The organism is Mycobacterium rhizamassiliense (assembly GCF_900157375.1).
Lineage (GTDB): Bacteria > Actinomycetota > Actinomycetes > Mycobacteriales > Mycobacteriaceae > Mycobacterium > Mycobacterium rhizamassiliense.
Genome location: NZ_LT721901.1, coordinates 1,335,375 through 1,391,691, shown reverse-complemented (window position 1 = coordinate 1,391,691; position 56,317 = coordinate 1,335,375). Strand labels below are relative to the sequence as shown.

General features: G+C 68.2%; 52 protein-coding genes and 1 riboswitch (2 of these 53 only partly in view). Of the genes, 28 read left to right on the top strand and 24 right to left on the bottom strand.

Annotation, left to right across the window (positions count from 1 at the left end):
• Positions 1–458 carry the 3' portion of a DUF2127 domain-containing protein gene (locus MRAB57_RS06855; RefSeq protein WP_077086908.1) on the top strand. It extends 307 nt beyond the left edge of the window, so 458 of the gene's 765 nt are visible here — the last part of the coding sequence; the start codon falls outside the window, past its left edge; its stop codon occupies positions 456–458.
• 12 nt (positions 459–470) lie between these two features.
• Here MRAB57_RS06855 and MRAB57_RS06850 read toward each other — a convergent pair whose 3' ends face one another.
• On the bottom strand, positions 471–1,076 hold the full coding sequence (locus MRAB57_RS06850; RefSeq protein ID WP_077086907.1) for a PaaI family thioesterase: 606 nt from the start codon (positions 1,074–1,076) through the stop codon (positions 471–473).
• Between the two features lie 169 nt (positions 1,077–1,245).
• Here MRAB57_RS06850 and MRAB57_RS28745 point away from each other — a divergent pair, with 169 nt between their 5' ends.
• Together MRAB57_RS28745 and MRAB57_RS06845 are read left to right on the top strand one after the other, a co-directional pair.
• Positions 1,246–1,407, top strand: a complete 162-nt coding sequence (locus MRAB57_RS28745) for a hypothetical protein (protein WP_173813910.1) — start codon at positions 1,246–1,248, stop codon at positions 1,405–1,407.
• 4 nt (positions 1,408–1,411) lie between these two features.
• Positions 1,412–2,173, top strand: a complete 762-nt coding sequence (locus MRAB57_RS06845; RefSeq protein WP_108638062.1) for a 5'-methylthioadenosine/adenosylhomocysteine nucleosidase — start codon at positions 1,412–1,414, stop codon at positions 2,171–2,173.
• Here MRAB57_RS06845 and MRAB57_RS06840 read toward each other — a convergent pair.
• A complete protein-coding gene (locus MRAB57_RS06840; RefSeq protein ID WP_245835857.1) occupies positions 2,127–2,768 on the bottom strand; it encodes a CGNR zinc finger domain-containing protein in 642 nt (213 codons plus the stop codon). The two genes, MRAB57_RS06845 and MRAB57_RS06840, sit on opposite strands and share 47 nt — an antisense overlap.
• Before the next feature lie 85 nt (positions 2,769–2,853).
• Here MRAB57_RS06840 and MRAB57_RS06835 point away from each other — a divergent pair, with 85 nt between their 5' ends.
• The 3 genes from MRAB57_RS06835 (at position 2,854) to MRAB57_RS06825 (ending at position 4,907) form a co-directional block, all read left to right on the top strand.
• On the top strand, positions 2,854–3,537 hold the full coding sequence (locus MRAB57_RS06835) for an SDR family oxidoreductase (RefSeq protein ID WP_077090429.1): 684 nt from the start codon (positions 2,854–2,856) through the stop codon (positions 3,535–3,537).
• Between the two features lie 97 nt (positions 3,538–3,634).
• Entirely contained in the window at positions 3,635–4,090 is a 456-nt protein-coding gene (locus tag MRAB57_RS06830) for an SRPBCC family protein (protein WP_077086905.1), read from the top strand.
• Between the two features lie 10 nt (positions 4,091–4,100).
• The gene (locus MRAB57_RS06825; RefSeq protein ID WP_077086904.1) at positions 4,101–4,907 is read left to right on the top strand and encodes an SDR family NAD(P)-dependent oxidoreductase; all 807 of its coding nucleotides are present in this window, start codon (positions 4,101–4,103) and stop codon (positions 4,905–4,907) included.
• On the opposite strand, the gene MRAB57_RS06820 is transcribed toward MRAB57_RS06825, so the two are convergent.
• The 3 genes from MRAB57_RS06820 to MRAB57_RS06810 all read right to left on the bottom strand — a co-directional run bounded on the left by MRAB57_RS06820 (position 4,904) and on the right by MRAB57_RS06810 (position 7,779).
• Positions 4,904–5,644 carry a class I SAM-dependent methyltransferase gene (locus MRAB57_RS06820; RefSeq protein ID WP_077086903.1) on the bottom strand — a complete coding sequence of 247 codons (741 nt, stop codon included), beginning with the start codon at positions 5,642–5,644 and terminating at the stop codon, positions 4,904–4,906. The two genes, MRAB57_RS06825 and MRAB57_RS06820, sit on opposite strands and share 4 nt — an antisense overlap.
• A gap of 129 nt (positions 5,645–5,773) precedes the next feature.
• Positions 5,774–7,150 (bottom strand): adenylate/guanylate cyclase domain-containing protein, encoded by a 1,377-nt coding sequence (locus tag MRAB57_RS06815; protein WP_077086902.1) that lies wholly within the window; start codon positions 7,148–7,150, stop codon positions 5,774–5,776.
• A gap of 20 nt (positions 7,151–7,170) precedes the next feature.
• Positions 7,171–7,779: a TetR/AcrR family transcriptional regulator gene (locus tag MRAB57_RS06810; protein WP_077086901.1), complete on the bottom strand. Its 609-nt coding sequence runs from the start codon at positions 7,777–7,779 to the stop codon at positions 7,171–7,173.
• 170 nt (positions 7,780–7,949) lie between these two features.
• Between MRAB57_RS06810 and MRAB57_RS06805 the strand changes: the two genes are divergently transcribed.
• A complete protein-coding gene (locus tag MRAB57_RS06805; RefSeq protein WP_245836069.1) occupies positions 7,950–8,825 on the top strand; it encodes an oxygenase MpaB family protein in 876 nt (291 codons plus the stop codon).
• A gap of 9 nt (positions 8,826–8,834) precedes the next feature.
• Here MRAB57_RS06805 and MRAB57_RS06800 read toward each other — a convergent pair whose 3' ends face one another.
• Complete coding sequence (locus tag MRAB57_RS06800; RefSeq protein WP_077086899.1) at positions 8,835–9,821, bottom strand: amidohydrolase family protein; 987 nt, start codon at positions 9,819–9,821, stop codon at positions 8,835–8,837.
• An 86-nt stretch (positions 9,822–9,907) separates the two neighbouring features.
• On the opposite strand from MRAB57_RS06800, the gene MRAB57_RS06795 reads away from it, so the two are divergent.
• The 4 genes from MRAB57_RS06795 to MRAB57_RS06780 all read left to right on the top strand — a co-directional run bounded on the left by MRAB57_RS06795 (position 9,908) and on the right by MRAB57_RS06780 (position 14,266).
• Entirely contained in the window at positions 9,908–10,852 is a 945-nt protein-coding gene (locus tag MRAB57_RS06795; protein ID WP_077086898.1) for a LysR family transcriptional regulator, read from the top strand.
• A gap of 34 nt (positions 10,853–10,886) precedes the next feature.
• A complete protein-coding gene (locus MRAB57_RS06790; RefSeq protein ID WP_077086897.1) occupies positions 10,887–11,660 on the top strand; it encodes an SDR family oxidoreductase in 774 nt (257 codons plus the stop codon).
• A gap of 115 nt (positions 11,661–11,775) precedes the next feature.
• Complete coding sequence (locus MRAB57_RS06785) at positions 11,776–12,867, top strand: acyl-CoA synthetase family protein (RefSeq protein WP_077086896.1); 1,092 nt, start codon at positions 11,776–11,778, stop codon at positions 12,865–12,867.
• Positions 12,868–12,901: 34 nt separating this feature from the next.
• On the top strand, positions 12,902–14,266 hold the full coding sequence (locus tag MRAB57_RS06780; protein WP_077090428.1) for an aldehyde dehydrogenase family protein: 1,365 nt from the start codon (positions 12,902–12,904) through the stop codon (positions 14,264–14,266).
• Here MRAB57_RS06780 and rpsR read toward each other — a convergent pair.
• Genes rpsR through rpmB form a run of 4 tightly spaced genes read right to left on the bottom strand, consistent with a single transcriptional unit; the run spans position 14,263 to position 15,217 of the window.
• Positions 14,263–14,511, bottom strand: a complete 249-nt coding sequence (gene rpsR, locus MRAB57_RS06775; protein ID WP_077086895.1) for a 30S ribosomal protein S18 — start codon at positions 14,509–14,511, stop codon at positions 14,263–14,265. The genes MRAB57_RS06780 and rpsR overlap by 4 nt on opposite strands.
• Positions 14,511–14,816 (bottom strand): 30S ribosomal protein S14, encoded by a 306-nt coding sequence (gene rpsN / locus MRAB57_RS06770; protein ID WP_077086894.1) that lies wholly within the window; start codon positions 14,814–14,816, stop codon positions 14,511–14,513. Before rpsN ends, rpsR begins: the two co-directional genes overlap by 1 nt.
• Entirely contained in the window at positions 14,817–14,981 is a 165-nt protein-coding gene (gene rpmG / locus MRAB57_RS06765; RefSeq protein ID WP_077086893.1) for a 50S ribosomal protein L33, read from the bottom strand. It abuts the gene before it with no gap.
• Positions 14,981–15,217 (bottom strand): 50S ribosomal protein L28, encoded by a 237-nt coding sequence (gene rpmB / locus MRAB57_RS06760; RefSeq protein WP_077086892.1) that lies wholly within the window; start codon positions 15,215–15,217, stop codon positions 14,981–14,983. Before rpmB ends, rpmG begins: the two co-directional genes overlap by 1 nt.
• Positions 15,218–15,329: 112 nt before the next feature.
• Here rpmB and mrf point away from each other — a divergent pair, with 112 nt between their 5' ends.
• The 3 genes from mrf (at position 15,330) to MRAB57_RS06745 (ending at position 19,095) form a co-directional block, all read left to right on the top strand.
• Entirely contained in the window at positions 15,330–16,523 is a 1,194-nt protein-coding gene (mrf, locus tag MRAB57_RS06755; protein WP_077086891.1) for a ribosome hibernation factor-recruiting GTPase MRF, read from the top strand.
• A 122-nt stretch (positions 16,524–16,645) separates the two neighbouring features.
• A complete protein-coding gene (locus tag MRAB57_RS06750; RefSeq protein WP_077086890.1) occupies positions 16,646–17,536 on the top strand; it encodes an SDR family NAD(P)-dependent oxidoreductase in 891 nt (296 codons plus the stop codon).
• The gene (locus MRAB57_RS06745) at positions 17,533–19,095 is read left to right on the top strand and encodes an AMP-binding protein (RefSeq protein WP_077086889.1); all 1,563 of its coding nucleotides are present in this window, start codon (positions 17,533–17,535) and stop codon (positions 19,093–19,095) included. The genes MRAB57_RS06750 and MRAB57_RS06745 overlap by 4 nt, the downstream gene beginning before the upstream one ends.
• Before the next feature lie 5 nt (positions 19,096–19,100).
• On the opposite strand, the gene MRAB57_RS06740 is transcribed toward MRAB57_RS06745, so the two are convergent.
• From MRAB57_RS06740 to MRAB57_RS06730, 3 genes are all read right to left on the bottom strand, one after another.
• Positions 19,101–23,930, bottom strand: coding sequence for a cation-translocating P-type ATPase (locus MRAB57_RS06740; protein ID WP_077086888.1), 4,830 nt, complete (start codon positions 23,928–23,930; stop codon positions 19,101–19,103).
• A gap of 353 nt (positions 23,931–24,283) precedes the next feature.
• Positions 24,284–24,508 carry a hypothetical protein gene (locus MRAB57_RS06735; protein WP_077086887.1) on the bottom strand — a complete coding sequence of 75 codons (225 nt, stop codon included), beginning with the start codon at positions 24,506–24,508 and terminating at the stop codon, positions 24,284–24,286.
• Between the two features lie 43 nt (positions 24,509–24,551).
• A complete protein-coding gene (locus tag MRAB57_RS06730; protein ID WP_077086886.1) occupies positions 24,552–24,920 on the bottom strand; it encodes a nuclear transport factor 2 family protein in 369 nt (122 codons plus the stop codon).
• A gap of 65 nt (positions 24,921–24,985) precedes the next feature.
• Between MRAB57_RS06730 and MRAB57_RS06725 the strand changes: the two genes are divergently transcribed.
• Positions 24,986–25,456 (top strand): SRPBCC family protein, encoded by a 471-nt coding sequence (locus tag MRAB57_RS06725; protein ID WP_077086885.1) that lies wholly within the window; start codon positions 24,986–24,988, stop codon positions 25,454–25,456.
• A 23-nt stretch (positions 25,457–25,479) separates the two neighbouring features.
• On the opposite strand, the gene MRAB57_RS06720 is transcribed toward MRAB57_RS06725, so the two are convergent.
• The 6 genes from MRAB57_RS06720 to MRAB57_RS06695 are packed head-to-tail and all read right to left on the bottom strand — an operon-like array spanning position 25,480 to position 32,866.
• Entirely contained in the window at positions 25,480–26,640 is a 1,161-nt protein-coding gene (locus MRAB57_RS06720) for an NDMA-dependent alcohol dehydrogenase (RefSeq protein WP_077086884.1), read from the bottom strand.
• A 37-nt stretch (positions 26,641–26,677) separates the two neighbouring features.
• Positions 26,678–28,150, bottom strand: a complete 1,473-nt coding sequence (locus MRAB57_RS06715) for an AMP-binding protein (protein WP_173813909.1) — start codon at positions 28,148–28,150, stop codon at positions 26,678–26,680.
• Complete coding sequence (locus MRAB57_RS06710; RefSeq protein ID WP_083743315.1) at positions 28,147–28,929, bottom strand: SDR family NAD(P)-dependent oxidoreductase; 783 nt, start codon at positions 28,927–28,929, stop codon at positions 28,147–28,149. Before MRAB57_RS06710 ends, MRAB57_RS06715 begins: the two co-directional genes overlap by 4 nt.
• Positions 28,922–30,523: an AMP-binding protein gene (locus tag MRAB57_RS06705; protein ID WP_077086882.1), complete on the bottom strand. Its 1,602-nt coding sequence runs from the start codon at positions 30,521–30,523 to the stop codon at positions 28,922–28,924. Before MRAB57_RS06705 ends, MRAB57_RS06710 begins: the two co-directional genes overlap by 8 nt.
• Positions 30,516–31,256, bottom strand: a complete 741-nt coding sequence (locus tag MRAB57_RS06700; RefSeq protein ID WP_077086881.1) for a GntR family transcriptional regulator — start codon at positions 31,254–31,256, stop codon at positions 30,516–30,518. Before MRAB57_RS06700 ends, MRAB57_RS06705 begins: the two co-directional genes overlap by 8 nt.
• The gene (locus MRAB57_RS06695) at positions 31,256–32,866 is read right to left on the bottom strand and encodes an SMP-30/gluconolactonase/LRE family protein (protein WP_077086880.1); all 1,611 of its coding nucleotides are present in this window, start codon (positions 32,864–32,866) and stop codon (positions 31,256–31,258) included. The genes MRAB57_RS06700 and MRAB57_RS06695 overlap by 1 nt, the downstream gene beginning before the upstream one ends.
• A gap of 230 nt (positions 32,867–33,096) precedes the next feature.
• Here MRAB57_RS06695 and MRAB57_RS06690 point away from each other — a divergent pair, with 230 nt between their 5' ends.
• From MRAB57_RS06690 to MRAB57_RS06650, 8 genes are all read left to right on the top strand, one after another.
• Positions 33,097–33,951 carry an SDR family NAD(P)-dependent oxidoreductase gene (locus tag MRAB57_RS06690; protein ID WP_077086879.1) on the top strand — a complete coding sequence of 285 codons (855 nt, stop codon included), beginning with the start codon at positions 33,097–33,099 and terminating at the stop codon, positions 33,949–33,951.
• Positions 33,951–35,330, top strand: coding sequence for an aromatic ring-hydroxylating oxygenase subunit alpha (locus MRAB57_RS06685; RefSeq protein ID WP_077086878.1), 1,380 nt, complete (start codon positions 33,951–33,953; stop codon positions 35,328–35,330). The genes MRAB57_RS06690 and MRAB57_RS06685 overlap by 1 nt, the downstream gene beginning before the upstream one ends.
• On the top strand, positions 35,327–37,195 hold the full coding sequence (locus tag MRAB57_RS06680) for a flavin-containing monooxygenase (RefSeq protein ID WP_077086877.1): 1,869 nt from the start codon (positions 35,327–35,329) through the stop codon (positions 37,193–37,195). The genes MRAB57_RS06685 and MRAB57_RS06680 overlap by 4 nt, the downstream gene beginning before the upstream one ends.
• Entirely contained in the window at positions 37,192–38,127 is a 936-nt protein-coding gene (locus MRAB57_RS06675) for an SDR family NAD(P)-dependent oxidoreductase (protein WP_077086876.1), read from the top strand. The genes MRAB57_RS06680 and MRAB57_RS06675 overlap by 4 nt, the downstream gene beginning before the upstream one ends.
• 13 nt (positions 38,128–38,140) lie before the next feature.
• Complete coding sequence (locus MRAB57_RS06670; protein ID WP_077086875.1) at positions 38,141–39,283, top strand: CaiB/BaiF CoA transferase family protein; 1,143 nt, start codon at positions 38,141–38,143, stop codon at positions 39,281–39,283.
• Positions 39,284–39,327: 44 nt separating this feature from the next.
• Positions 39,328–41,040 carry a thiamine pyrophosphate-binding protein gene (locus tag MRAB57_RS06665; RefSeq protein ID WP_077086874.1) on the top strand — a complete coding sequence of 571 codons (1,713 nt, stop codon included), beginning with the start codon at positions 39,328–39,330 and terminating at the stop codon, positions 41,038–41,040.
• 15 nt (positions 41,041–41,055) lie between these two features.
• Entirely contained in the window at positions 41,056–42,486 is a 1,431-nt protein-coding gene (locus MRAB57_RS06660) for an aldehyde dehydrogenase family protein (RefSeq protein WP_077086873.1), read from the top strand.
• 233 nt (positions 42,487–42,719) lie between these two features.
• Complete coding sequence (locus tag MRAB57_RS06650; RefSeq protein WP_077086872.1) at positions 42,720–44,723, top strand: acyltransferase family protein; 2,004 nt, start codon at positions 42,720–42,722, stop codon at positions 44,721–44,723.
• Between the two features lie 10 nt (positions 44,724–44,733).
• Here the strand turns inward: MRAB57_RS06650 and MRAB57_RS06645 are convergent, their stop codons facing one another.
• Positions 44,734–45,387, bottom strand: coding sequence for an O-methyltransferase (locus MRAB57_RS06645; protein WP_077086871.1), 654 nt, complete (start codon positions 45,385–45,387; stop codon positions 44,734–44,736).
• Positions 45,388–45,522: 135 nt separating this feature from the next.
• Positions 45,523–45,696, top strand: a riboswitch (M-box (ykoK) riboswitch).
• A 230-nt stretch (positions 45,697–45,926) separates the two neighbouring features.
• Here MRAB57_RS06645 and MRAB57_RS28475 point away from each other — a divergent pair.
• Positions 45,927–46,109 carry a hypothetical protein gene (locus tag MRAB57_RS28475; RefSeq protein ID WP_157900561.1) on the top strand — a complete coding sequence of 61 codons (183 nt, stop codon included), beginning with the start codon at positions 45,927–45,929 and terminating at the stop codon, positions 46,107–46,109.
• Between the two features lie 61 nt (positions 46,110–46,170).
• On the opposite strand, the gene MRAB57_RS06640 is transcribed toward MRAB57_RS28475, so the two are convergent.
• Positions 46,171–47,109, bottom strand: a complete 939-nt coding sequence (locus MRAB57_RS06640) for an NADP-dependent oxidoreductase (protein ID WP_077086870.1) — start codon at positions 47,107–47,109, stop codon at positions 46,171–46,173.
• A gap of 139 nt (positions 47,110–47,248) precedes the next feature.
• On the opposite strand from MRAB57_RS06640, the gene MRAB57_RS06635 reads away from it, so the two are divergent.
• Positions 47,249–47,848 carry a hypothetical protein gene (locus MRAB57_RS06635; protein ID WP_077086869.1) on the top strand — a complete coding sequence of 200 codons (600 nt, stop codon included), beginning with the start codon at positions 47,249–47,251 and terminating at the stop codon, positions 47,846–47,848.
• 9 nt (positions 47,849–47,857) lie between these two features.
• Here MRAB57_RS06635 and car read toward each other — a convergent pair whose 3' ends face one another.
• Together car and MRAB57_RS06625 are read right to left on the bottom strand one after the other, a co-directional pair.
• Complete coding sequence (car, locus tag MRAB57_RS06630) at positions 47,858–51,424, bottom strand: carboxylic acid reductase (protein ID WP_077086868.1); 3,567 nt, start codon at positions 51,422–51,424, stop codon at positions 47,858–47,860.
• A gap of 160 nt (positions 51,425–51,584) precedes the next feature.
• Positions 51,585–52,352 carry a L,D-transpeptidase gene (locus MRAB57_RS06625; protein WP_077086867.1) on the bottom strand — a complete coding sequence of 256 codons (768 nt, stop codon included), beginning with the start codon at positions 52,350–52,352 and terminating at the stop codon, positions 51,585–51,587.
• Positions 52,353–52,510: 158 nt separating this feature from the next.
• On the opposite strand from MRAB57_RS06625, the gene MRAB57_RS06620 reads away from it, so the two are divergent.
• Both MRAB57_RS06620 and MRAB57_RS06615 read left to right on the top strand, forming a co-directional pair.
• Complete coding sequence (locus MRAB57_RS06620; protein WP_108637893.1) at positions 52,511–53,164, top strand: cysteine hydrolase family protein; 654 nt, start codon at positions 52,511–52,513, stop codon at positions 53,162–53,164.
• Between the two features lie 53 nt (positions 53,165–53,217).
• Positions 53,218–54,150: a LysR family transcriptional regulator gene (locus MRAB57_RS06615; RefSeq protein ID WP_077086866.1), complete on the top strand. Its 933-nt coding sequence runs from the start codon at positions 53,218–53,220 to the stop codon at positions 54,148–54,150.
• On the opposite strand, the gene oxc is transcribed toward MRAB57_RS06615, so the two are convergent.
• Complete coding sequence (oxc, locus tag MRAB57_RS06610; protein ID WP_077086865.1) at positions 54,134–55,834, bottom strand: oxalyl-CoA decarboxylase; 1,701 nt, start codon at positions 55,832–55,834, stop codon at positions 54,134–54,136. The two genes, MRAB57_RS06615 and oxc, sit on opposite strands and share 17 nt — an antisense overlap.
• A 201-nt stretch (positions 55,835–56,035) precedes the next feature.
• On the opposite strand from oxc, the gene MRAB57_RS06605 reads away from it, so the two are divergent.
• Positions 56,036–56,317 carry the beginning of a FadD7 family fatty acid--CoA ligase gene (locus MRAB57_RS06605; RefSeq protein WP_077090425.1) on the top strand. 1,299 nt of this gene lie beyond the right edge of the window, so only the first 282 of its 1,581 coding nucleotides appear in the window; its start codon is at positions 56,036–56,038; the stop codon falls past the right edge of the window.

Here is a 56,317-nt window from a genome sequence, read left to right as displayed (position 1 = left end):
GGAAATTCCGCGGCGCGCGCGGATCCATCCAGGAAACCCTGGACCGCGACCTCCCGGTGTTTCGCGCCGCGGGATTCAAGGTCGATCAGATGACCGCGGTGCACGAGCTGGAAAAGGCGTTGGCCGCCAAGCCATCCACGCTGGTCTTGCTGACGCTCGCGCTGACCGCATACGCGCTGATCGAGGTGCTCGAGGGTGTCGGCTTGTGGTTGCTCAAGCGCTGGGGCGAATACTTCGCGGTGATAGCGACCTCGGTCTTCCTGCCACTGGAGATTCACGACCTGGCCAAGGGCATCACGATGACGCGGCTGGTGACCTTCGCGATCAATATCGCCGCGGTGGTCTATCTGCTGTTCTCCAAACGGCTGTTCGGTCTGCGGGGCGGCCGCAAAGCCTACGACGAGGAACGCCGCGGCGAGCAGCTGCTCGACGTCGAGCGGGCGGCCACGGCGCCGTAACCCCGCGTCAGGTCACTGCCTGGGGTGGATGAACACGCCCTCGGCCTCCACGGTGACGCCATCCTCGTCGGCCACGTGACCGACCGAGAATGTCTTGACGCCTTCGGTGCGCTCGACATGGGCCTCGACGCGCAACTTCCGGCCAAGGGCGGTGCGGCGCCGGTAGCGTAGGGTGAGGGTTCCGGTGTAGGCGGGTTTGCCCGGTCGGTGCGCCGTCGCTCCCAGCACATGGTCGAGGATCAGCGCGGACACGCCGCCGTGCACGTGCTCGGGCGGACCCTCGTACGGTGCGCCCAGGACGAATTCCGACCAGACCAAGCCGTCGGGGTCGTGATGGAGCACCAGCGGCGGGGCGACCGGGTTGCGCAGCCCGACCACGGCGTTGCCCCACGCGATGGTCTGACCGTCCGGCGTGAGCTGCACACCGAATGGGTCGGGGCGTGCCGAAGCCTCCAATTCCTCAGTGGCGCTGTCGATCTTGTCCTTCACCGCTGCTATGGTCGTGGGGTCGGCTTCGGTGCGGATGCTGACGTCAACGAGGCGACGGATCGATTCGGCCAGCGGGCCGTAGACCGATTCGAGCTGGCTGTAATCGATGCAGAGCTTCTCGTCAGACATATAGGCAACCTAACAGTTCCTGGCCGGCGGCCTGCGGGAATGCACCCCGTGTGCCCGACGCCACAAAAGGGCTTAACGCGGCGGTCACCAATCTGCTGCACACTTGTAAAACAGCCCGCGTGAAATTTGACCGACGGCCAACCGGCCGAACAGAGGAAAGGTCGGGACTGTGCCACCACTGCAGACCTGGATCAGTCAGAGCACAACCAACCTCGACGTAGTCACCCCGATCAAAGCCCGCGCCTACGAAGCGCTACAGGCCGTGCTGCGCAGCAAGCCCAAGCCGGTCCCGGACTCCCGGGTGATGCGCAAGGGTGACGAGCGCTGCTGAGCCAATCGCTGTGACGATCGGCGTCATCTGCGCGATCCCGCAGGAGTGGGCGTATCTGCACGGCGTTCTGGCGCGGCCCAGTCGCGAACAGATCGCCAACATCAGTTTCGATAGCGGCGAACTCGACGGGCATCGGGTCGTGCTGGCCGCCGCGGGCATGGGCAAGGTGAACGCGGCGTTGGTCGCGACGCTGCTAGCCGACCGATTCGATTGCGGGACAATCGTTTTCACTGGAGTAGCCGGTGGATTGGATCCGCGGCTGCATATCGGCGACATCGTGATCGCGGACCGGGTCGTGCAGCACGATTCCGGTCTGATCCGCGACGAACGGTTGCAGCCCTACCAGCCCGGCCACGTACCGCTCATCAATCCGACCGAACGCCTGGGTTATCCGGTCGCGCCCGAGCTGATCGAGCGCGTCAAGCGGCGCCTCGAGGGATTCACGCTGCCGGCGCTGCCCACCGCCGCCGGCGGCGACGACCGGCCGCCGCGGATCGTCTACGGCACTGTCCTCACCGGCGACCAGTACGTGCACTGCGAGCCCACCCGCGACCGGCTCCGCCACGATCTGGGCGGCAACGCCGTAGAGATGGAGGGCGGTGCGGTGGCCCAAGTCTGCGAGGCCTTCGACATCCCCTGGCTGGTGATCCGCGCGCTCTCCGACTTGGCCGGCGCCGACTCCGGTCTGGACTTCAACCGGTTCGCCGAGGAGGTCGCGGTCAGTTCCGCCCGGGTGCTGCTGCGGCTGCTGCCGGTGCTGGGCTGAGCGGGTTGTCCTGCGCGGCACGCTCCCGTTCGCGCCGGCGCGCCCGCGAAGCCCGCAGATTGGCGACGTTGCCACACGTCTTCACGTCGTGCCACACCCCGCTGTTGTTCTTCGAGCGGTCGTAGAAGGTCGACCCGCAATCGTGGTTGTGGCATCGCTTGACCCGCCGCCAGGTCCCCTCCTGCTGGCCGAGCATGATCTCGGCCCAGAGCGCAGAAGCCAGCCACTGCCAGCCGGTACCGCTCGGCTCGAGCCGCACCTCGCCCGTATCCGACAGCGCGAAGGTGGCGGCAACAGACATCGCGCCCCGGCGGCCCGGCGGCTCTCCGGCGACCATCTTCGCGATCGTGTCGCGCAAGGCACGCAGCTTCGATAGATCCGTGTCGCCCAGCGCGGGTGGCTCAGTGTCGACGCCACGTAGCGCGGACCAGGTGCGCACCGCCCCGGTGGCCCAGTCCCGCGCCCGTTCGGTGTCGGCCAGCAGGTCTGGGCCGTATTCCTGCACGTTGACCGTGTTCAGAAAGTCCTGCACCAGCCCCAGGCCGCCGGGTGCCACCGCGACTGGTAGCCGGCAGGATCCAGACCATTCAGACATAGCCAAATACTACTTGACTATGTCGATGGCCGCAATTATGGTGACATATGCAAAGGTATTTAACCTAAGTCAAGGAGTGGGGATCATGGTCAATATCAACGGGTCGACGGTCGTGGTTACCGGGGGGCAGCGCGGAATCGGCAAGGCCATCGTGGACGAGTTTCTGCGCCGGGGTGCGGCCAAGGTCTACGCCACAGCGCGGGCGCCCAAACCAAGCGAGGACCCACGCGTGGTGGGTGTCGAGCTCGACGTCACCGACCCGGATTCGGTTGCGGCGCTCGCTGTTGCGGCATCCGACGCCGACATCGTGGTGAACAATGCCGGCGTCGCCGGTGCGTACGAGCTGCTGACCAGTGACATCGAGGAGGTCCGGGAGGTGTTCGAGACCAACTACTTCGGTCCGCTTCGGGTGGCCCAGGCGTTCGCCCCGGTCGTAGCCGCCAACGGTGGTGGCGCACTGGTCGACATCAGCTCCGTCGTAGCGTGGGCGGGCGGATTCGGTGGCTACGGTGACTCGAAGGCCGCCATCTGGTCGCTCACCAACTCGTTGCGCATCGAGCTCGCGAAGCAGGGCACGCTGGTCACTGCGGTCCACCTGGGTTACACCGACACCGAGATGTTCGCGCATGTCGACGCGCCGAAGAACGACCCGCGTGAGGTTGCGCGCGAAATCGTCGATGGCATTGAGCGCGGAGACATCGAGGTGCTGGCCGACGACGTCAGCCGCCACGTCAAGGCGGCCCTGTCCGGACCGGTGGCAACTTCCTAAACGCCGTGAGATTCGCTGTCCGGCCAGCGCGAGTCACCCGCGGTCGGGGCCGGCAGCCAGCCGACCCCCATCGCGGGTGACGTGTTTGGATTGCCCTATGACCGAACCCGAACAAATCGTGAGCGCCACCCGGGTGATTTCCGCCGGCGCCGCGGCGATCTTCGAGCTGATCGCCGACCCGTCGAACCAGCCGCGCTGGGACGGCAACGAGAATCTCGCCTCGGCCGCCCCGGGGCAGCGCGTCCACCAGATCGGTGACGTGTTCAAGATGACGCTGACCAACGGCGCGGTGCGGGAGAACCATGTCGTCGAGTTCATCGAGGGCACCAAGATCGCTTGGCGCCCAGCCGAACCCGGAAAGCAGCCACCCGGACACCTGTGGCGCTGGCAGCTCGAGCCGATCAACGCCTCGCTGACCAACGTGACGCACACCTACGACTGGTCCGCGCTGACCGATCGGAACCGGTTGGAGAAAGCGCGTTCGACCACTCCGGAAATGCTGCGCGAGTCGATGGACAAGCTGGCAATGCTCGTGCAGAGCCTCGGAAGTTGAGGGGCGCGGCATGACTCTTCCACCACCGGGAAACGAAAGCGCCGCCATCGTCACCGGCGCGTCGTCGGGCATCGGCGAACAGATGGCCCAGATCCTCGCCCGGCGTGGCTACCAGGTCGTGCTGGTCGCCCGCAGCGCCGATCGCCTTGACGAGCTCGCCGCGCGCCTGGGCCCGCAAGCGCACCCGCTGCCCGCGGACCTGTCCGATCGGGCCGCGCGGGCGAGCCTGCCGGACCGGGTCGCGGGGCTCGGCTTGATTCCGGACATCCTGATCAACAACGCCGGGCTCTCCACACTGGGCGTGGTCGCGAAATCCGTTCCGGAGCAAGAGGTCAACCTCGTCGAGGTCGACGTGGCCGCGGTGGTCGACCTGTGCAGCAGGTTCCTGCCCGGCATGGTGGACCGGCGGCGTGGAGCCGTGCTGAACGTGGCGTCGGTGGCGGCGTTCGGACCGCTACCCGGCCAGGCCGCGTACGGCGGCGCGAAGGCGTTCGTCCTGTCCTACACCCACAGCCTGCGCGGCGAGTTGCGCGGCACCGGGGTCAGCGCGACCGCGCTGTGCCCGGGACCGGTGGACACCGGGTTCGGCGAGGCCGCCGGTTTCGACAAGGAAGAAGCCGAGGCCGCGCTGCCCCGGGTGATGTGGATTCCCGCTGACAAGGTGGCGCAGGCTGGCATCGACGGCCTGGCCGCGGGCAAGGCGGTCGTCGTGCCCGGGCGCGTCAACCGGATCGCTGGCGCGCTTTTCCGCGTTGCCCCACCGGAATTGCTATTGCCGGCGCTGCGACGCGGGCACCCGGCCTTTAAAAACGCCTAGCCGTTTTTGGCGCGCACCGTCTGGAATGTGCCGAGGTTCTTGACACGCACACTGGTAAATCCGTTGTCTTCCAGGATGTCCGCGATCTCATCCTCACCGAACGCGTGTGCCCCGATGTTGGGCAGCAGTTGCCAGAGCCGCGCCGCGCGCCCGGCGGTCGGAACCATGATGGCCAGCCGCCCGCCCGGGCGCAGCACGCGGGCCATTTCGGCGAGGGCTGCGGCCGGATCCGGCACCAGTTGCAACACGGCCATCGAGACCACGGCATCAACGGTGTTGTCGCGCAAGGGAAGTCGTTGTGCGTCGGCCCGGATGAAGCCGACGTGCGGGCCGGCCTCGTTGCGGGCGGCGCGCGCCAGCATCGGCTCGGAGATGTCGACGCCCAGCGCCAGCCCGTCGGGTCCGGCGCTGTGGGCCAGGGCGGAGGTGACGTTGCCCGGACCCGACCCGACATCAAGGGCGACCCCGCCCGACGGGATGCTCAGCCACTCGGCGGGGTGCTGAAACGCGGTGAGCACCCGGCGCGATAGCGCTTGCGCGTTGTCGTACAGCATCGACCCGATCGGCGACGCCCACGCCGCCTGGATCGGGCCGGTGTTCTTTTCGACGGCGTCGCCTCCGGCCGCGCCGAGCAGATCGAGATAACCCCTGCTGACGTCCGGATCCGCCGGTGGATCGCTGAGCAGCTCCAGCGCCCGGCGCAGCGCGGGAGGCAGCGAGATGTGCACGTCGGTCATGGGTACTCCTTCGGGCAAATAGCAAGCCGTACAGGGAAATTCCAGCGGGCGCGGCACCGCTGACAGGCCCCTGAAAGCAGCCTACGCCGAGCCGTGGGGCGCATCGAGCGCGCGGAAATGTGGCTTTCGTTAACGCTTGACGACCGCGTGTTCGCTGACCAGCGTGCACAGCTGCCAGAGGCCCGGCACGCCCTTGAGTGCGGTCTCACCGCGGTCGGCGAACCGGTGCCGCGACCCGGTGACGATGTCGCGCACCGTCGAGGAGACCAGGACTTCGCCGGGCCCCGCCTGGGCGGCGACCCGCGCGCCGATGTGCACGGCCATGCCCGCGACGTCGGGGCCGCGCACCTCGACCTCGCCCGCGTGGATGCCGACCCGCACCTCGATGCCCAGGACGCGAACCGCGTCGACGATGCAGTCGGCGCAGGCGATCGCAGCGCTCGGGCTGCGGAAGGTGGCGACGAAGCCGTCTCCGGCAGTGTTGACTTCGCGTCCGGCGAAGCGTTTCAGTTCGTGCCGCACGATGGTGTCGTGGTTGTCGAGCAGATCGCGCCAGCGGTCGTCGCCGAGCAGGGCCGCGCGTTCGGTCGAGCTCACGATGTCGGTGAAGACGATCGTGGTGAGCAGGCGCTCGGCCTCGGAGCCGCCGCGCACGCCGGTGATGAACTCCTCGATCTCGTCGAGCATCGGGGCGGTGTCGCCCACCCAGTACAGCGCGTCCTCGCCCGGGAGCTCGACCAGGCGCGACCCGGCGACGTGCTCGGCGAGGTAGTGGGCGTGGCCGACCGGGGCGAACTCCGAATTGTCGCGCTGCAGGATCAGCGTCGGCGCGGTGACGCGGGGCAGCGTGTCCCGCACGTCGGAGTGCCGGATGGTGTTGATCATCGCGCGGGCCATGCTGGGCGAGGCGGCGCGGTTGCCGGCCATGTCCCACCACGAGCGGAACGCGTTGTCGTCGGCGACGCTGGGGGCGATGATCCCGAGGATGTCGAAGCCCTGGTCGACGGCGTCGGGCTCGATCAGCGTCGTCGTGTAGGGATCGAGGGTCTCCGGTTCGGAGCCCATCGGGTAGTCGGGGGCGTGCAGCGTGCGGGCGGCGCCGTTGATGATCACCAGGCTGCTGACTCGCTCGGGGTGGTCGGCCGCCAGGACCAGGCCCGTCATCGAGGTGAAGCTGGGGGCCACCACGGTCGCCCGCTCGCATCCGACGGCGTTCATCACGGAAATCGCGTCCATGGCCCAGTATTTCGGCCCGATCGCGTCCACCGAGGAGACCCGCGACGACAGGCCGATGCCGCGCTGGTCGAGCCGGATCACCCGGGCGAAGGACGCCAGGCGCCGGTGGAACCGGTACATCGACGGCTCCCCATCCACGGTGTCGATCGGGATGGACGGCCCCGGCAGCAGGAGCAGATCGATCGGCCCATCGCCGAACACCTGATACGCGATGTCGATCTCCCCGCAACTGGCGTATCGGGTTCGTGGTGCCTCGGACCACCTGGCCACCGTTACAGGCTAGGGCAGGGCTACGACAAGTTTGGCGACGAGCCGATGATCGGGACCAGATAGCGTGCGGCGTAGTCGCGGACCGCGGCATCGTCGGAGATGTCGAGCCGCTCGGTGGGGAACACGATGATGCCGAGGGCGACGCGCAGCAGCACGTCGGCGATGTTGGCCAGGTCGGCGTCGGGCAGGTCGGCGCCGCATCTGCGCAGCGTGTGGGCGATGCCATCGGCGAATTGGCGGATCGGGAAGGCATCCGAGCGGGAGAACAGGCCGAACAGCTCGGGCTCGCTCTCGACGATCCGGGAGTACAGGGTCGAATCTTGGACCAGGCGTACGCCCAGCGTGAATGCCTCGATCACGGCCTGCCGCGGATCGCGGCCGCTGGTGGCCCGGTCCAGTGTGGCGAAGAACTGCTCGGCCTCGCGGCGCACGACCCGTTCGAACAGGTCGTCCTTGGTGGGAAAGCGCCGGTAGACGGTGCTGCGGCTGACGCCGGCGCGCGCGGCGATGTCCTCGATGTTGGCGCGGCGCACGCCGTAGGTCTCGAACACCTGGCGCGCGGTGTCCAGGATGGTGCGGTCGACGTCGGTGCCGTCGTCCAGATTGCGGGTGGGGCTCTGGCTCTGCATGGATCCCGACCCCCCAACGGCAATCTCGGCTATCCGGATGCTAGCCTGAAACAAAGATACACTTTTGTGTCAGTGCTTCAGGGGAGGTGGGCGTGACAGCCCAGCATGACGAGTTGACGGGGCCGACGGCCGGCGCGCGATTCGACAGCGGGGTCCGCGAGGCGCAGCCCATGCCGATCGACGACATCGCCGACGCCGCCGCGCGGTTGGGGCCCGATTCCCTGATCTGGAAGTTCTACGGCGATTACCGCACGCAGCTGTTCGGGTTCCAGCGCGTCGCCGGCGTCGAGAACTGCATCGAGCAGCTGGGCCAGGGCGTGCTCGACCACTCGGTGGTGTTCAGCGACACCCTGGGCAGGGCCAAGCGCACCGGGCCACCGTTGATGAAGACCGTCTACTCCGAGGACCCGCACGAGTGGGGGCGCAAGGTCCGGGACTTTCACAAGCCGATCAAGGGCACGGTCAGCGACGGCTCGCGGTATCACGCGCTGAACCCGGAGCTGTTCTACTGGGCGCATGCCACCTTCGTCGATCAGGTGATCTACAACGCCGACACATTCATCCGCCGGCTGTCGGACGCCGAGAAGGAGCAGATCTTCACCGAAGGCAAGCTCTGGTACGGCTTCTACGGCGTCAGCGACCGGGGCCAGCCGCAGACCTACGCGGACTTCCTGGCGTACTGGGACGAGATGCTCGAACGCTTCGTCCCGCACAAGACCGTCCTGTACGGCACCGGCTACATCCGCAAGGGGATCCCCGGCCCGCGCTGGATCCCCAAGCCGGTATGGAAGGCGTTGTCGGCGCCGCTGAACGCCTACACCCGCCTGGTCCTGGTCGGGACGCTGCCGCAGGAGATGCGCGACGTGTGCCAGCTGGAGTGGAATGCCAAGAAGGAGAAGCGTTTTCAGCGGTTCGCCGCCGTCATGCGCGCCCTCAATCCGGTGATCAACCGGCTTCCGCTGTCGGTGCTCTACACGACCTGGGCGGCCGCCGCGTGGCGGCGCGTCGGCATCGACCCCCGCGGGTTGCACAACACCGCCGCCTGACGGCGCGCGTCAAATACGAAGCAGCCGTTCGGCATTGCCGTGCGCGATCTTCTCCCGGTCGGCCGCGGGCAGCGTCGTCTGCTCGAACCCACGGACCGCGTCGTAGGACGACTCGTAGGGATAGTCGATGGAGAACATCAGCGCATCGGCGCCGACCTCGAGCACGGCACCCAGCATCGCCGCGGGGGAGAACACGCCGCTGTTGGTGAAGACGATGTTGGTGCCCAGGTACGCCGACGGCGCGCGCCGCAGCGTGCTGGTCTCCGAGAGCGACGTCGACGCGAATCGGGAGTCCAGCCGGCTGCGCTGGAACGGCAGGAACTCGCCCATGTGGCCCAGGATCAGCGTGGCGCCGGGATGCCGGTCGAAGACGCCGCCGAACAGGATGCGCAGCGCGTGCCCGCCGACCTCGGCCGCCCAGCTCCACGTCGCGCCGTAGAGTTCCGGACGTCCCTCGATGACCTGCCACTGATCCGCCGGCGGCGAGCCGGGGTGTAGATACAGCGGCACGCCAAGGGATTCCACCGCCGACCACACCACGTCGTATTCGGGCGCGTCCAGGTAGCGGCCGCCAGGCCCGGTGATGCAGTCGTTGACCAGCGCTCCGCAGAACCCGTCCTGGGTGACGGCGCGCTCCAATTCGGCCGCCGCGGCGGCGGGGTCCTGCATGGGCAGGGCGGCGAAACCGCGGAAACGATCGGGATGCTCACCGATGACCTTCGCCAGGTATTCGTTGGCGAACCGCGCGTTGTCGCGCGCCTGTTCTGCGCCGATATCGATCTGCAGGCCGGGTGACGTCAGGGACAGCACCTGGATGTCGATGCCGGCGTCGTCCATCTCGGCGAGGCGGTGGTCGCCGAAATCGGGTAGCCGGAGCTGGCAACGCTGCGCCCATTCGGGCCGCATGCGCTTCACCAACTGCTGGTATTTCGCTGTGGGCTGCCGCTCGGCCAGCTCGGGAATGAAAAACGCTTCTTCCAAGGCGATGTAGCGCATTGACTTCTCCCTATCGTGCGATCGTCCTATCCCCGACACTGCGCCCCATTCGCGTATTTGTGAAATGAATATTTAGTATTGATGTCATGCTTTCCACGCATATCGACCGGGTGGACCTGAACCTGCTCCCGCCGCTGGTGGCGCTGCTGGAGGAGCGCCACGTCTCGCGCGCGGCCGGTCGCCTCGCGCTCAGTCAGCCCGCGATGAGCCGCGCGCTGCAGCGGCTGCGCCGGCATTTCGGCGACGAGTTGTTGGTCCGCGGGCCCGACGGCTACTCGCTGACCCCGCGCGCCGAGCGTCTCCGTGCCCAACTGGCAACGGTGGTAACGGAACTCGACCAACTGTTCGCCAGCGAGAGCTTCGACCCGGCCACCACTGCGCAGTCGTTTCGCCTGGCCGTCAGCGACTACACCGTCTCGGCGTTCGGTCCCGCGCTGGTGCGCCAGATCCTGAAGCGGGCGCCGAATTCGACGGTGGCATGCGAGGCGCTCGATGCGCGCGCATTCGACAAGCTCGACGCCGGGACGCTCGACCTAGCGGTCTACGGCCGCCCGGTGCCCGAAAGATACAGCGGCCAACACCTTTTCACCGATTCGTTCGTCTGCGTGGTGGCCGCCGAGCATCCGCTGGCCCAGCGCACGTCGGTTACGCTGGCGCAGTATCTGCGCTGGCCTCATCTGAGCATCGACATCGGCCAGCCCGGCCTGGACGGGCTGCTCGAGGCGCGCGATATCGTCCGGCGCGTCGCGGTCGTGATGCCGTATCACGTCTCGGGACCCGGCATCCTGCCCGGGACCGACCTGATCCTGACCGTTCCGAGCCGGCTCGTGTCGCAGCTCGACTCGGGCCGCACCAAGGTGCTCGACGCGCCACGCGAGCTCGGCGACGTCGCGTTCTACGCTGTTTGGCATCCGCGCGTCGACAACGATCCCTCGCACAGGTGGTTGCGCGAGATCGTGCGCGGCGCCGCCGGGCCGGGGCGCCGCGCGGCGAAAGATCACACGCGTCCCACGGACGGCGCACAGACCTGACAGGGTGGGGAAACCGCAACAAAGGAGGACAGCGATGCAGATGACGGGCAATACCGTATTGGTCACTGGTGGTGGCACCGGAATCGGCCGCGGTTTGGCGGAATCGTTGCATCGACTCGGCAACCACGTAGTGATCGCGGGCCGCCGTCGTGAGCTGCTGCGGGCGGTCGCGGAGGCCAACCCGGGCATCGATTACCTGCCGCTCGATCAATCCGACGCGGCCGACGTCAGGCGATTCGCCGTCGAGCTGACAGACCGCTATCCGAATTTCAACGTCCTGGTCAACAACGCCGGGACGCAGCGCGTCGAGGACTTCACCGCCAGCAACGTCGACCTCGCCGAGCAGAGCATCGCGATCAATCTGATGGGCCCGATCCGGCTCATCTCGACATTGCTCCCGGCGCTGTTGCGGAAGCCGCGCGCGGCGATCCTCAACGTGACGTCGGGCCTGGGATTCATGCCCAGCGCGCTCACTCCCACCTATTGCGCCTCCAAAGCGGCGCTGCACTCCTACACCGAGTCGCTGCGCTTCCAGCTTCGCGACACCGCGGTCCAGGTGATCGAAGTCATCCCGCCGCATGTGCAAACCGGATTGCAGGGCGAGCGTGGCTTTGACCCGCGGGCGATGCCGCTGGACGACTACGTCGCCGAGACGATGGCCTTGTTGCAGTCGCAGCCCGACGCCGCCGAAATCGTGGTGGAACGCGTCAAGGCTTTCCGGTACGCCGAACGCGACGGCACCTATCACGACATCTATCCCGTGTTCAACGAGGCGATCACGGCCTGGCTGCGCAGCAGGGGCAGCTGAAAGCCGCGCTGTCACACAGAATTCGCTCCGGCATATGCCAACGTTCAGTGTCTGTATGCCCAATGGACCGCGAGCCGATTGCCCGGCCGGACCGGCATGCGACAGGATCGGTGGCATGGCCGCCATCGATTTCTCGCTGCTGGATGTCCCGAGATCGGCTCCGATCGACGACCCCGAGGCCTATCTGCGTGCGGCGATCGCGTGGCATTTCGGCGAGGACACGGGCTCGGCGTTTTGGTTGCGCACCGCGGCGTCGCTGGACTTCGACCCGCTGACCGAGGTCAACACGTTCGCGGATTTGCGGTTGTTTCCCAATCTGCTCACCGAGCTGCGCACCGTGCCGGTCGAGGATTTGATACCGCGCGGCTACGGCTCGCCGCCCCCGGTGCCGCAGATCTTCGAATCCGGCGGCACCACCGGGGCACCGAAACGCACTGCGCAGCTTCCGGATTGGGTCGCGCAGGTCATCGAATGGCAAACCGAGGACTTCGCCACCGGCGGCTTCCAGCAAGGCAAGGGCTTCCTGTGCCTGATGCCGAGCGGCCCACACGGGGTCGGCTACTTCTCGCGGCTCGTCTCCGAGCGGCTCGGCTCGGCGTTCCACGCGATCGACATCGATCCCCGCTGGGTCAAGAAGATCGCCGCACGCAACGCGGCGGGGGAGGTGGCGGCTTATCTCGACCACGTCCTCGCGCAGGCCGTGCATGTCCTGCAGACCCAGAACGTGGCCAACCTGCATGCCACGCCGCCGATGCTGGAGGCGATCGCCCGCAACGACGACCTGGTGGATCTGGTGAACGCAAAGATCCGCTACCTGTTGCTGTCCGGCGCGCATGTGGACGCCGACACGCTGGACCTGCTGCGCGGCATCTTCGGCAAGACGACGATCACGATGGCCTTCGGGAGCACGATGATCCTCTCGCAGGCGGTCACCCGGATCGACGGCGACGAGTTCGTCTTCGACCCCCGGACGCCCTACGTCGTGTTCTGGGTGATCGACCCGGATACCGGGCAGCAGGTGCCCTACGGCGAGCTCGGCCAGGTGGTGATGAACCACATCAGCAGGGGCATGTTCCTGCCCAACAACTTAGAGCGCGACATGGCGATCCGGATGCCCGGGCCGATGCCGGAGTTCAGCGATTCGGTCAGCGCGGTGCGCCCGGTCGCCACCTTCGAGGGCGAGGCCGTCATCGAGGGCGTGTACTGAGATGTCGGCCGAAACGCCTTCGGTCGCAGCGGATCTGATCGGCATCGATGCGCTCGGCTCCGACGGTCCGTATCGCACCCGCAACCGCGAGGTCATCCTGAGCACCGCGGGCGTTCCGGTCGGCGAGCTGAGTATCGTTCCGCCGCTGTATGTTTCGCGCACCATCGGCGCGCAGCGCAAGGTCCGGCCGTTGCCGCTCGCCCGGCGCGAGGCTGCGCTGGCCGAGGCGGCGCACCTGTTCGCGACCTCGGTCATCGGTGGCCTGGACTTCGACGGCTATGTGGAACTGGTCAGCCGGATCTCGGGGCTACCGATCGCGGTGACCCGCGCCGGCGCCCGCAGCGTGGCCGACGCCGTCGCCCATGCGGTCGACGCCGTGCGCCCGGCCCGCCCGGTGGGCGCGGCGCTGGACTGGCGCGAGGAGCGCACCCGCGACGGCGCCGCGATCTGGGCCCGCCGCGGTGAGGTGTTCGCCGTGCACGCCGCCGGCAACGGCCCGGGCGTACACGGCCTATGGCCGCAGGCGCTCGCGCTGGGCTACCGGGTCGCCGTACGACCGTCGCGGCGCGAGCCCCTGACCGGGCACCGGCTGGTGAACGCGTTGCGCCAGGCTGGGTTTCGCGACGAGGACGCGGTCTACCTGCCGACGGACCACGCCGGCGCGGACGAGATCATCCGGTCGGCCGACCTCGCGATGGTGTATGGCGGCCAGGACGTGGTGGACAAATACGCCGGCGACCCGACCGTGGTGGTGAACGGGCCCGGCCGCACCAAGATCCTGATCACCGCCGACCGCGACTGGCGCGACTACCTCGATCTCATCGTCGACTCGATCGCGAATCTCGGTGGCATGGCGTGTGTCAACACCACCGCGGTGCTCTACGAGGGCGACCCTGCTCCGCTCGCCGCGGCCATCGCCGAGCGGTTGGCCGCGATCGAACCGCTGACTTCCGAGGACGAGCGCGCGATCCTGCCCACCCAACCCATCGAGAAGGCCCGGGCGCTCGCCGACCACCTGGCGCTCAAGGCCGCGGGCAGCACCGCACTGCTGGGCGCGGATCAGGTCGTCGCGCCGCTGGGCGACGGCTATGCCGCGCTGCGGCCGGGGGTGCATCTGCTGGCCGAACCCGACACCGACAAGCTCAACGTCGAGCTGCCCTTCCCCTGCGTGTGGGTGTCTGCATGGTCGCGCGCGAGAGGCCTGGCTCCGCTGCGGAACTCGTTGGTAATAAACGCGATTAGCGGCGACGACGACCTGATCGACGATCTACTGGCCGAGCCGACGATCGCCAACGTGTACCGGGGCAACCACCCGACGTATTACGGTGCGCCCGAGATCCCGCACGAAGGATTCCTGGCGGACGTCCTGATGCGCAACAAGGGCTTCATCAGGGACTAGCCCGAACGGATGTAAGGCAGCAGCGCCATCTCGCGGGCGTTCCTGATCGCCGTGGCCACCTGTCGCTGCTGCCGAACCGTCAGCCCGGTGACGCGGCGAGACCGGATCTTGCCGCGCTCGGAGATGAACATCCGCAGCGTGGCGGTGTCCTTGTAGTCGACGTACGTCATGCCCAGGCTCTTCAGCAGGTTACGCTTCTTCGCAGTTGGCGGGGTTTGGTTGGGGCGCTTCGTTTTAGGGGCCATTACCAGCTCGCCTTGCGTACGCCCGGAAGTCGGCCCTGATGGGCGAGTTCGCGCATCCGCACCCGTGACAGGCCGAACTTGCGCAGATGCCCGCGTGGGCGACCGTCGACCGCGTCGCGGTTGCGCAGCCGCACCGGGCTGGCGTCGCGGGGCTGACGGGCGATCGCCCGCTGCGCGTCCAGCCGTTGGTCGGGCGTGCTGGCCGGTGACCGGATGATCTCCTTGAGCTCGGCGCGCTGCTCCGCATACCGCGCCACCACCGCGCGCCGCCGGTCGTTGCAGACGATTTTGGATTTCTTGGCCATTCAGCGTTCCTCCCGGAACTCGACGTGGCGGCGCACCACCGGGTCGTACTTCCGCAGCGTGAGCCGGTCCGGGTCGTTGCGGCGGTTCTTGCGGGTGATGTAGGTGTAGCCGGTGCCCGCGGTGGAGCGCAGCTTGACGATGGGGCGAATATCGGTGCGCGCCATCAGATATCGGCACCCTCTCGGCGCAGGCGGGCGACCACGGCCTCGATGCCGTCGCGGTCGATGACCTTGATGCCCTTGGCGCTCACCCGCAGGGTGACGCGACGGCCCTGCGACGGCAGGTAATACGTCTTGGTCTGGATGTTGGGTGACCACCTGCGGCGGGTGCGGCGGTGCGAGTGTGACACCGCGTTACCGAATCCCACAGTGCGGCCGGTGACTTGGCAGCGCGCGGACATGACGCTCTCCCCTCGATGGCTCGCGCTTATTGAAAATCGTTTTCGACAACGACCGTCACGGACTGTACCGTGAGTGAGGCATTAATGAAAACCATTTTCAAAAAGGAGTGGGATGCGGACTCCCGTAGTGCTGGTGTCGGGCGAGGGCGACACCGACGCGGTGACGGGCGCGCTGCTGCGCCAGCCGGGCACCATTGTCGTCGAGCACCGGTTCGACGGTCACGTCGTGCGGCGGACCACGATCACCTGGCGCGACGGGGAACTGGCCGTCACCGAGGACGCGCTGGAGCTGGCACACGGCTGCGTCGCCTGCACGGTGCGTAACGACCTGCTGGTGCTGCTGCGCACACTGCACCGCCGTGACGACGTCGACCGCATCGTCGTGCACCTGGCGCCATGGCTCGAGCCGGAACCCATCTGCGTGGCGATCAACCACGTCCAGGTTCACGTCGGTTCCGGCCACCCCGACGGCCCCGCGGCCCTGGACGTGGCGATCACCGGGGTGATCACCTGTGTCGACTCACGCCATTGGCTGACCCGGGTGCTCGGGGACGACGGCCTCGCCGACGGCCGCACCGTGGCCCAGGTCGTCGTCGGGCAGGCCGAATTCGCCGACGTCGTGGTGCTGACCCGCCCGGAACCGGTGACGCTGGCGGTGCTGCGCCGGCTCGCTCCCCGGGCGCGGATCACGGTCGGGATCGACCGCGTCGAGATGGCGCTCGCCAACCTGGAGGACGATTCGCGGCGCGGCCGCAGCGATCATCCGCACGGCTGGCTGCTGGCGGGCGTGCCGCCGCTGGGCGCCGACGGCATGGTGCGGATCGTCGAATTCAACGCGCGGCGGCCCTTTCACCCCGAGCGCCTGCACGCCGCGGTGGACCTGCTGCTGGCCGGGGTGGTGCGCGCCCGCGGCCGGCTGTGGCTGGCCAACCGGCCCGACCAGGTCATGTGGCTGGAATCCGCGGGCGGCGGCCTGCGGGTTGCCTGTGCCGGCAAGTGGCTGGCGGCCATGACCGCCGCGGAGGCGGCCACCGCCGACGCCGAACGGCGCCTCTTCGCGGAGCTGCAGTGGGAGTACCGATTCGGTGACCGGCACACCGCGATGACCGTGCTGGTCTGCGGCGCCGAACCCGCCCCGATCCTCGACGCGCTGAACGGCGCGCTGCTGACCGACCGGGAGCTGGCCGTGCCCCAGGAGTGGCGCGGATACCAAGACCCGTTCGGGGACTGGCATCAAGACCCGTGCGACGAAGCGTCCGATTTCGAAGAGGTTTCGCCGGAGCGCGACGGCCGCTCCGAACACTGACCGGACGGGTCGCCGGGGCCGGGTGCTCGGGCTGTAAGCCTGTTCTGGTAGCTGTAGGTTACGAGTCGAGTAGCGTTGGGAAAGCAGCGTTCTTTGGCATACCCGTTCGGTGGGGTGTGAGAGTGAACCTAATAGCAAGGGCCTTTGACAAGGTCACTGATGTCTTGGCGAATCCGGGGCGGTCGTCGGATCCGGATGCATTGCGTGCCGCCGTCTGCGGCAAGACGGTGCTGGTGACCGGCGCGTCCTACGGGATAGGCGAGGCGACCGCCCGCAAGCTGGCCGCGGCGGGAGCAGCGGTGATCGTCGTTGCCCGCTCGGCGGAGAAGCTGGACGACCTCGCGGCGGCGATCAACGCCGGCGGTGGCCGGGCGACCGCCTACCCGACGGATCTCGCCGACGAGGCCGCCGTCAACGTGTTGACCAAGCAGATCACCGAAAACCACGGCCCGCTCGACATCGTGGTCAGCAACGCGGGCAAGTCGTTGCGACGGTCGCTGCACGACCAATACGACCGCCCGCACGACTTCCAGCGCACCATCGACATCAACTACCTGGGGCCCATCTGGCTGCTGCTGGGCCTGCTGCCGGCCATGCGCGAAAGCGGCGGCGGGCACGTCGTGAACGTGTCGAGTGTCGGCGTGCGGGTGGTGCCGGGTCCGCAGTGGGGCGCCTACCAGGCGTCCAAGGGCGCGTTCGATCGCTGGCTGCGCAGTGTTGCGCCCGAACTGCATGCCGACGCCGTCGACGTCACCTCCGTGTACTTCGCGCTGGTGCGCACCCGGATGATCGAGCCGACGCCGGTGCTGGGCCGGCTGCCCGGACTGTCGGCCGACGAGGCCGCCGACGCGATCGCCAAGGCGATCATCGAGCGGCCCCGTAGCATCGAACCGCCCTGGATGTTCCCGGCCGAGGTGGCTTCGGTGCTGCTGGCCGGCCCCGCCGACCGCGCGGCCCGGCTGTGGCACCGGCGGTTCTTCGCCACTGCCGACGAGCAAAAGGACGCGCGGTGACCGACGGCGTGGCCGCGACGACGGCCAGGGCGCTGGCATCGTCGCGGCTGCTGGGCCCGCCCGGCCCGGTGGCGGTGGCGCGGCTGCTGCGCGAGGTGGTTCGCGGCGGCACCAATCTCTACACCCTGCTGGCCGTCGCGGCCGCCCGCTGGCCGCAACGCACCGCGATCGTCGACGACGACGGCGCCATCACCTACCGCGAGTTGCAGGCCAAGACCGAGGCGCTGGCAAGCGAACTCGTCGACGCGGGTGTCGGGCGGGGGCAGGCGGTCGGGGTCATGTGCCGCAACGGCCGTGGCTTTGCGGCGTCCGCGTTCGCCGCCGCATTGGTCGGCGCCGACGTGGTGTTGGTGAGCACGGAGTTTCGCACCGATTCCCTTGCCGCGGCGTTGGATTCGCATCAGATCACCGCGGTGGTGTGCGACGACGAGTTCGCCGAGCAGGTGCGGGGCGCCGGCGACTCGGTGCGGCTCATCGACCCTGCGGCTGTGCCGGACGGCCCGGTCAAGAAGCGGCCCAAGGTGGTCGCCTCCGGGCGACTCGTGCTGCTGACGTCGGGCACCACCGGTGTGCCCAAGGGCGCGCCGCGCACGCCCCGGATCAGCACGGGGCTGGGCGTCGGCATGACGCTTCTGGAACGCACCCAGTTGCGTACCGGTTCACGAATTGCTTTGGCAACACCGATGTTCCACGGACTCGGGTTCGGCATCATGACGCTCGCCGTCAGCCTGGGCGCCACGATGCTCACACATCGGTGCTTTGACGCCGAGGAGACACTCGCCCAGGCGTCGCTGCAGCGCGCCGACGCGATGAGCGCCGTCCCGATCATGCTGGCCCGGATTTTGGATCTGCCGCAGCGGGTCCGGTCGCGAAACCCGGTGGGCTCGCTGAAGGTCGTGATCTCCAGCGGGGACCGGCTGGATCCGAGCCTGGCGCGGCGGTTCATGGAGGAATACGGCGACGTCCTCTACAACCTCTACGGCTCCACCGAGGTCGGTATCGGTTCGCTGGCAACACCTTTGGAGCTGCGCCACGCCCCCGAGACGGTGGGGCGGCCCATCGCGGGATGCCCGCTGCGCATACTTGACAAGACCGGCCGCCCCGTCGGGCCGCGGGTGACCGGCCGCATCTTCGTCGGCGGTGCGCTGGGCTCGGACGGCTACACCGGCGGGGGCGGCAAGGCGACCGTCGACGGCTTCACCAGCACCGGTGACATGGGTTATCTGGACAATGCGGGCCGGCTGTACATCGTCGGCCGCGAGGACGACATGATCGTCTCGGGCGGCGAGAACGTCTATCCGCGGGCGCTGGAGAACGCGCTCTCGGCGCACCCCGACGTCGCCGAGACCGCGGTGGTCGGGGTACCCGACGAGCAGTTCGGTCGTCGGCTCGCGGCGTTCGTGGTGCCGCGGCCGAGCGGTGACGTCAACGAGTCGGTGCTGCGAGAGTACTTGAAGGGCAAGGTTTCCCGCTTCGAGCAGCCCCGGGACATCCGCATCGTCGACAGTATCCCGCGCAACCCCGCGGGCAAAGTCCTCCGCAAGGAGCTCGCAACCTAGGCCGCTCAGTCCTCTTCTTCGGGCTGGATGGCGCCGATCGCCTTGTTCAGCCAGTTGGGCGCCAGCACCGAGATCGCGGTGGCGCCCGCCGTCGCCCCCATCACGCCCGACCAGGCGACAGGGCCCAGCGGTGTGCACCCGAAGAACTGACTGATCACCGGCGTCTGCACGATGCCGACCAGCACGCCCGCGCTGCCCAGCGCGGTGGCCACGACAAGCGGGCTGTGCGCGCGGGTCAGCAACGTCTGCGCCAGCTGGGTCGTCACCAGCGCGGTCAATCCCATTGTCGCCGTGCGACGCTCGCTGCCGGGCGTGTAGCGACCGATCGCCCAGGCCGTCGTCGCACCCGCGGCCGTGACGGCGCCGCGGCTGACGATCTGGCGCATCAACGGGGCGTCCAGCGACGGCGTCGGCCCGGTCAGCACCTCGAGCCGGTGCCGGGCGCGGGCCTCCTCGGCGGCCTCCTCGCTTTCGTACTCGCTCTCGTCGGGCTCGACGTACTGCGACGTGACGGCGACCGCGAGCGCGGGGAACATGTCGGTGAGCAGGTTGACCAGCAGCAGCTGGCGCGTGCCGACCGGCGCGCGGCCCTGCCCGAACGCCGTCCCGATGATCGTGAAGAGCACCTCGCCCACGTTGCCGCCGACCAAGATCGTCACCGCGTCGCGCACGCCCGCCCACATGCTGCGGCCCTCGACCAACGCGTCCAGCAACACGCTGAGATCGCGGTCGGTCAGGACGATGTCGGCCGCGCCGCGGGCAGCCGACGAACCGCGACCGCTGACGCCGATGCCCACGTCGGCCATCCGGATCGCGGCCGCGTCGTTGGCGCCGTCGCCCACCATCGCGGTCACCCGGCCGTTGCGCTGCAGGGCGGCCACGATCTGCACCTTCTGCTCCGGACTGACGCGGGCGAACACCTGAACGCCCGCAACGAGTTTGGCGCAGGCGTCCTCGTCCAGGCCGGTGAGCTCGGCGCCGGTCACGACCCGGGCGTCTTCCAGGCCGAGCTGGCGGGCGATCGCACGCGCGGTAATGGGGTGGTCCCCGGTGATCAGCACGACGTTGCGGTCGGCGTCCACGAGTGCCTCGATCAGTGGCCGCGACGACGCGCGCGCGGTGTCCGCCAATCCGATGTAGCCGAGCAGTTCGAGCTCCTGTGCGGTGGCGTCGACCGCGTCGGCGTCGGTGTCCTCGTCGTGCTTGGTCCCGTTGGGCCAGGGTCGCTGCGCGACGGCCAGCACCCGCAGGCCCTGCTCGGCGAGGCTGCGCACCAACGCTTCCGCGTGTTGCATGTCGCCGTCCGGGTCGTCGAATCGGCAGCGGGGCAGCACCACCTCGGGAGCGCCCTTGAGCATCAACACCGGCGCACCGGAGCCGGAGCTCAGGGTGCCGATCGAGGCCGCGAAGCCGCGACTGGACTCGAACGGCACCTCGGCGAGCACCGTCCAGCCCGAATCATCCTGAGTGATAAGCGAACTGGCCCCGGTCAGGATTGCCTCGTCGGTGGCGTGCGCGTGACCCTGGCCCTGCTGGGGCTGGGTGGACGCCCACGCGGCCGCCCGCAGCACGGCGGCGGATTGCGGGTCGGAGAGCTCCGGGAAGGAGTCCTGTGGGCTGGTCGTGTGCGGTATGGCGCACACGACGCGCAGCCGGTTCTCGGTCAGGGTCCCGGTCTTGTCGAAACATATTGTGTCGACCCGGCCCAACGCCTCGATGGTGCGCGGCGAACGGACCAGCACCCCGCGCTCCGTGAGGCGCTGGGCGGCGGCGAGCTGAGACAGCGTGGCCACCAACGGCAGCCCCTCCGGGACGGCCGCCACCGCGATCGCGACGCCGTCGGCGACGGCCTGCCGCAGGGTGGCGCGGCGCAGCAGCGCCAATACGCTCACCGCGGCACCGCCGGTCAGCGTCAGCGGAAGGACCTTATTGGTGAGCTCCTTGAGGCGAGCCTGCACACCAGCGGCCGTCTCGACGGTCGCGACGGCCGAGATCGCCCGGTGCGCAGCGGTGTTGACGCCGGTGGCCACGACGATCGCCCGCGCGTGGCCCGCGACGATCGTGCTGCCCTCGAACAGCATGCTCGCGCGGTCGGGGTCGTTGACCGCGACGGGGTCCACCTGCTTGTCCACCGGCAGCGACTCGCCGGTCAGTAGCGACTCGTCGACCTCGAGGTCCTCGGCGACGAGCAGCCGGGCGTCGGCCGGGACCACCTCGGGGGCGGCCAGGTCGATGATGTCGCCGGGCCGTAGCGACTTGGCCGACACGGTGGCCGTGCGGGTGGCGTGCTGCGCGGCCTCCAGCCGGCGTCGTGTCGTGGCCACCGCGGGCACGACGACGCGGCGCACCAGCTGGTCCTGTTCGGCGAACAGCTCGGCGGCGGCCGCCTCGGCGCGAAGGCGTTGTGTCCCACCGGTTATCGCGTTGACGGTCATCACGCCGGCGACCAACAGCGCGTCGATGTTGCTGCCGACGATCGCCGACGCGGCCGCGCCCACGGCCAGGATCGGGGTCAGCGGGTCGGCCAGCTCGACCCGGGTGGCCGAAGCCAGTCGCGCCAGGTTGTTGGCCGGGCCGCGCAGCGGTGCCAGCGCCGGGCTGTAGGTCAGGTCGTCGAGGCGGCGCCGCCAGGACGGCGCGCCGGTCTCCACGGCCAGCGGCCGCGCACCGCCGGCAAGCCGCGAGAAGACGATCTCGGGGTCGAGCGCGTGCCAGGCGGTCAGCGGCTGCGGGGTGGGGTCGGGCAGCCGCAGCACCCGGGTGGCCGAAAAGCTCCCGGTGACAAGGGCGGTGGCCGCGGCCGTGTTGACGGGGTTCAGCCAGCGGCGGAAGCTCACCGGGCTGCTCGGGCGCTCCTGTTCGCTGCCGGTCACCAGTAGCAGCCCCGCCAGCGTGGTGCCGCCCTGGGCCAGGCGCACGGCGGATTCGCTCGCCGAGCGGGCGACCGGGATCGCCGACAGGATCCGCACCGCGTCGGCCAGGTCGGTGCCGGTGATGATGTCGGCCGTCCATGCCGTCGCCGCGCGCGGATCATCCAGGGCCACAGCGACATCGGCGATGGCGAGAGCGGCCAGCGTGTCGGTGGACGCGAAATCGCGATGCAGCGCGGTGATCAGCAGCACCGGCCCGCGATCGGTGCGCAACTCGCGCACCAGGTTCAGCAGTGGGGTGCCGGGGGGATGCGTCGCGCCGACGCTGGCGGTCAGGTCTTCGGTGCCGGCCACGTGGCGCAACACCACCCGGGCGCCCGTGCGGTTCGCGGTCTGCAGCAGCGGGATCGCGTACGGGTCGACCTCCCAGCCCACCTCGACCCGGCCGACGCATTCGCCGTCGACCATCAGGTCGGCACTTTCCAGTCCCTGCGCGGGAGTGGCCGAGGAGCCTTGCGACGGAACCCATTTCAGTCGCGCACCGGTGGCGGGCAGCTCGTCGGGGTCGGGTTCGGGCGCTTCCTCGCCGTGCAGCAGCGCGTCGGCGACCTCGTAGACGCGGTCGTCGTCCCAGCCGGGCGCGTCCCCGAGCGATTGCAGCACCGCGCGGTGGTCACCGCGCAGGGCGGCGCCGTCGATGACGACCACCTTGACGCGGTCCAGGCGGCGCAGCGCGCCCGGGTCGAGCACCAGCTGCCCGGCGTTGGCGAGTCCGCGGCCGAGAACCGCCGCGAATGCCTGACGGCCCATGTGCGCGGCCCGCGGCACCCCGGCTTCGATTGCGGCAGCGGCATCTTCGGTGCCGCCGCCGGCGACCAATGCGCTCACCGCGGCGATCAGCGAGCCGTTCGCCGCCGAGTCGACGTAGCTTTCCACCGGGCCGGCCATCGAGCCCTTCGCCGTGTCCATGGCCGCGTCGACCGCCCCACCGACGACGACGTGCGAGGCCTCGCCGGCCGCCGCGGCCGCCCAGCTGTGCCGCGGCAGTTCGGATTTGGCCGACGAGATCACCGGTACCACCGGGGCCTGTGGCCGGTCGGGCGACGCCAGCTGCGGCTCGCGATCGCGCCAGACGCGACGGTGTGCGGTCGCCTCCGAGATCTGCAGCGTGCGCTGGGTGAAATCGAGCATCGGGGTGCCCCACGCCTGGGTGAGGCCGTTCGCCGCGGCGGTGGTCGCGGCAAGCGCGATATCGGCGCCCACCCGGCCCAGGCGATTCTCCAGGATCGACACCATGCGCGGTTGGTGGTTGATGAGGGCGGCCGCGGCCCGGGTGGTCTGTGGCGCCGCCGGCAGGCGGGTGACCCACCCGGTGAAGGCGGCGCTCATGGCGACGAAATCCATGGCTGCCGCGGTGAGCGGCACCAGCACCGCCAGCGGGTTGCCGGGGTCGGCGAACGGCACCGAGCGCGGCGCCGAGTCCGACGTCGCCGAAGCCAGGTCGGTCACCAGGGCGGCAACCGTCGACCGCACCTCGTCCAGCACCGCGCCGTCGTCGACGTCGTCGTCCAGCTCGACCACCAGGCGGCCCAACGAGCCCTCGACGTGGGCCGTGGCGACACCCGAAATGCGGCGCACCGGCTCCTCGACGACCGCTGAGTATTCGTGCCAGCGCGGAAACGGCAACAGGGGATCCAGGTCCAGGTGCACGCGGCGGCCGCTTTGCCAGCGCACCGGGGGCAGGACCACGTCGGGCGAGCCGTCGGCGGAGGTGTTCATCCCGAGCGCCCGGCCGGTCGAATCGGCCATCGACTGCACCACGGGCCCGGCTAGCTCGACGACGGGGCTGGTCAGTAGCTGCACCGCTCCAGCGGCGCTCGCCGCAGTGGACACGCCCGCACGCACTATTTGGGCGGCTCCGCCGGTGACACCAGCGACGACGCTGGATACACCCGGAATCCTCATTCAGTCACCCTTCAACAACCTCTACCGTGCCCAATGATCCCGGCGTCTCACGAACCTGTCCACAGATGCGCCAGTGGGCAGGCCCCGCAATGACATCGGTGGCTGCGGGTGCTTGGCGGTTCGCAACGGCGAACGCGCGGTCGCTTTCCATGATGGCTTACCGGCGGGGCGGCGATCCAAACGTGCTGATCAGCGTTCGCGCGCCCAGCAGGATCGACGAACGGAGACGCCGCGGCGACCGAACGGTTTCGCCCGATTGACCGAAATTACGGCGCGGCCGCCCGATAAACAGAAATGCGCGGTAGCCGACACTGACGGCTACTCGCGCATTATTGGGCGAGGAAAGAATTCGGTTACAGGATTCGGTGGTGCGCCCTGTCGACCTGGTAACCGGCCGGGAATGACTTCTCGATGACCTGCAGCCGGTGGTCGACCCGGGACTCCAGCTCGAGCACTACGCAGCTGTCGCCGAGGGATTTCGACTCGAGAACTATGTACCGCTGACCACAATCGGTGATCGGGTCGCCCGAGTGCAATTTCTCGACCGACACCGACTCCGGAGTTGCATCTGCCTCCATGCAACACACGGTAGGTCAATTCCGGGGGTGAGGGAATAGACCGCTATCCGGCGGCCTGCCGCTGTTTGAAGAACACGCTGACCCGAGAGATCAGGCCATCGGCGTCCCGCTCGAAGAGGATGCATTCGGGCCACGTGGTCGCGACGTCGTCGATCTCGAACGTTTCGGACAGCTCCGCGTACGACACCCGGGAGTCGACGTGCGAGACCCGCTGCACCTGCAACCGGTGGCCCTTGAGGTTGGTGCAGACCTTGCGCAGGTAGGCGACGTAGTGGGCCTTGCCCTCGACGACATCACAGAACGGGCCCTCGCGGGTCAGGCCCTCCTCGGCGATGGTGTCGGCCAGTCCGTCCCAATCGTGAGCGGCCAGGCATTCCAGGTAGCGTTCGACCACTTGACCTTGCGTGCCCATATCTTCTCCACTCGCTTCTGGGTCCACGGTAAGCGTCGCAGCGCCGCCGGGCTAGGTTCTCTGCTATGAGCTTGTGGACCGCGCACTCCGAACACGCGCTCTCAGAAGACGTGCCCGCTCCGCCGGACGCGGTGCGCGACTTCTACGTGGATTTGGACAACATCAAACTCGTGCACCCTTTGATCGTGTCCGTAGAGCGGCTCGAGCGCAGCGAAACGCCGGACGGCTACCGGCAGAGCTACCGGGTGGTCGATCGAATTCCGCTGGGACCCTTCAGCATGCAGATCACCTACCAGGCATGCCTGCATGTCCGCCATAGCGGATACGTGCTCACCGAGGCCGACCAATCCCCCGGGGTGCGCCTGCGCGGAATGGTGAGCTTCGAACCGATCCAGGAGCCGGTGGTCGGCACCCGGCTCACCGAGCGAATCCGGATATCGGCACCCCGCCTGTTGGCCCCGATGACCAGGCGCATGGGAGTCAAGGCCCACATCGCGATGTTGGCTGGAATCCGGCGCCACTTCGAATCCGGCTGAGCCGCCGCGAATTCGGGGGGCCGTCAGGCTCCGGCGAAATCGATCACGCCGCGGATGTTGCGGCCTTCCCGCAGGTCTGTCATCGCCTCGTTGATCTGGTCGAGCTGATAGTGGCGGGTGACCAGCTCGTCGAGCTTGACCGCGCCGGCCTGGTACAGCGACAACAGCATCGGCACGCTGGTACGCGGATTCATCCCGCCGTACAGCGCTCCCCGCAGTTGTTTGGCCGACAGCGTCATCTCCTGCAGCACCAATGGAACCGGGGGCTCGGTGAAGGGGGTGATGCCGGTGAGCACGCACACCCCACCCTTGCGCAGCAGCGTCAGCGCCAGCGGGATCAGGTCCACGTGCACCACGCCGGGGCAGATCACGACGCGATCGGCCATCAGGCCGGCGGTGATCTCCCGGACCATCGGGATGGCTTCGGCCGCGGAGGCGGCGCTGTGTGTGGCACCGAAGATCTTGGCCGAATCCCGCTTGGACTCAACCGGATCCACGGCGACGACATATTTCGCACCGACGGCGCGCGCACCTTGTAGGGCGTTCATCCCGACACCACCGGCGCCGATGACGACGACGGTGTCGCCGGGTTCGGTGCCTGCCGAGATCGTCGCTGAACCCCAGCCGGTGCTGACCCCGCACGACACGAGCGAGGCGGCGTGGAACGGGATCGCGTCGTCGATCTTGATGACGGACCTTTCCGAGAGCACCGCGTATTCGGCGAACGTGCCGAGCTGCCCATAGGCCAACAGGTCTTCGTCGCCCAGGTGCCGGCGGCACGTGCCGTCGGTGGGCATCTCCCGGACGAACAGGCTCGCGCCGATGTCGCAGATGTAGCTCTGCCCGTTGACGCAGAACCGGCAATTGCCGCACGCCGGAATGAACGACAGCGCCACGTGGTCGCCCGGCTGCACCGACGTCACGCCGGGCCCGACTTCTTCGACGACACCCGCACCTTCGTGACCGCCGAGCAGCGGGAACCAGTCCGGTGCCGGCTGGCCGCTGGCGGCGACCGCCTCGGGGGTCGGGACCACGTCGCCGGTGAACAGGTGGTCGTCGGAGTGGCAGATTCCGGCGACGGCCATCCGCACCATGACCTCGCCCGCGTGGGGCGGGTCCAGCTCGATCTCGCGGATCTCCCAGTCCTCGCCAACCCCGCGGATGACAGCGGCACGACATTTCATTTGCGACCTCCCTTGATTCCTTGTGGCATGGCGGGTTTCAGCGCGCCAGGCTCGCGCGCAGTTCCCGCTTGAGCACCTTGCCGTAGCTGTTCTTCGGTAGCTCGTCGACGAATTCGTAGCGCTTGGGCCGTTTGAAGCGGGCGATCCGCTGCAGCAGATGCGCGTCCAGCGCCGCGGGATCGACCGCGCCGACGATGAACGCGACCACGATCTCGCCCCACTCGGCGTCGGGTGTGCCGACCACGCAGGCCTCCGCGACGCCGGGATGCTCGAGCAGCACCTCCTCCACCTCGCGGGGGTAGACGTTGCTACCGCCGCTGATGACGACGTCTTTCGAGCGGTCCCGCAGCGTGAGAAAGCCGCGGGCGTCGAACGAGCCCATGTCGCCGGTGTAGAGCCAGCCGTCCTTGAGCGTGGCGCGCGTCGCGTCGGGGTTCTGCCAGTACCCGGACATGACCGCGTCACCGCTGCAGACGATCTCGCCGATTTCGCCCAGCGGCGCCGGCTGACCGTCCGCCTGCAGCACCGCGACCTCCATTCCGGACCGCGCGTAGCCCACCGAGCCCAGGATCGCCTCGTCGTCGGATTCGTGTTCGGCACAACGTAATCCGGTGATGGTCATCGGGGACTCGCCCTGCCCGTAGATCTGGGCGAAGATCGGTCCGAATGCCGAAATCGCCTTGCGCAGGCTTTCGACGTACATCGGCCCGCCGCCGTAGACGATGGTCTTGAGGTTGGCCGGGCGCGAGCGGCCCGTGTCGACGAGCCGCTGCACCATCGTCGGGGCCAGGAACGCGCTGGCGGTCGGGTGTTGCCCGCAGAGATCGAGGAACTCGTCGGGATCGAATGCGCCCGAGGCGGGCAGGATTTGGCGGGCACCGCGCAGCACGTAGGGCAGGATGTAGAGTCCGGAGCCGTGTGACATCGGGGCCGCGTGCACCAGGCTGCAGTTCTCGTCCGGCGCGTCGATGTCGGCGAGGTGCGCGACCGCCATCGCGGTGAGGTTGCGGTGCGACAGCATCGCGCCCTTCGAGCGGCCGGTGGTCCCGCTGGTGTAGAACAGCCACGCCAGGGTCGACGGGTCGGTGCGCGGCGGCGCCGACGGGTCGGCGGCGAATCGTTGCGAATAGCCCTCGGAGTCAATGATTTCCGTGCACACGGTGGTGATCGGCGCGAGCTCGGCGCCGATGGCCGACGAGGCGAACACCCGCGCCGCGCCCGCATCCTCTAGGATCTGCGCCATCTCCCGCGGGTGCAGCTTGTAGTTGAGCGGTACGACGACGCATTCCGCGGCCCAGGTCGCGAACATCAATTCGATGATCTCGGGGCGGTTGTGCGTCGCGATCGCGATGCGCGCGCCGGCGTCGTGCTGCTGCCGGATCGACGCGGCCAACCGTAATGCGCGGTCGCGCAGCTCAACCCAGGTGCACAAGCGGCGGTCCCCGAGATACACGGCGTCGTGGTCGGGGAACCGGCTCGCGGCCGCGTCGAGCAACGCGAACAGATTCATCGCTGGATCCACTGCGATTCGAGCGCGAACTCGGACAGGTACTTCGTCGAACTCCAGCCGCCGTCGACGACGATCGTTTGGCCGTTGATGAAGCTTCCGCCCGGTGAGCACAAAAAGGCGACGGTGCTGGCGATGTCGTCGATGCGGCCCAGCCGCTGGTGCGGCGTCATTTCGGTGTTGATCTTGCGGAATCGCTCGTCCTCCAGGCGCTTCTCGACCATCGGCGTGACCGTGACCCCGGGAGCGACGGCGTTGCAGCGGATGCCGGACGCGCCGTACTGGCAGGCGATGTGGGTGGTCAGTGCGGTCAGCCCACCCTTGGCGGCGGAGTAGGCGCCGCCGCGCAGGCCGCCGACGACCGCGAAGGTCGAGGTCACGTTGATGATGGCCGAGCCGGGCGCCATGTGCGGCAGTACCTCGCGCGCCAGCCGAAACGGTGCCCGCAGCATCAAACCCAGGAAGTAGTCCAGGGTTTCGTCGTCGGTCTCGTGCAGCGGCTTGGGGCTGCCGACGCCGGCATTGTTGATCAGGAAGTCGATGTGGCCCCACCGCTCGACCGCGAGGTCAACGATGCGCCGCGGGGCGTCGTCGTCGGTGAGGTCGACGGCGAGGGTGGCGACGCGGTCCGGGTCGTTGACCGCACTTTCGAGCTCGGCCAGCCGCTCGGTGTCGCGGCCCGTGCCGAGCACCGCCATGCCCATCTCGGCGAGCTTTGTCGCACAGCCCAATCCGATGCCGCTGCTTGCTCCCGTGACGATTGCGACCTGCATCTCACCCATCCTTCGTCGACGTCTGCATCAAGGCCGCTCGAATCCGATGCTTGAGTATCTTCCCCGCATCGTTGCGCGGCAGCGCATCGGTGATCACGACCTGTTCTGGTGCCTTGAATTTGGCGACGCCCTTGCTCACCAACAGGGCGAGCAGGCTCGCGACGTCCGGGTGCGCCGCGCCCGCGGGGACGATCACCGCACAGGCCCGTTCCCCGGTGCGGTCGTCGGGCAGCCCCACCACCGCGACCTCGGCGATGCCGGGGTGGTCGGCGAGCAGGTCCTCGACCTCCTTGGCCGAGATGTTCTCGCCGCTGCGGATGATCACATCCTTGGCGCGGCCGGTCACGACGAGGTACTTGCCGTCTACCCAGCGACCCAGGTCGCCGGTGCGGAAAAAGCCCTCGGCATCGAACGAATCGTCTTCTGGATGCCGGTAGCCCAGCAGCATCTGCGGCCCGCGCACGCAGATCTCCCCGTCACCGGCGGGCGCGGAGTCGTGTGCGGCGAGCTTGATCTCGGCGACGCCGGGCCTGCCGTCGGTGTCCGCCGCGTACCCGGCCTCGTCCGGCCCGGGTGCGCCGACGGTGGCGACGGGCACCTCCGTGCAGCCGTACACCCGGGTGACCACCGCGCGGTCGAAATATGCCGTGGCCCGGCGGATCAGCGTCGGCGACACCGACGCGCCGCCGCAGATGAACACCTTCAGGTCGGGCAGTCGGGTCTCGGCGTGCTCGGCGGCGGACAGCAGCTGCTGCAGAAAGGGCGTGGCCCCGGCCATGTGAGTGCACCGCTCGGCGTTCATCAGCGCGACGGCCCGCGCCGGCTCCCACCGGTCCATCAACACCGCGGTCGTGCCCAGCAGCAGCGGGCATTCGAACGCGTAGATCGAGCCGCCGATGTGGGCGACCGGCGACGGCACCAGGAACGTGTCGCCGGGGTCGATCGCCCAGTGGTCGCGGATCTGGCAGATCAGCGCGTGGATCGAATTATGGCTGTGCAGGACGCCTTTCGGGCGGCTCGTGGTGCCGGACGTGTACAGGATCATCCGCACCGCGTCGGGATCCAACGCGGGCAGGCTGACGCCCGTCGGCGGCCGTTCCAGCAGCGCCCGGTAACCGGTGTGCGAACCGGCGGTTTCGGAGCCGCGCAGCACCACCACCTCGGGCGGCCGGTCCATCGTGGCGGTCACCCGGTCGAGCATCGCCACGTAGTCGTGGCTGCCGTGTTGGTGCGGGACGAAAACCATTGCGGTCCCGGCGTCTTCGAGGATGAGGCGCAGGTCGTGGTCGCGCAGCGACGGCAGGATCGGGTTGACCACCAGGCCGGCCAGCGTCGCGGCCAGGTAGATGACGGCGCTTTCGTGCCAGTTCGGCAGCATGAACGACACGACGCTGCCCGGCGGGATACGCGCCGCGAGGGCGGCGGCCAGCGCGCCGGCCTGCGCGTAAAGCGAGGCGCAGTCCAGCCGAATGTCGTTGTCCACCAATACGGTTCGGTCGGGCGTTTCGCCGGCGGCCGCGCGCAATGAATCGGCCAGCGTGCTGGTCGTCCACAGGCCGCGCCGGTACGCCTCCGGCGCGTGCGTGGGCGCTGCCTTATTCATCCACGCGGCGCATGGTCATGGCGTACCGGAACCGCGACGACAGGTGGGTGTTGATCGTCAGCTGAGCGACCTCGCCGTCGGAGGTGGTGTAGATGCGCCGCATCTGCAGCGCGGCCGTCCCGGCAGCGACGCCCAGGCCGTCGGCCAGCTCCGGCGAAAGCAGGACGGCCGCGATCTCCTGATGCAACTGGGCGACGCTGACGCCGAACAGGTCCTCGATCAACGGGAAGATCGGGCCGGCGTGGCGTTGCAGCAGCCTGCCGACGGCCGCGAAGCTCCGGCTGATGTAGTACTCCGTGCGGCACAACGGCACCGAGGCGCCGTCGGCCTGCCGGAAGCCGCGTACCGATAGCCACTGGCTGCCGACCTCGAGCCCGGTCCGGGCGGCGAGCTCGTCGTCGATCGTCACCATCGCGTTGGACTCGATGGTCAGCTGCGCGCCGGCCGCGAACGCGAGCAGGTCCTCGATCGACATCGCGTCCTGCGCATAGGAACTCGTCGCGGGCCGGGGGACGACGCGGGTGCCCGCCCGCGGCCGCGACGCGACCAGGTTGTCCTCGCGCAGCCGGCGTAGCGCTTCGCGGACGGTGTAGCGGCTCACCGCGAAGCGCTCGCACAGCTGGTGCTCGGTCGGCAGCTGGGAGCCCACCGGGTACACGCCGTCGACTATCTCCTTGCGCAGCGTGCGCGCGATCTGCAGGTAGCGGTGGTCGCCCGTGATGGCCTGGGACATCAGCCGCCGCCCGCGGTCTGGCGCAGCGCCAACACGCTGCCGTCACCGTCGGCCGAGATGTACAGGGTTCCGTCGGCGGCGGCGGTGATGCCGGCGAAGGGGCCCTGCGGCCCGGAGAACGGCGGCATCCCCAGCAGCGGCTTGGGGGTCACCCCGGGCGGCGGACCGACCGGCAGCCCGGAGGCGATCGTCTGCCGCACCTTGGTGTCCAGGTCGAACGCGATCAGTTCCTTGGCGCCGGCGTCGACGACGTAGAGCACGCCGCCCCGGACCAGAATGCCTTGCGGGCGTTGCAGATCGGCGATGACGGTGTCGACACCCGATCCGTTGACTCGGAGCACCCGCCCGGCGCCGGCCTCGGCCACCAGGACCGCCCCGTCCGCATCGACCGCGACGCCGACCGGATCGCTCAGGCCGGCCGCCAGCTCCTCGACGCCGCCGGAGCGCAGCGACAGCACCCGCCCGGTGCCGAGCTCGGCGAACACCACCCCGTCGGGGCTCAGGGCGACACCGTAGAGCTGGTCGAAACCGTCGGCCAGCACCTTGGTTTCGCTGGCCTCGGGGCGATAGCGGCCGACCTGGCCGCCCGACGTCGTGACGACGAACTCGCCGGGCCCGCTGGCCGCGAGGCCACGCAGGAAGCCCGGATAGCCGGGGCTGAACAGCATTCCCGCGGTGTGCAGGGATCCGTCGGGCATGGCCACATAGAAGTACGTGCCGTCGGCGATGTAGAGCTGACCGTCGTGGCCCACGGCCAGGTCCATCGGCCAGTTGAGCCCGCCCGCCAGCACGGATTGTGTTGTGCCATTGGGCGATATCTCGGTGATCTCGCCGGTGAAGTTGGACACGTACAGCCGGTCGCCGACGAAGGTGCAGTTGTCCAGGCCCGGATTCAGCTGGGCGAGCAGGCGCTGTTCGCCGCTGCGCGGATCGATGCGCAGCACCTGCCCGCTGGCCACCTGCGTCGAGACGATGTAGCCCTGTGCGTCGAACTTGACCGAGTCGGGCACACCGAGACCGCTTGCGACGCACTGTGACTCGCCGCCGTCGGGGTCGATGCGCCAGATCTCGTTGGCGCCCATCACCGGGAAGTACAGCAGGCCGTCCGGACCCACCTCCATCGCGTTCGGTGACGGCACGTTCTCCAACAGCACCCGGGGCGGCCCGCCCGCCAGGTCGAATTCCAGCAGCCGGCCGCCCTCCCGGCATTCGCCGATGAACAGCCGCCCCTGGTGGAAGGTGATGCCGTTGGCCGAAGGCACGTCGTCGCGCAGCACCCGCGTGCGGCCGCCGGTGTCGCGCACGCTGACCCGGCCGTCCATCACCTCGGTCGCGTACAGGTTGCCGCTGGGGTCGAACGCGACGTCGTCGGGCGCCACGATGTCGCCGCCCTTGGGGCTGGCGGTCACCACCTCCCCGGTGCGGGGGTCGAGCGCGCTGATCTGGCTGCCGGTGACCTGGGCGATGTAGATACGACCGTCCGGCCCGGTGCGCAGGCCGTTGGCGCCGAAGAGCCGGCTGGGCGCGGTGACCCGCTGGACCTCCCAGCCCTGCGCGACGTCGATTGGATGCGCCACTGGGTACCGCGATGGCTGCGCAGAGATGGCCATGAGTCGCCGGGGGTCCTTCCGTCGGCCGTTTGGGCTGAGACGTTATCAACTCGACCTAGTCCAGACAATAGGATGGCATCGTCTCCCGGCTCGACCTTGACAGCGAAGTCAACCGATCGGAATAGTGTTCTCCAATGGACAGAATGCCATATTTTGTCCGGACAAATCAGAAATAGACCCGCCGCGGACGCTTCGATGTGCTGGCGTTTTCAGGCAGGGGAAAGCAGGTCATGGACGATCACGCGGACCTTCTGGGGCTCGACGGTCGCGTCGTGGTGGTCTCCGGCGCCGGCGGGGGCGGCATCGGCACGACCGTCACGGCCATGACCGCGCGGGCCGGTGCGACGGTGATCGCGGTGAGCCGGTCGAAGGAAAACCTCGACGAGCACATCGTCCCGCTGGCACACCAGGGGTTGCCCGTGGTGCCCGTCGCGGCCGACGCCTCCACCGACGAGGGCATCGCCACGGTGATCGAGCACGCGCGCCGCGCCGACGGCAGCCTGTACGGGCTGGTCAACGTCGCCGGGGGCGCCGAGCCGTCGACCTGGATGCCGTCGACCCGGGTGGCGCGCGCCGACTGGCGCAAGATCTTCGCCGACAATCTCGAAACGGCCTTCTTCATGAGCCAGGCCGTGGCGGCCGAACTCGTCGCACAAAAGCAACCGGGGTCGATCGTGTCGATCTCCTCGATCAGCGGCATGAACACCGCGCCGTTCCACATCGCCTACGGGACGGCCAAGGCCGCGATCGTGGCGATGACCCGCACGATGGCCCTCGAGTTGGCGCAGACGGGAATCCGGGTCAATGCCGTGGCGCCGGGCGTCACCGAGACGGCGGCTTCGCGCACCTACGTCGACGACGACCCCGATCGGGACCGGCAGGCGATCGCGATGGGCCGGCGCGGGCGGCCCGAGGAGCAGGCCGGCGCCATCCTGTTTCTGCTCTCGGAGATGTCGAGCTACATCACCGGCCAGACGCTTCTCGTCGACGGCGGGCTGGACCTCAAGTGGAGCCACCTCGCCGCCGACAACACGTCGCTTTTCCTCAAGGACGAATCCTTCCGCGCGGCGATTAGGAGGATGTGATGACCGACCTAGCCAAAGACACGAATTCTCAAGCGGCCGAGGAACTCTCGAAACCGATGACGATCGGCGTCGAGGCGTACATCTCCGAGGACTATGCCCGCGCCGAGCGCGACAAGCTGTGGCGCAAGGTCTGGCAGCAGGTCGGCCGCGTCGAGGAGTTGCCGGAGGTGGGCAGTTACCTGACCTACGACATCCTCGACGACTCGATCATCGTGGTGCGCACCGGCGACAACGAATTCCACGCGCACCACAACGTGTGCATGCACCGCGGCCGCCGGTTGATCGACACCCCCGAGGGCGCCAAGAACGCCTGCGCGCGAACCCGAAAGTCGTTCGTGTGCGGCTTTCACGGCTGGACCTACGGCCTGGACGGCGCGTGCACGCACATCCGCGAGCAAGACGACTGGCAGGACGCGCTCAACCCGGACAACACCCACCTTCGGCCGGTCTTGGTCGACACGTGGGGCGGCTGGTTGTGGATCAACATGGACCCCGACTGCGAGCCGCTGGCCGATTACCTGTTCCCGGCCGCGAAGATCCTCGACCCGTTCGGCCTGGAAAACATGCGCTACAAATGGCGCAAGTGGCTGTCCTTCGATTGCAACTGGAAAGTCGCGCTGGAGGCGTTCAACGAGACCTACCACGTCTTCACCACGCATCCCGAGTTCAACAAGTTCGGCGAGTTCAAGGGATGGGCGAAAGCGCAAGGCAGGCACAGCCACATCGGCTACGACGCCCCAAAGGACATGGAGGCCACCAAGTCCAAGATCCGCCTCGGCATCGGCACGGATCCGCGGGTGTCGACCGCGGAGATGCAGGTGTACACGATGGAGGAAACCAACGCCACCACCACCCAGACGCTGGTGAACGCGGCCAAGCGGCTGGTCGACGAGCTGCCCGAGGGCACGCCGGGCGACAAGGTGCTCGAGCACTGGCTGGCATCGGCGCGCCGCGACGACGAGGCCCGCGGGGTGATTTGGCCGACGATCCCCGCCGACATCCTCGGTCAGGCCGGCACCGCGTGGCAGATCTTCCCGAACTTCCAGATCGGTCAGGGGCTGACCAGTGCGCTGTGCTACGGCGCCCGGCCGCATCCCAGCTACAACCCGGACAAGTGCATTTTCGAGGTGTCGGTCTTAGAGCTGTACCCGAAAGGCACAGAGCCCCAAACGGAATGGGAGTACACGCCGGTCGGTGACCCCAGGTGGCGATCGGTGCTGCCGCAGGACTTCTCCAACATGGCCGCCGTCCAGCAGGGCATGAAGTCGCTCGGCTTCCCGGGCACCAGGCCCAACCCGTACCGCGAACGGAGCACGGTGAACCTGCACCACCAGTTGTCGAAGTACATGGGCACCGGCGAACCCCGGGAACTCGCATGACCTCGGATATCGGAGCGGCGCAGGACAGTTGCGGGCCCACTGAAGTACCCCAGGACGTCGACATCGACGCGACGCGGGCCAAGTACGCCCAGGAGCGCGACAAGCGCCTGCGCAAGGATGGCGGCGCGCAGTATCTCGAACTGGACGGCGACCTGGCCGACCTCTACGAGGTAGACCCGCACACCCCGGTGGCCGACCGCTCCCCGATCGATGCGGACATCGAGGTCGTGGTGCTCGGCGGCGGCTTCGCAGGGTTGTTGTCGGGCGCGTATCTGAAAAAGTCTGGCGTGCAGGATGTTCGAGTCATCGACATGGCCGGGGACTTCGGCGGCGTGTGGTATTGGAACCGCTTCCCTGGCATCCAGTGTGACAACGATGCCTACTGTTACATTCCGATGCTGGAGGAACTCGAGTTCCTGCCGAGTAAGAAGTTCGCCGACGGCGCCGAGATCTTCGCACACTGCCAGGCCATGGGCAAACACTTCGATCTCTACGACGGCGCGATCTTCTCTACCCAGGTCGAGACCATGCGTTGGGACGAGAGCAGCAAGCGCTGGCGGCTGACCACCAACCGCGGGGACGACATCCGCGCACGGTTCGTGGTGATGGCCCAGGGCTCGTACAACAAGCCGAAGCTGCCCGGCATCCCCGGCATCCAGGAGTACCTGGACGCCGGCGGCCACGCGTTCCATTCCGCGCGCTGGGACTACGACTACACCGGGGGCGATGCCAACGGTGGTCTGCACAAGCTCGCCGACAAGCGCGTCGCACTGGTCGGCACGGGGGCTACCGGTGTTCAGCTGGTGCCGCATCTCGGCCGGGATGCCCAGCAGCTCTTCGTGTTCCAGCGCACCCCGTCGTCGGTGGATATGCGTGCCAACACGCCCACCGATCCGGCCTGGGCGGCGACCCTGCAGCCCGGTTGGCAGGAGGAGCGTAAGCGCAATTTTCACAACTGGTCACCGTTTGTCGGGGTGGTGTTCGGCGAACCGGACCTGGTGTGTGACTTCTGGACCGAATTGGGCCGCAACATGACCGCCCGGATTGCCGCAAGCCCGGATCCCGCGTCGCTGGGGATCGAGGAGATCATGGGGATTCGTGAGGAAGAGGACTACAAGATCATGGAGCGGCTGCGGAGCCGCGTGGCCGCCCTGGTCGACGATCCCGCGACGGCCGAGGCGCTCAAGCCGTACTACCGCTTCATGTGCAAGCGGCCGTGTTCGAGCGAGACGTACCTGCCGGCGTTCAACCTGCCCAACGTGACGTTGGTGGATGTGTCGGAATCCAAGGGCGTGGAGCGCCTGACGGCGAAGGGCATTGTCGCGAACGGCATTGAGTATGAGGTCGATTGCGTCGTATTCGCCAGTGGGTTCGAGATCTCTACGGAGATCAGTCGCCGCTTCGCGGTCGACGTCATCGAGGGCCGCGACGGGCTGTCGCTGTTCGAGTACTGGCACGACAGGTACCAGACGCTGCACGGCATGACCACTCGTGGATTCCCCAACCAGTTCTTCACCGGTTTCATCCAGGGCGGCGTCTCGGCCAACACCACCGCGATGTTCGAGCAACAGGCCGAGCACATCGCTTACATCATCGCCGAGGCGCAGAAACGCGGCGCGACCATCGTCGAACCTAGTCAGGAAGGCCAAGACGGTTGGGTCAATACGGTCGGTGAACTCGCGATCGACAACTCCGCCTTCGAGATGTCCTGCACGCCTGGCTATTACAATAACGAGGGCCAGGGTGGCGCCAAGGACAATGGTGCGTTCCTCGGTGATTTCTACTCACCGGGCTTCTACGCCTTCGGCGACCTGATCGCCGAGTGGCGCTCCAGGGGTGACCTGGAAGGCCTCGAACTTTCGTGAGCGAGTTGCGATTCGACGACCGTGTCGCCGTGGTGACCGGCGCCGGACGCGGGCTGGGCCGCGCGTACGCGCGGCTGCTCGCCTCGCGCGGAGCCAAGGTGGTCGTCAACGACGCCGGCGGCGCCCTGGACGGCGAAGGCGCCGACGCCGGCCCGGCCGAGCAGGTGGTCGATGAGATCACGGCCGCCGGGGGAGAGGCCGTCGCATGCAGCGCGTCGGTGGGGACCCCAGAGGGCGGCAACGCGATCATTGCGACCGCGCTCGAACACTACGGCCGCATCGACGTGCTGGTGCACAACGCCGGCAACGTCCGTCGCGGCTCCCTGAAGGAAATGAGCTACGAGGACTTCGACGCCGTCCTCGACGTGCATCTGCGCGGCGCGTTCCACGTTGTGCGGCCGGCGTTTCCGCTCATGTGCGAGGCCGGCTACGGCCGCATCGTGCTGACGTCGTCGATCGGCGGTCTGTACGGAAACCACAATGTGGCCAACTACGCGGCCGCCAAGGCGGGCGTGATCGGGCTGTCCAACGTCGCCGCGCTCGAGGGCGCCGCCGAGGGCGTGCAGTGCAACGTGATCGTGCCGGCCGCGGTGACACGGATGGCCGAAGGCATCGATACCTCGGCCTACCCACCGATGGGCTCGGAACTCGTTGCGCCCGTGGTGGGCTGGCTCGCACATGAATCCTGCTCGGTGAACGGCGAACTGTTCATCGCGCTGGCGGGTCGGGTGGCGCGGGCGGTGATCGCGGAGAGCCCCGGCGTGTGCCGGTCGGCGTGGACGATCGAGGACGTCGGCAGACATTTGGATGCGATCCGATACGTCGAGGCGCCCCTGATCTTTCCGGTCGTCCCGGATGGGCACAACGAGCACATCCGCTACAGCTTCGAGCTGGCTGCGCGCTCGAACGATCAAGGAGCACTCGATGGCTAGCCCGACGGGTCCGATGGCCGGTGTGCGCATCGTCGATCTCACCGCGATGGTGATGGGACCCTATTGCACCCAAATCATGGCCGACATGGGCGCCGACGTGATCAAAGTCGAGCCGCCACAAGGGGATAACACCCGATTCATCTCGGTGGGTCCGGCACCGGGCATGAGCGGGGTATTCGTCAACGTCAACCGCGGCAAGCGCGGCATCGTGCTGGACCTGCAAACCGAGGCCGGAGCGCGCGCGTTGCGCGCTCTCGTCGAGACCGCCGACGTGTTCATCCACTCGATGCGCGCCAAGGCAATCGCCAAGCTCGGCTTCGGCTACGACGACGTCGCCGCGATCAATCCCGCGATCGTCTACACCAATTGCTACGGATACGGGCGGCGCGGACCCGATCGCGACCGCCCCGCCTATGACGACACGATCCAGGCCGAATGCGGCCTGCCGGCGGTGCAACAGCAATTGACCGGCGAGGCCGATTACGTCGGCACCATCATGGCCGACAAGATTGCCGGGCTGACGGCGCTGTACGCGACGACCATGGCGCTGTTTCACCGCGAACGCACCGGGCAGGGACAAGAAGTCGAGGTCGCCATGTTCGAGACCATGGCGTCGTTCATGCTCGTCGAACACGCCAACGGCGCCCTGTTCGACCCGCCGCTGGGCCCCGCGGTGTATCCGCGGACCGTGGCCCCCAATCGCCGCCCGTACCGCACCAGCGACGGCCATATCGCCGCGTTGATCTACAACGACAAGCACTGGAACGCCTTCATCAAAGCCGTGCAGCCACCGTGGGCCAGCGAGCAGTATGCGTCGCTGGAGCAGCGCGCCAGCGATATCGACACCGTCTACGGGCTGGTGGCCGAGACGATGAAGGAGCGCTCCACCGCGGAGTGGTTGGCGCTGCTGCGCGAACTCGAGATACCGGCCGCACCACTGAACACGCCGGGCGCGCTCTTCGACGATCCGCATCTGAACGCCGTCGGCATGTTCGAGACGGTGGACACCCCGCACGGTCCGGTGCGCTTCCCCGGCGTGCCTACCTGGTTCTCGCGGACACCGGGTCGCGTGGCGGGGCCGGCGCCGGAGCTCGGCGCCGACACCGCAGAAGTGCTCGCCGAGCTCGGCCTGGCCGTGGACGCGAACCCGGGATAACGCTTGCTCACCGAAATGTATTGCTAGTAGAGGAGTTTTCAACAATGTCCGTGCCGGTATACAAGCGCATTCTCGACCTCTTCGAGGCCGAGGGGGTGAATACCATCTTCGGTATCCCCGACCCGAACTTCGTGCACATGTTCGCCGAAGCCGACGCTCGCGGGTGGTCGGTGGTCGCGCCGCACCACGAGCTGAGCGCGGGCTTCATGGCCGAGGCGGCGTCGCGGATGACGGGCAAGCCGGGCCTGTGCATCGGGACACTCGGCCCGGGCATGGCCAACATCGCCGGGGCGATCCAGTGCGCACTTGTGGAGAACTCGCCGGTGATCTTCCTGGGCGGCCAGCGCGCCCGCATCACCGAGCGCCGGGTCCGCCGCGGCCGCATCCAATTCGTCCAGCAGGAGCCGCTTTTCGCCGCGTCGGTGAAGTACAGCAGCTCCATCGAGTACGCCGACCAGACCGACGAGATCATCCACGAGGCGATTCGCCGGGCCATGTCCGGAACCCCCGGCCCGGTCTACATCGAATACCCGTCGCACGTCATCCTCGAGGAACTCGACGTCGCAGAACCATTGCCGCCGAACCGGTATCGCCTGGTTAACCAGGGTGCGGGCGCGCCTGAGATCGCCGAGGCCGCGAAGCTGATTCGCGAAGCGAAGAGCCCGATTCTGTTGGTGGGCCACGGCGTGCACACGTCGCGCACCGGTCCTGCGGTCAAGGAGCTCGCCGACTTGATGGCCTGCCCGGTCATCCAGACATCCGGGGGGACGTCCTACATCCCGGGTCTGCAGGAGCGCACGTTCCCCTACCTGTTCTCGCCGGCCGCCAACGAGGCAGTCGAGGAATCCGACCTGTGCGTCGCGCTGGGAACCGAGCTCGGTGAGCCCATGCACTACGGCCGGACCCAGCATTGGGCAGGCAACGACGCGAACCGCAAATGGGTGTACGTCGAGCAGGACCCGGCCGCCATCGGCGTCAACCGCCAGTTCGACGTGCCGCTGGTCGGCGATCTGCGCGGCGTCGTGCCGCAGCTCGTCGATGCGCTCCGGGACACGCCGCGCACGCGAGCGGCCAATCTCGAGAAGTTGGTCAAGGCCGATGCCGAGGAACTCGCGCAGCTCGCCGAGAGTGCGCCGTCCGGGCGCTCGCCGATTCACCCGGCGCGCTACGTCGTCGAGGCGACCAAGGCGTTCAACGAACTCGAGGACGGCATCATGGTCCGCGATGGCGGCGCGACCGTCATCTTCCAGTGGACCTACTCACAGTCCAAGCCGCGCGACGTGATCTGGAACCAGAACTTCGGCCACCTGGGCACCGGCCTGCCGTACGCGATCGGGGCCTCCGTCGCCGAGGGCGGCAAGCGCCCGGTGATGCTGCTGACCAGCGACTCGGCGTTCCTTTTCCACATCGCCGAGCTGGAAACCGCTGCGCGGCAGAACCTTCCGCTGGTGTGTGTGGTCGGCGTCGACCACCAGTGGGGCCTGGAGGTGGGCGTGTACAAGCGCACCTTTGAACAGCCGTCGCCGCAGCCCGGTGTGCACTGGAGCAAGGACGTCCGGATGGACAAGGTCGCCGAGGGCTTCGGCTGCCACGGTGAGTACGTCGAGAAGGAATCCGAGATCGGCCCGGCGATCGCTCGTGCCTACGCGAGTGGCAAAGTCGGTGTAGTGCACGTGTGCATCGATCCGAAGGCCAACTCCGAGGAGATGCCCAAGTACGACCGATTCCGCACCTGGTACGCCGAAGGCACTCAGTAAGAGAAGGATGATGTCATGCGCGAATACCTGAAGTTCTACATCGACGGAAAATGGGTCGACCCGTTGCGGCCCAACGCTTTCGACGTAGAGAACCCGGCGACCGAGCAGGTGTCCGGGAAGATCTCGCTGGGGTCGGCGGCCGACGTCGACGTGGCGGTACAGGCCGCTCGGCGGGCCTTCACGGACTGGTCGCAGAGCAGCCGCGAACAGCGCCTGGACCTGTTGCAGGCCATCCTCGCCGAATACCAGAAGCGCGCCGGCGACATCGCCGAGGCGATCACCGAGGAAATCGGTGCCCCGCCGTCGCTGGCCGCGGGGCCGCAGGTCTTTCTCGGGATCGGCCACCTGACGACGGCGATCGACGCGCTGAAGAACTTCCCGTTCGAGGAGCACCGCGGCGAGACGCTGATCGCCAAGGAGCCGATCGGGGTCTGCGGTCTGATCACGCCGTGGAACTGGCCGATCAATCAGGTCGCGGTCAAGGTCTACCCGGCACTGGCGACCGGCTGCACCGTGGTGCTGAAACCGTCTGAGGTGGCACCGTATTCGCCCTACATCTTCGCCGAGGTCCTCGATGCCGCCGGCGTGCCGGCCGGGGTGTTCAACCTGGTCAACGGCGACGGCGCGGGCGTGGGCGTGGCCCTGGCGAGTCACCCCGACATTGACATGGTGTCGTTCACGGGCTCCACGCGCGCCGGCATCGAGGTGGCCAAGCATGCGGCCTCGACCGTCAAGCGGGTGACCCAGGAGCTCGGCGGCAAGAGCCCCAACATCGTCCTTGACGACGACGGCTTTGCCGAGGGCGTCAGCGCCGGCGTGGCCAACATGATGCCCAACTCGGGGCAGAGCTGTAATGCGCCGTCGCGCATGCTGGTTCCGAATTCGCGGATGGACGAGGCGATTACCCTCGCGCGTGCGGTCGCGGAGGGAGTCCAGGTGGGCAACACCGACGACAAGACGGCGATCGGGCCGGTGGCGTCGAAGAGCCAGTTCGAGAAGGTGCAGCGCCTGATCCAGCAGGGCGTCGACGAGGGCGCGACCGTGGTGGCGGGCGGTCCCGGCCGGCCGGACGGGCTGGGCCAGGGTTATTACGTCAAGCCGACCGTGTTCGCGCATGTCACCAACGACATGACGATCGCGCGCGAGGAGATCTTCGGGCCGGTGCTGTGCATCCTCGGCTATGACGACCTGGACCAGGCCGTCGAGATCGCCAACGACACCGAATACGGCCTCGCCGGCTACGTTTCGGGGGCCGACCTGGACAAGGCGCGCGAGGTGGCCCGCAGGATCCGCGCGGGCTGGGTGACGATCAACCACGCATTCGACATGAACGCGCCCTTCGGCGGCTACAAACGCAGTGGTAACGGCCGCGAATGGAGCTCGTTCGCCTTCGAGGAGTACCTGGAAGTCAAGAGCACCCTGGGCTACGCACCGAGCAAGCCTTAACGCCGAAATCCGAACGCACGACAGCGGAAAACCGCTGCGTGTCCTCCACTGAATCACGCGCGCCCGCCTCTAGGCTGACTTGCTGAAATCAAGAGGAGGGGCAGCGACGTATCGGCAGCAACTATGGCGCTGTGCGGCACGATGGGCAGGGCGCGCGAACCTCGAGCACTGAGCCGGGCGGGGCGGATCCCGCACCGGAGTTTTCGGCTGGGCGCCGCCGCTGGGTTGACCCGGTGCGTCGCGTGGGCCGGCTGGCCATTTGGGACAAACCCGAGCGCCGCGGCGGCATTCCGGCGCTGGACGGGCTGCGCGCGCTAGCGGTCGCGCTGGTGCTGGCCCAACACGGCGGCATCGCCGGCATGGGTGGTGGGTTCCTCGGCGTCGACGTGTTCTTCGTCCTGTCCGGATTCCTCATCACCTCGCTGCTGCTCGACGAGCTCGGCCGCTCCGGCCGGATTAATCTGACCGGATTCTGGATTCGCCGGGCCCGGCGGCTGCTGCCGGCGTTGGTGTTGATGGTCCTGGCGGTGGGCGCTGCCCGCGAGTTGCTTCCCGCCCGATCGCTCGACGGCTTACGCAACGACGCGATCGCCGCGTTCCTCTGGGTGGCGAACTGGCGGTTCGTCGCCCAGAAGACCGACTACTTCACGCAGGGCGCGCCGCCGTCACCGCTGCAGCACGCCTGGTCGCTCGGCGTCGAGGAGCAGTACTACTTGGTTTGGCCGGTGCTACTGGTCGGCGTGACCCTGCTGCTGGCGTGGCGGGCCAAGCGCTACTTCCAGCGCGCCACCGTGGGCGACGTGCGGTTCGCGGTGTTCCTGATCGCCACGCTGGGGGCGCTGGCCTCCGCGGCGGCGGCCATCGCCTTCGTCTCCGACGGGACGCGTGACCGCATCTACTTCGGCACCGATACCCGGGTCCAGGCGCTGCTGGTCGGTTCGGCGGCGGCCGCCCTGCTGGTGCGGGACTGGCCCGCCCTGAATCGCGGCTGGTGCCTGATCCGCAGCCGATGGGGCCGGCGGGTCGCCCGGGTGCTGCCTCTTGTCGGACTGGCGGGCCTGGCCGCCGCGACGCACTGGGCGACGGGCAGCGCCGCCGACTTCCGGCACGGCCTGCTGATCGGGGTCGCCATCGCGGCCGTCCTCGTGGTCGCCCCCGTGGCGCTCGAGCAGCGCGGGCTGGTCGCCCGCGTGCTGGCCCTGCCGCCGCTGGTGTGGCTCGGCGCTATTTCCTACGGCGTCTACCTGTGGCACTGGCCAATCTTCTTGGCGCTCAACGGCGAACTGACCGGGTGGAACGGGCTGCCGCTGTTCGCGGCGCGATGCGGGGCCACCCTGGCGGTCTCCGCAGCGTCGTATTGGCTGATCGAACAACCCGTCCGGCGCTGGCGCCCCTCGCGGGTGGCGCTGCTGCCGCTGGCGGCCGCCACCGTGGCCTCGGCCGCCGCGGTCACCATGCTGGTGATCCCGGTGGGAACCGGGACGGGTCTGCGTGAGGCCGGTCTCCCGCCCGGCATTTCGGCGGTCGCGGCGGTCTCGCCTGCGCAACCGGGCGGCAGCCGCCCGGTCGGCCCGCGGGATCCCAACCGGCCGTTCACCGTTTCGGTGTTCGGCGATTCGATCGGCTGGACGTGGATGCACTACCTGCCGCCGACGCCCGGATTCGCGTTCCTCGACCACACGGTGATCGGCTGCAGCCTGGTGCGCGGCACGCCGTACCGCTACATCGGCCAGACCCTGGAGCAGCGATCGGAATGCGACGGCTGGCCCATCAGGTGGGCGAACCAGGTCAGCCAGGACCAGCCGGATGTCGCGCTATTGGTCATCGGCCGCTGGGAGACGGTGGATCGGGTCAACGAGGGGCAGTGGACCCACATCGGTGATCCCACGTTCGACGCCTACCTCAACGGCGAGCTGCAGCGGGCGCTGAACATCGTGAGCGCCAACGGTGTTCGCGTGGTGGTGGCCAGCGCGCCCTACAGCAGGGGCGGCGAGAAGCCGGACGGTCGCCTGTATCCCGAAGACCAGCCGGACCGGGTCAACCAGTGGAACACCATGTTGCGCAACACCGTTGCGCAACACCCGGGTGTGCAGATCCTCGACCTGAACAAGAAGCTATGCCCGGACGGCGTGTACACCGCGAAGGTCGACGGCATCAAGGTACGCAGCGACGGCGTCCACCTCACCCCCGACGGAGTGCGCTGGCTGACGCCCTGGCTCGAGGAATCTCTGCGCTAGGCGCCAAACATCAAGTACGGCAGCTGACTTCCATGCTGTCGCTCTCGCGCACGAGGAAGTTGAAGCTCACGTAGCCGTTGTCCTGGTTGCGCACCCGATCGAGGTAGGGCTTCATGTCGGCCGAGCTGGCGTTGTCGGCGATGACCAGCGCGCCCGTGGACAGCCGGGGCTCCAGCAGCTCGATCACGGGCAGGTACAGATCTTTCCAGCCGTCGAGCAGCACGAAATCGATTGCGCCGTCCAGGCTTTCCAGCGTCGTCAGCGCGTCGCCCTCCAGGATCGTAATCACGTCGTCCAGGCCCGTCTCGGTGAACGTCTTCTTGGCGGCCGCGATCTTGGTGTCGCTGAGCTCCGTGGTCACCACCCGTCCGGTGCCGTTGTCGCGCACCGCCGCCGCCAGGTGGAGGGCAGAGATGCCGAACGACATGCCGAACTCGACGACGGTGGCCGGGCGGGTGGCGCGCACCAGCGAGTACAGCAGCCGGCCCGCTTCGGGGGTCACGGGGATGTAGAACTCGCTCATCGCCTCGGTGCGTTCCTGCGTGGTCATGGGGCGATTGAAATCGCCGCCCCGCTCCCGCAGCTTCGACATCTGGTCCTTCGAGGCGGTGTACATCCGGTCGAGCACGGTCGCGACCCGCGGGTCCTGCAAGGAAGTCGGCATGGTCCTGAGGATAGGCCCCGAAGGTGAAGACACGCTTGGTGGTCGAAAACCTGTGAGCGTGAGCCGGATCACGCGGCGTAAAGAGACCGCTAAGGCGTTTGACGAGCCGCGGGTGGCGGTGCCACCATGGTCGGGCAAGCACCTCGGTAGGTGAGGCGTCTGCACGGACACAGGCCACTGACCCCGAACGTCGAGAGACGCCCCGGGTCAGGACAGCTCTTCCCGGACCCAAGGGTCGAGCCCAAGTGGCTTCTGGAAATGATCCAGATACGGCGTGCAGTGCCAAAGCTCCGACGAGAGGGGTGCGAGCGGCGGCATTTCCGCTGTTCAACCGCTTCCGTTTCAGGTGATGTGGTGGCACCCGTGCGTGCCCCGGCCGTGAGGAGGTGAGGGCGAGATGAGTCCCGGCGATAGTCCGTATCCGAAATCTGTCTTGTCCCGAACCGGTTCCGGCATCCTTGCGCACCGCTGAATGCCACCGGTCGGATCTCCGAGAGGGGGAGATCATGGCTTTTGTTGTGACACAACGAGTTTCCGGAATGACCTCAGCACGCGGACGGCCGATGCTGCGCGCGGGTCGCCTGTTGCTGAGCAGGCTGTGTGCGCGGACCGCGCTGACTCCGCAGGAGCGGGCCAACCTCTATGTGTCGCGGATGCCGATTGCGGTCGTCACCGCGTCGCTTGGCGGCCACCCGCCGGACGCCGGCACCGACCGCCGGTAATCCGTTTGCACCGGCGGCGGGCGTCGACGCGGCGCCCGTCGCCGGCTGCCGCTATCACCGGCTACCCGTTCGGCAGCAGGACGATCTTGCCGTGTGTGTGCCGCTTCTCGAGTTCCGCGAAGGCGTCGGCGACCCGGTCCAGCGGATAGGTCGCCGCCACGTCGAGGTCGACGGCGCCGGTGGCGATCAGTTCGGCGATTTCGGCGAGCACTTCCGGCGTCGACGCGTCGGTGCTGCCTTCGGTCTTCGCGCCGACTTCACCCGCCTTCGCGAACGAGATGATGGTGTCGATGCGCTGCGGTGCCACGCCAAGGTCCACCGCAAGCTGGACGTAGTCGGGACCGAACAGGTCGATGAACGCATCGATCCCGTCCGGAGCCGCCTCGCGCAGCCGGTCGGCCAGCCCGTCACCGTAGGCGATCGGGGTGACGCCATGCGCTTGTAGCCAGTCGGCGTTGCCCGGGCCGGCGATGCCCAGCACGCGCGCCTTGCGCAGCGCCAGCAGCTGCACGACCAGGCTGCCGACGCCGCCCGCGGCCGCCGAGACGGCGACGGTCTCGCCCGGCTGCGGGTCGACCGCACGAACGGCGGCATACGCCGTCGCGCCGACTACATAGAGCGAACCCGCTGCCTCCCAACTCAATTGGGCCGGCTTGCGGGTCAATTGCCCCGCCGGGACCGCGGTGTGCGTGGCATGGCTGGAGCGCTCGAAGCTGAACCCCAGCACCTCGTCGCCGACCGCGAAGTCGCTGACCCCGGAGCCCACGGCGGTGACGACGCCGGCGAGGTCGCTGCCTTCGCCGGACGGAAACGTGGCGGGGAACACCTCGTGCATCGCCCCCTGGCGGATGGCGGCCTCGCCCGGGTTGATCCCGGCGGCACGCACCTCCACCACCACCTCGTCGGGCCCCGGAACCGGCATGTCAATGTCCGCCACGTACAACACATCTCGGTCGCCGTAGCGGTCGAACCGTACCGCGCGTGCCGTCGCAGTCGTCATCTGAAATCTCCTTGTCTACCGCGAATCGATCCCGTTATCTGCCGCCCCACGCCAGCATAGGCAGCGCAACCAGCGCGTGCCGGCGCGCGCCGGGCGCGTATGTTCGTATGCGCTGGCCTTTTCCCTGAAAGGAACGCCCATGCACAGTGCCCCGATATCCGCCGCCGGCTGGGCGGTCGTCGCCGTTGTGGTGGCCGCAGGGACGGCCGGTTGTGCCCACAGCGGCAAGGCCCCGCCGCCGGCCTCCATGACCGCTGCCGGTCCGGGCGCGGCGAGCCCGTCACCCGGCCAGCCCGCGGATTACAGCGGCCTGCTGATCAAGGCGAACGATCTGGGTGCAGATTTCACGGCGCCGCAGCCGCCGGTGCTGAACCCGAACAACACGACCGGCGTCTCGCAGTTCTTCATCAACGCCGACAAGACCCGCCGCGTCGGGGACAGCATCCAGGTGGTTGCCGACCCTGCCACCGCGCTGGTCGGCGTGAACAACACCAGGACGAACTACGCCGGCAAGGTCAGCGGTGACTGGCAGCCGATCGACGTCGGTTCGAACGGGATCATCATTTCGGGCACGTCGCCGGACAACTCCCAGACCGTGACGGTTTTGCTGTTCACCGAGGGCAGGGCGCTGGTCGACCTGGAATTCGACGGCGCGCCCGACGATCCCATTGACGCCGGCACTGCGGCCGACGCCGGTCGCAAGCAAGACGCCGCGATCAAAACCGGGTTGCACGACTAGCCCGGCGGATCAGATCAGGCCCAGCAGCCGCAGATCCGAGACGTATTTGTCGATCAGGGCCGCGGACAGATGCGGAATATCTTTGTCCGCACCGATTTTCGATTCCTGCACGGCGGACCGGAACACATCCGTCGGTGCCGGGGCGCCGTTCAGCGGCTTCTCCGCCGTGCGGTAGGCGGCGAGCAGCGGCAGGACCGATTGCTGACGCTGCTTTTCGGGCAGTGCCCGCAGCGCGGTCTCGAAGCGCGCCAACCAATCGTCATGGTCGTCGATGCGCCGGATGTCGTGGCCGGCGGCGATCAACCAGTCCACAAATGTGTCCAGTGAGATGCCGTCGTCGTGCGGGTTCATCACGTCGAACGACCGATAGCTCGCCGACGGATCGGCCGAGATCGCCGTCAGCTCACCGAGTTTGGTGACCGATTCGGCGACGAACTCGGCGGGCAGACCGTCGAAGTGCGAGACCTGTCGGTTGCCCTGGGCGTCGGTCTCGTAGAAAGAGAACGGCGCGATGCCGGTGGCCAGCAGACTGAGCAGCAAGCGGGTGAACATGTCCGGCACGTTGAGCTGCCCGGCGTAATGGCTGTGGGCGAGGATCAGGTCGGAGCGGAACACCGCGACCGGCACGCCGCACAGGTCGTTGGCCTCGCGCAGCAGCACCTCGCCGCCCCACTTGCTGTTGCCGTATCCGTTGGCGTAGCTGTCGTCGACGGGCCGCACCGCGCTGATGGTGCGGATGTCGCCGTCCTCGGTGAACTTGGCCGGATCGACCGACATCGCCACCGAGACCGTCGACAGGTAGGTGATCGGCGTGATGCGGGTGGTCAGGGCCAGCCGGATCAGCTCCGCGGTGCCCACCACGTTGGGGCCGAACAGTTGGTCGTACGGCAGGACGTGGTTGACCAGTGCAGCCGGGTGGACGATGAGGTCCACGCGCTGCGCCAGCGACTCCCAAGTCTCTTGATCCAGGCCGAGATTCGGCTCGCCGATGTCGCCGACGACGACCTCGAGGTGCTCGGCGGCCAGGCCGCGGAACCGCTCCAGCAGTTGCCGGTCCCCGCTGTCGAAAACGCGCTCCAGCCGCCGCGCCGCGGCGTCGGCGTCGGCGCCGCGCACGATGGTGATGAGCGTGCCGCCGGTGTCGGCGAGCCGCTCCAGCCATTCCAGCGTCAGGAACCTGCCCAGGTAGCCGTTGGCGCCGGTCAGCAGGACCGTGTGCGGCGTGCCGGTGGCCCGCGGCAGGCTCGGGGCCGCGGCCAGAGTCTTGGCGTCGATGAACTTGTCCAGCGTCAGATCTGCCGCGCGGACCTCCGTTGCGCCGCGCCCGTGCACCGACGCGAACGTCGGGCGCTTGGAGCCCGATTCCCGTTCGGCCGCAATGTATTCGGCGATCTGCTGCAGGGCCGATGTCGGGCTGATGATCTGGCCGACCGGCACCTCGACGTCGAAGAGTTCGTACAGCAGGTTGGAGAAGGTCAGCGCCGACAGCGAGTCGCCGCCGAGTTCGAGGAACCGCGCGTCGGACGGGGGCGGGCCGCCGGGCAGGCCCAGCAGCGATTCGGCGGCGCGCTTCAGCGTCTCGATCACCGGCCGGCCGTCGGCGCCTTCGCGCAGCGTTCGCAGCTGGGCCGCGCGGCTGGCGGCCAGGTCGGCGTACAGGGCCTCGAGGCGTTCGCCGTAGTGCTCCTTGAGCTTTGGGCGCAGCAGCTTGCCCACGGTCGACAGCAGGCCGTTGTCCTCCGTGAACGGATCGGTCTCGATCAGGAAGTCCGCGGGGATTTCGTAGGACTGCAGCTCGGCCTGTCTCGCCGTCTGGCGCAGCGATTCGTTCAGCGCCGCCTTGAGTTCGTCGCCGGCGAACTTGTCCCGTGCCTCGTCGGTCGGGACGACCACGGCCAACAGGTACGGTCGTTCGCTGTTGCCGTACAGGAAGAGCTGCCGGACGAATGCCGCGGCGGCGAAGACGGCTTCCAGGCGCGCGATAGCCACGAACTCGCCCTGCGCCAGCTTCAACACGTTGTTGCGCCGGTCCACGTACTTGACGCGATCGGGCCCGAGCTCGGCCATCACGTCACCGGTGCGGTAGTAGCCGTCGGCGTCGAACGCGTTGGCGGTGACCTCGGGGCGCTTGAAGTAGCCGGGGAACGCCGTCGCCGACTTCACCAGCAGCTCGCCGCGGGGGTATGGCTTGTCGGTCAGGAAATATCCCAACTCGGGAACGTCGATCAACTTGTAGTCGATGACGGGCGGCCGGGACATCACGCCGTCCCTGGTGACCATCAGCAACTCGGTCAGGCCGTACCCGTCGAACACATGGATGCCCAGGCAGTCCTCGATGAAGTCCTTCATCTCGGCGGCCAGCGGCGCGGTGCTGGAGAAGCTCTTGGTGACGCGCCCACCCAGGATGTGTTCGCGCAGCTCGGTTTTCGCCTCCACATCGGCCTCTTCGGGATTGGCGCCCTCGAACAGGAGCCTGTCGACCGTGCTCTGGTAACGCTGGTAGAGCATCTCGGCGACCCGGGGCACCATGCCAAGTTCAGTGGGGCGCACCAGATTCCAGTCCTCGAACAGCGTGGACAGATCGCTCTCCGGCACGAAGTAACTGGTGCCTCCCGCCTGGAACGCCGTCGACAGCGAGATCCGGCCGCCGAGGTGATTTAGCGGCATGAAATTGACGTTGAAGACCGGTATGGCGGCGAGGTCGGCCTGCAGCTCGGCGGTCCACCACTTGGAGACCATGCGTTCGGTCTGCATGGCGCCCTTGGGCAATCCGGTGCTGCCCGAGGTGTAGAGGATCATGGCCAGCCGCTCATCGGTTTCGCCGGTGTACATCGGCTGGGCAGGCAACTCGCGGCCCCGCGCAACCAACTCGTCAAAGGTTTCGATGGTCACGGTCATGCCCGCCTCGGCCAGCCGCGCCCGGGCCCGCTCCAGCTTCTCGCGCTGGTCGTCGACCTCGGGTTGGTAGTCGAAGACGACGAGCCGGCGCAGCGAGGTGCTACCCAGGGTCGCCTCGATCGCCAGATCGAGATAGCCTGCGCCCGTCGTGATTACGCTGGGCTCGACCTCGGCGATGATCGGCTGCAACCGTGAGGCGGCCGCGCTCTGTTGCAGCGGGACCGCCACCAGGCCGAGGTAGCCGCAGACGAGGTCGAGCATCAGATACTCGGGGCTGGCGAAGCCGACGGTGGCGACGAAGTCCCCGGGCGCCAGGGGATTGGTCGTGTCCTGTGCCCACGCCGCCGCAACGGCACGCACGTTGGCCCACAGATCGCGGTAGGTGATGGTGTCGAATCGCGGCAACAACTGCGACGAGGTGCGGCCCGTCGCGGGATCGGTCACCAGCGAACGCGCGCGCCACCCCACCGCGGGGCGGTCGGCATAGCCTTCCACGAACGTCTCGACGATCTGCGGCAGCCGCATGCCGGGTTCGCGGGCCGCGGCCTGCAGGGCCAGATCGGGTTTGGCGTTGCGGAACTGCTCGTCCTCGGCAGCAAGCCGCCGGATTCGTTCGGCCACTCGATCTTGTGCGCCACTCGGATCCGTACGGACGTCGTCGCTGAGTTTCGCAGTCATGGCCGGCCTCTCGTTGTGTGACTCCTAAGCGGAAACGAGCCGTCCGCTACGAGTCTTCCACCAGCCCGGTGTGACCGTGGCCACACAACGCTCGATGATCGCGGCACACCGCCTAAACCCGCGCTTCAGAGACTCCGCGGCGCCGGGACAACGACTGTTGTCAGGCCACGACCTGGATCGGGTCGCCCACATTGACCTGGTTGAAGTACCAGGCGGCGTTGTCCGGGCTCAGGTTGATGCAGCCGTGGCTGACATTGGAGTGCCCCTGCGAGTCGACCGACCACGGGGCCGAGTGCACGTAGACACCGCTCGAGGTGACGCGCACCGCGTACTGCGCGGTGATCTTGTATCCCTCGGGGGAGCTCAGCGGGATGCCGATGGTCCGCGAATCCATGACGACTGTGCGTTCCTTCGACATGGCGTTGAAATTGCCGATCGGCGTCGGGCGGCTCGGTTTGCCCATCGACGCCGGCATGGTCCGCAGGATCTCGCCGTTGCGGCTGGCGGTGAAGGTGTGGCCGGAGATGCTGGCGACGCCGAGGAACTGGTCACCGGTGTCGAAGCCGGTCGTCAGCATTTGTACGCCCACCGAGACGTGGCTGTGGGCGGGCCAGTAGTGGTTCGGAACCCACTGCATCACGTTGTTTTCCGGCCACTCGAAATGGCCGGTCATATTGCTGGGCGAGCTGACCCGGATGGTGCGCTCGGCGGCGGTGCGATCGGTGACGGGCGCGGTGAAGGTCACGACGACGGGATGCGCCACGCCCACCACGGCGCCATCGGCCGGCAAAATCGACGCGACACCGGGGGTCGGTTCCGACGGAGGGACCGAGGCCCGGCTGGGAGCCGGCGACGCCACGACGGATCCGGCGATGCCCATGCTCGTGATCGCGAGCATCACAGCCAGATAACGAACCCCTCGACGCATAGCGCCCGCCCTTCGAGATGGTGCGATTGACACGACGATATTCTACTGGCTGTCCCATCATTGGGGCTTTTAGCAAACAATGGGATTCCCGTTGAGGGTAACGATCCGGTCTCCGATTGAGTTCGATCGCATCACATGCTGGAGGAACGAGGGATGGCGTGACGCAACACGATCCCTATACACACCCGCTGGCCGCCTCGGCGGCGCTGCTGTTGATCGACATGCAACGCGATTTCCTCGACGCACCGGACGGGCAAGCCGCGATGCCGGTTGCGGGCACCCACGCCGTGATCCCGGCAATCGCGAAGCTGGCCAGCGCCTTCCGCCGACGGGGGCTACCGATCGTGCACCTCGTCCGGCTGTATCGCCCGGACGGGTCGAACGTGGACCTGGTGCGCCGCCAGGCGATCGAGCATGGGGCGCGCGTCGCGGTGCCGGGCGGCCCCGGTTCGCAGATCCCCGCCGAATTGCTGCCCGGCGACATCGAACTGGACCACGAGCTGCTGCTGGGCGGTGGTCTGCAACGGATCGGCCCGGGTGAGCACGTGCTGTACAAACCGCGCTGGGGCGCCTTCTACGACACGATCCTCGAACGGCATCTGCATGAAAGTGGCAGCGACACCGTGGTTTTCGCGGGTTGCAACTTCCCGAATTGCCCGCGGACGTCGATCTATGAGGCCTCCGAACGCGACTTTCGCGTCGTGCTGGTTTCCGATGCGGTGTCGGGCGTATACGAGCGGGGAGCCGACGAATGCCGCGCCATCGGGGTCGCCGTCCGCGACGTGGCGCAGACGCTGGATTGGCTGGCCTGATGGTGACGCGTTAGATTCAGCGAAATCGGTGCGGGCAAGACCGAGGAGGTGCGGTGCTCTTCCGGCAACTGGAGTACTTCGTCGCGGTCGCCCAGGAGCGCCACTTCGCCCGGGCGGCTGAGAAGTGCTACGTCTCGCAACCCGCGCTGTCCGCCGCGATCGCCAAGCTGGAGCGCGAGCTGAACGTCACGCTGATCAACCGCGGGCACAGCTTCGAGGGCCTGACGCCCGAAGGGGACCGGTTGGTGGTGTGGGCCAAGCGGATTCTGGCCGAACACGACGCGTTCAAGGCCGAGGTGGATGCGGTGCGCTCCGGCATCACGGGAACGCTGCGGCTGGGCACCGTGCCGACTGCCTCGACGACGGCCTCGTTGGTGCTTTCGGCCTTCTGTTCGGCGCACCCGCTGGCGAAGGTGCAGATCCTGTCCCGGCTGGCGGCCACCGAGTTGTACCGCCGGGTGCGCGAATTCGAGCTGGACGCCGCGATCGTGCACGCCACCCCCGAGGACGCGGCCGAGGTGGACCTGGTGCCGCTGTACGAGGAGCGCTACGTGCTGCTGTCGCCATCGGACATGTTGCCCTCTGGCGCAACGACATTGGCGTGGCCGGACGCCGCGCAGCTGCCGCTGGCGCTGCTGACCCCGGCGATGCGGGACCGCCAGAGCATCGACCAGGCCTTCGCGGGCCACGGCATCACCGTCGCACCGCAAGTCGAGACCGACTCCGTTGCTTCGCTCTTGGCGCAGGTCGCCACCGGCAACTGGGCATGCATCGTGCCGCACACCTGGCTGTGGACGTCGCCGCTGCAGGGCGACATCCGCGCGGTCGAGATGGTCGACCCCGTGCTCAAGGCTCAGATCGCCCTCGCGACCAACGCCGCCGGTCCGGGGTCACCAATTGCCCGGGCGCTGAGCGCATCCGCCCAAGGGCTGGCGCTGAACGAATTCTTCGACGCGCAGCTCCTGGGCATCACGCATCGGCGCTGACTGACTTCCGTGCGGCGCTGGTCGGGTTCAGGGCGGCCAGGTGGCCGCTTTCCACCCCGGCCGCCGGATCCAGTTCGCAGTCGACGATCGACGGGCCGCCGGAAACCAGCGCCTGGGTCAGCGCCGCCCGCAGCTCCGCCGGCGTGCTCACGTGGTACCCCTTGCCGCCGAACGCTTCCGCGATCAGCTCGTGTCGCGCCCGCGCGTTGAGCACCGTGGGGGCCGGATCGCCGCCCGTTTGCTCCTCGTCGCCGCGGTACACCCCGCCGTTGTTGAGGATTACCACGGTGACGGGTAGCCGGTAGCGGCAGATGGTCTCGATCTCCATGCCGGAGAAGCCGAACGCGCTGTCGCCCTCGATAGCGACGACCGGCCTGCCGGTCTCGACCGCGGCGGCGATGGCATAGCCCATGCCGACGCCCATCACGCCCCAGGTTCCGCTGTCCAGCCGGTGGCGCGGTAGCTCCATGTCGATCACGTTGCGGGCCAGGTCCAGCGCGTTGGCCCCCTCGTTGACGACGTAGACGTCCGGGTTTTGCTGCAGCACAGCGCGAATGGCGCCCAGCGCGTTGTAGAACCGCATCGGGTGCGGATCGTCGGCCAGCCGCTCGGCCATCTTGGCGTCGTTGCGCTCCCTGCGCTCGGCCAGCTCGCCGGTCCATGCTGCGGGCACCGAGATCGGGTGGGCCGCCAGGTGATCGGACAGCGCCGCCAGCACCGAGCCGACGTCACCGGCCAGCGGCGCGGCGATCGGCTGATTGCTGTCGAATTCGCTTGCCGCAATGTCGATTTGGATAAACTTGGCGCCGGCATCCCACTGCGGCGAATCGCCATGGCCGAGTAGCCAATTCAGCCGGGCCCCGACCAGCAGCACCGCGTCGGCGCGGCCGATCGCCAGCGAGCGCGCGGCCGCCACCGACTGCGGGTGCGAATCGGGCAGCAGCCCCTTGGCCATCGACATGGGCAGGAATGGAATGCCGGTGGTCTCCACGAACTCCCGGATCGCGGCGTCGGCCTGTGCGTAGGCCGCGCCCTTGCCGAGCACGATCAGCGGGCGTTGCGCCGCGGCGAGTATCTCGACCGCGCGATCGACCGCGTCGGGCGCCGGCAGCTGGCGGGGAGCCGGGTCGACGACCCGCCACACGCTGTCGGCCGCGGCCGCGGCGTCCATGGCCTGGCCCAGCACGACGCCGGGGATGTCGAGGTAGACCCCGCCCGGGCGGCCGGACACGGCGGTGCGAACGGCGCGCGCGATGCCGCGCCCGATGTCCTCGACCCGGGTGATCCGGTAGGCCGCCTTCGCGAAAGGCCTTGCGGCATTGAGCTGATCGAGGTCCTGGTAGTCGCCGCGCTGCAGATCGACCAGCGCGCGATTGCTCGAGCCCGAAATCTGGATCATCGGGAAGCAGTTGGTGGTGGCGTTGGCCAGGGCGGGTAGCCCGTTGAGAAAGCCGGGTCCCGAGGTCGTCAGACAGACGCCGGGACGCTGGGTGAGGAACCCCGCGGCAGCGGCCGCGTTTCCCGCGGACGTCTCCTGCCGGAAGCCGATGTAGCGGATCCCGGAAGCTTGCGCGACGCGCGCCAGGTCGGTGATCGGGATGCCGACGATCCCGTAGATCGTCTCGATGCCGTTGGCCTTCAGGGCGTCCACGACCAGGTGAAAGCCATCGGTCTGGGTGGTCATTCCCGGCTCCTCGTCTGTTGCGTGCCTGTCGTCTTTCACTGTCGTCCGGGTGCTGCGCCGTTGTCCAAGACCCCGTCGCTATGCCTCGATAGCCGCTGATTATCGATCGTGAGCTGAACAGTATTGGACGAACGGGGAGGTTTCTCGGCATCGTTCAAGCAGGTGCTGATACACATGCGAACGAGCGGAAGGACCACGGCGATGTCTGACTTGATCACCCCGTCGGCGGAGTTGACCGACGAATCCCCGAGCATCGCCGACCTGGTGGCCGCAGTCGCCGGTCGGGCACCGGAGGCCCCCGCGCTGGTCGTGACCGCCGAGCGGCTTCCGATCAGCTACCGCGATTTGGTCGGCCTGGTCGACGACCTGGCCGCACAGCTCGAGCGGGGTGGCCTGCGGCCCGGCGACCGGGTCGGGCTGCGCACCGGCAGCAACGCCGAATTCGTCGTCGGCCTGCTCGCGGCGTCGCGAGCGGGCCTGGTC

Excerpts from the sequence above, each read along its gene's own strand:
- MRAB57_RS06700 (WP_077086881.1), bottom strand. The coding sequence starts at position 31,256 with ATGTCCCAGGCCATCACGGGCGACCACCGCTACCTGCAGATCGCGCGC.
- MRAB57_RS06850 (WP_077086907.1), bottom strand. The coding sequence starts at position 1,076 with ATGTCTGACGAGAAGCTCTGCATCGATTACAGCCAGCTCGAATCGGTC.
- MRAB57_RS06695 (WP_077086880.1), bottom strand. The coding sequence starts at position 32,866 with ATGGCCATCTCTGCGCAGCCATCGCGGTACCCAGTGGCGCATCCAATC.
- rpmG (WP_077086893.1), bottom strand. The coding sequence starts at position 14,981 with ATGGCGCGCACCGATATTCGCCCCATCGTCAAGCTGCGCTCCACCGCG.
- MRAB57_RS06715 (WP_173813909.1), bottom strand. The coding sequence starts at position 28,150 with ATGAATCTGTTCGCGTTGCTCGACGCGGCCGCGAGCCGGTTCCCCGAC.
- MRAB57_RS06635 (WP_077086869.1), top strand. The coding sequence starts at position 47,249 with ATGCACAGTGCCCCGATATCCGCCGCCGGCTGGGCGGTCGTCGCCGTT.
- MRAB57_RS06710 (WP_083743315.1), bottom strand. The coding sequence starts at position 28,929 with ATGGGTGAGATGCAGGTCGCAATCGTCACGGGAGCAAGCAGCGGCATC.
- mrf (WP_077086891.1), top strand. The coding sequence starts at position 15,330 with ATGCGGACTCCCGTAGTGCTGGTGTCGGGCGAGGGCGACACCGACGCG.
- MRAB57_RS06640 (WP_077086870.1), bottom strand. The coding sequence starts at position 47,109 with ATGACGACTGCGACGGCACGCGCGGTACGGTTCGACCGCTACGGCGAC.
- MRAB57_RS06825 (WP_077086904.1), top strand. The coding sequence starts at position 4,101 with ATGACTCTTCCACCACCGGGAAACGAAAGCGCCGCCATCGTCACCGGC.
- MRAB57_RS06830 (WP_077086905.1), top strand. The coding sequence starts at position 3,635 with ATGACCGAACCCGAACAAATCGTGAGCGCCACCCGGGTGATTTCCGCC.
- MRAB57_RS06705 (WP_077086882.1), bottom strand. The coding sequence starts at position 30,523 with ATGAATAAGGCAGCGCCCACGCACGCGCCGGAGGCGTACCGGCGCGGC.
- rpsN (WP_077086894.1), bottom strand. The coding sequence starts at position 14,816 with ATGGCCAAGAAATCCAAAATCGTCTGCAACGACCGGCGGCGCGCGGTG.
- MRAB57_RS06840 (WP_245835857.1), bottom strand. The coding sequence starts at position 2,768 with ATGTCTGAATGGTCTGGATCCTGCCGGCTACCAGTCGCGGTGGCACCC.
- MRAB57_RS06820 (WP_077086903.1), bottom strand. The coding sequence starts at position 5,644 with ATGACCGACGTGCACATCTCGCTGCCTCCCGCGCTGCGCCGGGCGCTG.
- MRAB57_RS06680 (WP_077086877.1), top strand. The coding sequence starts at position 35,327 with ATGACCTCGGATATCGGAGCGGCGCAGGACAGTTGCGGGCCCACTGAA.
- car (WP_077086868.1), bottom strand. The coding sequence starts at position 51,424 with ATGACTGCGAAACTCAGCGACGACGTCCGTACGGATCCGAGTGGCGCA.
- oxc (WP_077086865.1), bottom strand. The coding sequence starts at position 55,834 with ATGACCACCCAGACCGATGGCTTTCACCTGGTCGTGGACGCCCTGAAG.
- rpmB (WP_077086892.1), bottom strand. The coding sequence starts at position 15,217 with ATGTCCGCGCGCTGCCAAGTCACCGGCCGCACTGTGGGATTCGGTAAC.
- MRAB57_RS06805 (WP_245836069.1), top strand. The coding sequence starts at position 7,950 with ATGCCGATCGACGACATCGCCGACGCCGCCGCGCGGTTGGGGCCCGAT.
- MRAB57_RS06670 (WP_077086875.1), top strand. The coding sequence starts at position 38,141 with ATGGCCGGTGTGCGCATCGTCGATCTCACCGCGATGGTGATGGGACCC.
- MRAB57_RS06790 (WP_077086897.1), top strand. The coding sequence starts at position 10,887 with ATGCAGATGACGGGCAATACCGTATTGGTCACTGGTGGTGGCACCGGA.
- MRAB57_RS06665 (WP_077086874.1), top strand. The coding sequence starts at position 39,328 with ATGTCCGTGCCGGTATACAAGCGCATTCTCGACCTCTTCGAGGCCGAG.
- MRAB57_RS06720 (WP_077086884.1), bottom strand. The coding sequence starts at position 26,640 with ATGAAATGTCGTGCCGCTGTCATCCGCGGGGTTGGCGAGGACTGGGAG.
- MRAB57_RS28475 (WP_157900561.1), top strand. The coding sequence starts at position 45,927 with ATGACCTCAGCACGCGGACGGCCGATGCTGCGCGCGGGTCGCCTGTTG.
- MRAB57_RS06690 (WP_077086879.1), top strand. The coding sequence starts at position 33,097 with ATGGACGATCACGCGGACCTTCTGGGGCTCGACGGTCGCGTCGTGGTG.
- MRAB57_RS06810 (WP_077086901.1), bottom strand. The coding sequence starts at position 7,779 with ATGCAGAGCCAGAGCCCCACCCGCAATCTGGACGACGGCACCGACGTC.
- MRAB57_RS06645 (WP_077086871.1), bottom strand. The coding sequence starts at position 45,387 with ATGCCGACTTCCTTGCAGGACCCGCGGGTCGCGACCGTGCTCGACCGG.
- MRAB57_RS06795 (WP_077086898.1), top strand. The coding sequence starts at position 9,908 with ATGCTTTCCACGCATATCGACCGGGTGGACCTGAACCTGCTCCCGCCG.
- MRAB57_RS06730 (WP_077086886.1), bottom strand. The coding sequence starts at position 24,920 with ATGGGCACGCAAGGTCAAGTGGTCGAACGCTACCTGGAATGCCTGGCC.
- MRAB57_RS06660 (WP_077086873.1), top strand. The coding sequence starts at position 41,056 with ATGCGCGAATACCTGAAGTTCTACATCGACGGAAAATGGGTCGACCCG.
- rpsR (WP_077086895.1), bottom strand. The coding sequence starts at position 14,511 with ATGGCCCCTAAAACGAAGCGCCCCAACCAAACCCCGCCAACTGCGAAG.
- MRAB57_RS06725 (WP_077086885.1), top strand. The coding sequence starts at position 24,986 with ATGAGCTTGTGGACCGCGCACTCCGAACACGCGCTCTCAGAAGACGTG.
- MRAB57_RS06685 (WP_077086878.1), top strand. The coding sequence starts at position 33,951 with ATGACCGACCTAGCCAAAGACACGAATTCTCAAGCGGCCGAGGAACTC.
- MRAB57_RS06800 (WP_077086899.1), bottom strand. The coding sequence starts at position 9,821 with ATGCGCTACATCGCCTTGGAAGAAGCGTTTTTCATTCCCGAGCTGGCC.
- MRAB57_RS06785 (WP_077086896.1), top strand. The coding sequence starts at position 11,776 with ATGGCCGCCATCGATTTCTCGCTGCTGGATGTCCCGAGATCGGCTCCG.
- MRAB57_RS06735 (WP_077086887.1), bottom strand. The coding sequence starts at position 24,508 with ATGGAGGCAGATGCAACTCCGGAGTCGGTGTCGGTCGAGAAATTGCAC.
- MRAB57_RS06835 (WP_077090429.1), top strand. The coding sequence starts at position 2,854 with ATGGTCAATATCAACGGGTCGACGGTCGTGGTTACCGGGGGGCAGCGC.
- MRAB57_RS06740 (WP_077086888.1), bottom strand. The coding sequence starts at position 23,930 with ATGAGGATTCCGGGTGTATCCAGCGTCGTCGCTGGTGTCACCGGCGGA.
- MRAB57_RS06625 (WP_077086867.1), bottom strand. The coding sequence starts at position 52,352 with ATGCGTCGAGGGGTTCGTTATCTGGCTGTGATGCTCGCGATCACGAGC.